The organism is Klebsiella sp. R445 (genome assembly GCF_051131755.1).
Taxonomy (GTDB): Bacteria; Pseudomonadota; Gammaproteobacteria; order Enterobacterales; family Enterobacteriaceae; genus Klebsiella; species Klebsiella lignicola.
Map to the genome: position 1 here is coordinate 5,100,823 of NZ_CP180446.1, position 56,483 is coordinate 5,157,305.

The 56,483-nt window shown below is 54.5% G+C and carries 57 protein-coding genes, 3 tRNA genes and 1 pseudogene (2 of these 61 only partly in view); 41 read left to right on the top strand and 20 right to left on the bottom strand.

Annotation, left to right across the window (positions count from 1 at the left end; all coding sequences use genetic code 11):
- The 6 genes from tcyJ to sdiA all read left to right on the top strand — a co-directional run.
- Positions 1-142: the 3' portion of a cystine ABC transporter substrate-binding protein gene (gene tcyJ, locus ACMYSN_RS23975; RefSeq protein ID WP_462496415.1), read on the top strand. The gene continues 659 nt to the left of window position 1, outside the view; 142 of the gene's 801 nt are visible here — the last part of the coding sequence; its start codon lies off the left edge, out of view; its stop codon occupies positions 140-142.
- 94 nt (positions 143-236) lie between these two features.
- Positions 237-1,223, top strand: coding sequence for a D-cysteine desulfhydrase family protein (gene dcyD, locus ACMYSN_RS23980; RefSeq protein ID WP_462496416.1), 987 nt, complete (start codon positions 237-239; stop codon positions 1,221-1,223).
- A gap of 15 nt (positions 1,224-1,238) precedes the next feature.
- A complete protein-coding gene (gene tcyL / locus ACMYSN_RS23985) occupies positions 1,239-1,907 on the top strand; it encodes a cystine ABC transporter permease (protein WP_123754945.1) in 669 nt (222 codons plus the stop codon).
- A complete protein-coding gene (gene tcyN / locus ACMYSN_RS23990; protein ID WP_462496417.1) occupies positions 1,904-2,656 on the top strand; it encodes an L-cystine ABC transporter ATP-binding protein YecC in 753 nt (250 codons plus the stop codon). The genes tcyL and tcyN overlap by 4 nt, the downstream gene beginning before the upstream one ends.
- A 39-nt stretch (positions 2,657-2,695) precedes the next feature.
- Positions 2,696-2,980 carry a hypothetical protein gene (locus ACMYSN_RS23995; RefSeq protein WP_462496418.1) on the top strand — a complete coding sequence of 95 codons (285 nt, stop codon included), beginning with the start codon at positions 2,696-2,698 and terminating at the stop codon, positions 2,978-2,980.
- Between the two features lie 110 nt (positions 2,981-3,090).
- Positions 3,091-3,813 carry a transcriptional regulator SdiA gene (gene sdiA, locus ACMYSN_RS24000; RefSeq protein ID WP_462498333.1) on the top strand — a complete coding sequence of 241 codons (723 nt, stop codon included), beginning with the start codon at positions 3,091-3,093 and terminating at the stop codon, positions 3,811-3,813.
- A gap of 69 nt (positions 3,814-3,882) precedes the next feature.
- Here sdiA and ACMYSN_RS24005 read toward each other — a convergent pair whose 3' ends face one another.
- Entirely contained in the window at positions 3,883-4,107 is a 225-nt protein-coding gene (locus ACMYSN_RS24005; RefSeq protein WP_004864152.1) for a DUF2594 family protein, read from the bottom strand.
- Positions 4,108-4,571: 464 nt separating this feature from the next.
- On the opposite strand from ACMYSN_RS24005, the gene uvrY reads away from it, so the two are divergent.
- The 8 genes from uvrY (at position 4,572) to ACMYSN_RS24045 (ending at position 9,748) form a co-directional block, all read left to right on the top strand.
- Positions 4,572-5,228, top strand: a complete 657-nt coding sequence (gene uvrY, locus ACMYSN_RS24010; RefSeq protein ID WP_123754942.1) for a UvrY/SirA/GacA family response regulator transcription factor — start codon at positions 4,572-4,574, stop codon at positions 5,226-5,228.
- Positions 5,225-7,057: an excinuclease ABC subunit UvrC gene (gene uvrC, locus ACMYSN_RS24015; protein ID WP_462496419.1), complete on the top strand. Its 1,833-nt coding sequence runs from the start codon at positions 5,225-5,227 to the stop codon at positions 7,055-7,057. The genes uvrY and uvrC overlap by 4 nt, the downstream gene beginning before the upstream one ends.
- A 57-nt stretch (positions 7,058-7,114) precedes the next feature.
- Positions 7,115-7,663, top strand: a complete 549-nt coding sequence (gene pgsA, locus ACMYSN_RS24020) for a CDP-diacylglycerol--glycerol-3-phosphate 3-phosphatidyltransferase (protein ID WP_462496420.1) — start codon at positions 7,115-7,117, stop codon at positions 7,661-7,663.
- Positions 7,664-7,814: 151 nt separating this feature from the next.
- Positions 7,815-7,890 (top strand) — tRNA-Gly (locus ACMYSN_RS24025).
- 39 nt (positions 7,891-7,929) lie between these two features.
- Positions 7,930-8,003: transfer RNA gene (locus ACMYSN_RS24030), tRNA-Cys, on the top strand.
- A 13-nt stretch (positions 8,004-8,016) separates the two neighbouring features.
- Positions 8,017-8,102: transfer RNA gene (locus ACMYSN_RS24035), tRNA-Leu, on the top strand.
- A gap of 311 nt (positions 8,103-8,413) precedes the next feature.
- Positions 8,414-8,992, top strand: coding sequence for a DUF805 domain-containing protein (locus tag ACMYSN_RS24040; protein WP_462496421.1), 579 nt, complete (start codon positions 8,414-8,416; stop codon positions 8,990-8,992).
- Positions 8,993-9,079: 87 nt separating this feature from the next.
- Positions 9,080-9,748, top strand: a complete 669-nt coding sequence (locus tag ACMYSN_RS24045) for a YecA/YgfB family protein (RefSeq protein WP_462496422.1) — start codon at positions 9,080-9,082, stop codon at positions 9,746-9,748.
- Between the two features lie 26 nt (positions 9,749-9,774).
- Here the strand turns inward: ACMYSN_RS24045 and tyrP are convergent, their stop codons facing one another.
- On the bottom strand, positions 9,775-10,986 hold the full coding sequence (gene tyrP, locus ACMYSN_RS24050) for a tyrosine transporter TyrP (RefSeq protein ID WP_462496423.1): 1,212 nt from the start codon (positions 10,984-10,986) through the stop codon (positions 9,775-9,777).
- Positions 10,987-11,179: 193 nt separating this feature from the next.
- Here tyrP and ACMYSN_RS24055 point away from each other — a divergent pair, with 193 nt between their 5' ends.
- Positions 11,180-11,419 carry a YecH family metal-binding protein gene (locus ACMYSN_RS24055; RefSeq protein WP_462496424.1) on the top strand — a complete coding sequence of 80 codons (240 nt, stop codon included), beginning with the start codon at positions 11,180-11,182 and terminating at the stop codon, positions 11,417-11,419.
- A 35-nt stretch (positions 11,420-11,454) separates the two neighbouring features.
- Here the strand turns inward: ACMYSN_RS24055 and ftnA are convergent, their stop codons facing one another.
- Together ftnA and ACMYSN_RS24065 are read right to left on the bottom strand one after the other, a co-directional pair.
- The gene (gene ftnA / locus ACMYSN_RS24060) at positions 11,455-11,952 is read right to left on the bottom strand and encodes a non-heme ferritin (RefSeq protein WP_462496425.1); all 498 of its coding nucleotides are present in this window, start codon (positions 11,950-11,952) and stop codon (positions 11,455-11,457) included.
- Positions 11,953-12,016: 64 nt separating this feature from the next.
- Positions 12,017-12,119, bottom strand: a pseudogene (locus tag ACMYSN_RS24065) (hypothetical protein); the annotation flags it as partial.
- Positions 12,120-12,387: 268 nt separating this feature from the next.
- On the opposite strand from ACMYSN_RS24065, the gene ACMYSN_RS24070 reads away from it, so the two are divergent.
- Entirely contained in the window at positions 12,388-13,026 is a 639-nt protein-coding gene (locus tag ACMYSN_RS24070; RefSeq protein ID WP_462496426.1) for an RpiB/LacA/LacB family sugar-phosphate isomerase, read from the top strand.
- Positions 13,027-13,077: 51 nt separating this feature from the next.
- Here ACMYSN_RS24070 and ACMYSN_RS24075 read toward each other — a convergent pair whose 3' ends face one another.
- Entirely contained in the window at positions 13,078-14,502 is a 1,425-nt protein-coding gene (locus ACMYSN_RS24075; protein WP_462496427.1) for an MFS transporter, read from the bottom strand.
- A gap of 203 nt (positions 14,503-14,705) precedes the next feature.
- On the opposite strand from ACMYSN_RS24075, the gene azuC reads away from it, so the two are divergent.
- Both azuC and ACMYSN_RS24085 read left to right on the top strand, forming a co-directional pair.
- Positions 14,706-14,789 carry a stress response protein AzuC gene (gene azuC, locus ACMYSN_RS24080; RefSeq protein ID WP_015583995.1) on the top strand — a complete coding sequence of 28 codons (84 nt, stop codon included), beginning with the start codon at positions 14,706-14,708 and terminating at the stop codon, positions 14,787-14,789.
- A 79-nt stretch (positions 14,790-14,868) separates the two neighbouring features.
- Complete coding sequence (locus ACMYSN_RS24085; protein WP_004864113.1) at positions 14,869-15,120, top strand: DUF2766 family protein; 252 nt, start codon at positions 14,869-14,871, stop codon at positions 15,118-15,120.
- Positions 15,121-15,163: 43 nt separating this feature from the next.
- Here ACMYSN_RS24085 and ACMYSN_RS24090 read toward each other — a convergent pair whose 3' ends face one another.
- From ACMYSN_RS24090 to ACMYSN_RS24100, 3 genes are all read right to left on the bottom strand, one after another.
- On the bottom strand, positions 15,164-16,675 hold the full coding sequence (locus ACMYSN_RS24090) for an MFS transporter (protein WP_462498334.1): 1,512 nt from the start codon (positions 16,673-16,675) through the stop codon (positions 15,164-15,166).
- Between the two features lie 236 nt (positions 16,676-16,911).
- Positions 16,912-18,939: a heparinase II/III domain-containing protein gene (locus tag ACMYSN_RS24095; RefSeq protein ID WP_462496428.1), complete on the bottom strand. Its 2,028-nt coding sequence runs from the start codon at positions 18,937-18,939 to the stop codon at positions 16,912-16,914.
- Entirely contained in the window at positions 18,939-20,183 is a 1,245-nt protein-coding gene (locus tag ACMYSN_RS24100) for an alginate lyase family protein (RefSeq protein ID WP_462496429.1), read from the bottom strand. The genes ACMYSN_RS24095 and ACMYSN_RS24100 overlap by 1 nt, the downstream gene beginning before the upstream one ends.
- A gap of 551 nt (positions 20,184-20,734) precedes the next feature.
- Between ACMYSN_RS24100 and ACMYSN_RS24105 the strand changes: the two genes are divergently transcribed.
- The 5 genes from ACMYSN_RS24105 to ACMYSN_RS24125 are packed head-to-tail and all read left to right on the top strand — an operon-like array spanning position 20,735 to position 26,088.
- A complete protein-coding gene (locus tag ACMYSN_RS24105) occupies positions 20,735-22,024 on the top strand; it encodes an ABC transporter substrate-binding protein (RefSeq protein ID WP_462496430.1) in 1,290 nt (429 codons plus the stop codon).
- An 11-nt stretch (positions 22,025-22,035) separates the two neighbouring features.
- On the top strand, positions 22,036-22,977 hold the full coding sequence (locus ACMYSN_RS24110; RefSeq protein ID WP_462496431.1) for a carbohydrate ABC transporter permease: 942 nt from the start codon (positions 22,036-22,038) through the stop codon (positions 22,975-22,977).
- A gap of 9 nt (positions 22,978-22,986) precedes the next feature.
- Entirely contained in the window at positions 22,987-23,826 is an 840-nt protein-coding gene (locus ACMYSN_RS24115) for a carbohydrate ABC transporter permease (protein WP_174508013.1), read from the top strand.
- A 10-nt stretch (positions 23,827-23,836) separates the two neighbouring features.
- On the top strand, positions 23,837-24,928 hold the full coding sequence (locus ACMYSN_RS24120) for an ABC transporter ATP-binding protein (protein WP_462496432.1): 1,092 nt from the start codon (positions 23,837-23,839) through the stop codon (positions 24,926-24,928).
- Between the two features lie 11 nt (positions 24,929-24,939).
- Positions 24,940-26,088 carry an alginate lyase family protein gene (locus ACMYSN_RS24125; protein ID WP_462498335.1) on the top strand — a complete coding sequence of 383 codons (1,149 nt, stop codon included), beginning with the start codon at positions 24,940-24,942 and terminating at the stop codon, positions 26,086-26,088.
- Here ACMYSN_RS24125 and ACMYSN_RS24130 read toward each other — a convergent pair.
- Positions 26,085-26,588, bottom strand: coding sequence for a ferritin family protein (locus ACMYSN_RS24130; RefSeq protein WP_462496433.1), 504 nt, complete (start codon positions 26,586-26,588; stop codon positions 26,085-26,087). The two genes, ACMYSN_RS24125 and ACMYSN_RS24130, sit on opposite strands and share 4 nt — an antisense overlap.
- A gap of 780 nt (positions 26,589-27,368) precedes the next feature.
- On the opposite strand from ACMYSN_RS24130, the gene ACMYSN_RS24135 reads away from it, so the two are divergent.
- The 5 genes from ACMYSN_RS24135 (at position 27,369) to otsA (ending at position 33,283) form a co-directional block, all read left to right on the top strand.
- Positions 27,369-28,349 (top strand): arabinose ABC transporter substrate-binding protein, encoded by a 981-nt coding sequence (locus ACMYSN_RS24135; protein ID WP_462496434.1) that lies wholly within the window; start codon positions 27,369-27,371, stop codon positions 28,347-28,349.
- A gap of 61 nt (positions 28,350-28,410) precedes the next feature.
- Positions 28,411-29,925, top strand: coding sequence for an L-arabinose ABC transporter ATP-binding protein AraG (araG, locus tag ACMYSN_RS24140; RefSeq protein ID WP_123754932.1), 1,515 nt, complete (start codon positions 28,411-28,413; stop codon positions 29,923-29,925).
- A 14-nt stretch (positions 29,926-29,939) separates the two neighbouring features.
- On the top strand, positions 29,940-30,920 hold the full coding sequence (araH, locus tag ACMYSN_RS24145) for an L-arabinose ABC transporter permease AraH (RefSeq protein WP_462496435.1): 981 nt from the start codon (positions 29,940-29,942) through the stop codon (positions 30,918-30,920).
- Between the two features lie 160 nt (positions 30,921-31,080).
- Complete coding sequence (otsB, locus tag ACMYSN_RS24150) at positions 31,081-31,884, top strand: trehalose-phosphatase (RefSeq protein ID WP_462496436.1); 804 nt, start codon at positions 31,081-31,083, stop codon at positions 31,882-31,884.
- Positions 31,859-33,283: a trehalose-6-phosphate synthase gene (gene otsA, locus ACMYSN_RS24155; RefSeq protein WP_462496437.1), complete on the top strand. Its 1,425-nt coding sequence runs from the start codon at positions 31,859-31,861 to the stop codon at positions 33,281-33,283. Before otsB ends, otsA begins: the two co-directional genes overlap by 26 nt.
- 27 nt (positions 33,284-33,310) lie before the next feature.
- Here otsA and uspC read toward each other — a convergent pair whose 3' ends face one another.
- The gene (gene uspC, locus ACMYSN_RS24160) at positions 33,311-33,739 is read right to left on the bottom strand and encodes a universal stress protein UspC (RefSeq protein ID WP_462496438.1); all 429 of its coding nucleotides are present in this window, start codon (positions 33,737-33,739) and stop codon (positions 33,311-33,313) included.
- A gap of 360 nt (positions 33,740-34,099) precedes the next feature.
- Here uspC and ACMYSN_RS24165 point away from each other — a divergent pair, with 360 nt between their 5' ends.
- A complete protein-coding gene (locus ACMYSN_RS24165; RefSeq protein ID WP_462496439.1) occupies positions 34,100-35,683 on the top strand; it encodes an MFS transporter in 1,584 nt (527 codons plus the stop codon).
- A 4-nt stretch (positions 35,684-35,687) separates the two neighbouring features.
- Positions 35,688-36,827, top strand: coding sequence for a glycoside hydrolase family 88/105 protein (gene bglB, locus ACMYSN_RS24170; RefSeq protein WP_462496440.1), 1,140 nt, complete (start codon positions 35,688-35,690; stop codon positions 36,825-36,827).
- A gap of 93 nt (positions 36,828-36,920) precedes the next feature.
- On the opposite strand, the gene argS is transcribed toward bglB, so the two are convergent.
- A complete protein-coding gene (argS, locus tag ACMYSN_RS24175) occupies positions 36,921-38,654 on the bottom strand; it encodes an arginine--tRNA ligase (protein WP_462496441.1) in 1,734 nt (577 codons plus the stop codon).
- 231 nt (positions 38,655-38,885) lie between these two features.
- Between argS and ACMYSN_RS24180 the strand changes: the two genes are divergently transcribed.
- Together ACMYSN_RS24180 and cutC are read left to right on the top strand one after the other, a co-directional pair.
- Positions 38,886-39,455 carry a VOC family protein gene (locus ACMYSN_RS24180; RefSeq protein WP_462496442.1) on the top strand — a complete coding sequence of 190 codons (570 nt, stop codon included), beginning with the start codon at positions 38,886-38,888 and terminating at the stop codon, positions 39,453-39,455.
- Positions 39,456-39,531: 76 nt separating this feature from the next.
- Positions 39,532-40,275: a copper homeostasis protein CutC gene (gene cutC / locus ACMYSN_RS24185; protein WP_462496443.1), complete on the top strand. Its 744-nt coding sequence runs from the start codon at positions 39,532-39,534 to the stop codon at positions 40,273-40,275.
- A gap of 88 nt (positions 40,276-40,363) precedes the next feature.
- Here cutC and cmoB read toward each other — a convergent pair whose 3' ends face one another.
- From cmoB to ACMYSN_RS24210, 5 genes are all read right to left on the bottom strand, one after another.
- Positions 40,364-41,377, bottom strand: coding sequence for a tRNA 5-methoxyuridine(34)/uridine 5-oxyacetic acid(34) synthase CmoB (cmoB, locus tag ACMYSN_RS24190; protein WP_462496444.1), 1,014 nt, complete (start codon positions 41,375-41,377; stop codon positions 40,364-40,366).
- A complete protein-coding gene (gene cmoA / locus ACMYSN_RS24195; protein WP_434584104.1) occupies positions 41,374-42,117 on the bottom strand; it encodes a carboxy-S-adenosyl-L-methionine synthase CmoA in 744 nt (247 codons plus the stop codon). The genes cmoB and cmoA overlap by 4 nt, the downstream gene beginning before the upstream one ends.
- 39 nt (positions 42,118-42,156) lie before the next feature.
- Entirely contained in the window at positions 42,157-42,552 is a 396-nt protein-coding gene (locus ACMYSN_RS24200) for an MAPEG family protein (protein ID WP_123754920.1), read from the bottom strand.
- A gap of 117 nt (positions 42,553-42,669) precedes the next feature.
- Positions 42,670-43,488: a DUF72 domain-containing protein gene (locus ACMYSN_RS24205; protein ID WP_462496445.1), complete on the bottom strand. Its 819-nt coding sequence runs from the start codon at positions 43,486-43,488 to the stop codon at positions 42,670-42,672.
- The gene (locus ACMYSN_RS24210; RefSeq protein ID WP_462496446.1) at positions 43,485-44,051 is read right to left on the bottom strand and encodes a YecD family hydrolase; all 567 of its coding nucleotides are present in this window, start codon (positions 44,049-44,051) and stop codon (positions 43,485-43,487) included. The genes ACMYSN_RS24205 and ACMYSN_RS24210 overlap by 4 nt, the downstream gene beginning before the upstream one ends.
- Before the next feature lie 283 nt (positions 44,052-44,334).
- On the opposite strand from ACMYSN_RS24210, the gene aspS reads away from it, so the two are divergent.
- The 6 genes from aspS (at position 44,335) to ruvB (ending at position 49,746) form a co-directional block, all read left to right on the top strand.
- Complete coding sequence (gene aspS / locus ACMYSN_RS24215; RefSeq protein ID WP_462496447.1) at positions 44,335-46,122, top strand: aspartate--tRNA ligase family protein; 1,788 nt, start codon at positions 44,335-44,337, stop codon at positions 46,120-46,122.
- Position 46,123: 1 nt separating this feature from the next.
- Positions 46,124-46,567, top strand: coding sequence for a dihydroneopterin triphosphate diphosphatase (nudB, locus tag ACMYSN_RS24220; RefSeq protein ID WP_462496448.1), 444 nt, complete (start codon positions 46,124-46,126; stop codon positions 46,565-46,567).
- 52 nt (positions 46,568-46,619) lie between these two features.
- Positions 46,620-47,360, top strand: a complete 741-nt coding sequence (locus tag ACMYSN_RS24225; RefSeq protein WP_462496449.1) for a YebC/PmpR family DNA-binding transcriptional regulator — start codon at positions 46,620-46,622, stop codon at positions 47,358-47,360.
- A 154-nt stretch (positions 47,361-47,514) separates the two neighbouring features.
- Positions 47,515-48,036, top strand: a complete 522-nt coding sequence (ruvC, locus tag ACMYSN_RS24230; RefSeq protein WP_004864044.1) for a crossover junction endodeoxyribonuclease RuvC — start codon at positions 47,515-47,517, stop codon at positions 48,034-48,036.
- Between the two features lie 79 nt (positions 48,037-48,115).
- A complete protein-coding gene (gene ruvA / locus ACMYSN_RS24235) occupies positions 48,116-48,727 on the top strand; it encodes a Holliday junction ATP-dependent DNA helicase RuvA (RefSeq protein ID WP_462496450.1) in 612 nt (203 codons plus the stop codon).
- A gap of 8 nt (positions 48,728-48,735) precedes the next feature.
- Entirely contained in the window at positions 48,736-49,746 is a 1,011-nt protein-coding gene (ruvB, locus tag ACMYSN_RS24240) for a Holliday junction branch migration DNA helicase RuvB (protein ID WP_462496451.1), read from the top strand.
- Between the two features lie 62 nt (positions 49,747-49,808).
- On the opposite strand, the gene znuB is transcribed toward ruvB, so the two are convergent.
- The gene (gene znuB, locus ACMYSN_RS24245; RefSeq protein ID WP_462496452.1) at positions 49,809-50,594 is read right to left on the bottom strand and encodes a zinc ABC transporter permease subunit ZnuB; all 786 of its coding nucleotides are present in this window, start codon (positions 50,592-50,594) and stop codon (positions 49,809-49,811) included.
- A complete protein-coding gene (gene znuC, locus ACMYSN_RS24250) occupies positions 50,594-51,346 on the bottom strand; it encodes a zinc ABC transporter ATP-binding protein ZnuC (protein WP_462496453.1) in 753 nt (250 codons plus the stop codon). The genes znuB and znuC overlap by 1 nt, the downstream gene beginning before the upstream one ends.
- Before the next feature lie 78 nt (positions 51,347-51,424).
- Here znuC and znuA point away from each other — a divergent pair, with 78 nt between their 5' ends.
- The 3 genes from znuA (at position 51,425) to lpxM (ending at position 54,844) form a co-directional block, all read left to right on the top strand.
- On the top strand, positions 51,425-52,369 hold the full coding sequence (znuA, locus tag ACMYSN_RS24255) for a zinc ABC transporter substrate-binding protein (protein WP_462496454.1): 945 nt from the start codon (positions 51,425-51,427) through the stop codon (positions 52,367-52,369).
- A gap of 15 nt (positions 52,370-52,384) precedes the next feature.
- A complete protein-coding gene (mepM, locus tag ACMYSN_RS24260; protein WP_462496455.1) occupies positions 52,385-53,704 on the top strand; it encodes a murein DD-endopeptidase MepM in 1,320 nt (439 codons plus the stop codon).
- A gap of 165 nt (positions 53,705-53,869) precedes the next feature.
- Entirely contained in the window at positions 53,870-54,844 is a 975-nt protein-coding gene (lpxM, locus tag ACMYSN_RS24265) for a lauroyl-Kdo(2)-lipid IV(A) myristoyltransferase (protein ID WP_462496456.1), read from the top strand.
- Between the two features lie 55 nt (positions 54,845-54,899).
- Here lpxM and dcuR read toward each other — a convergent pair whose 3' ends face one another.
- A complete protein-coding gene (gene dcuR / locus ACMYSN_RS24270; protein ID WP_462496457.1) occupies positions 54,900-55,616 on the bottom strand; it encodes a response regulator in 717 nt (238 codons plus the stop codon).
- Between the two features lie 59 nt (positions 55,617-55,675).
- Positions 55,676-56,483 carry the 3' end of an NAD-dependent malic enzyme gene (locus ACMYSN_RS24275; RefSeq protein ID WP_462496458.1) on the bottom strand. Its footprint extends 878 nt past the window's final position, so the window shows 808 of its 1,686 coding nt (coding positions 879-1,686); the start codon falls outside the window, past its right edge — the gene reads right to left on this strand; it ends in the stop codon at positions 55,676-55,678.

Sequence of the window (56,483 nt, forward strand, 5' to 3'; positions counted from 1 at the left end):
CCGTCAGGAATCTGGCGTGGCGCTGCGTAAAGGCAATGAAGACCTGCTGAAAGCGGTTGATGGCGCAATTGCAGAGATGCAGAAAGATGGCAGCCTGAAAGCGCTGTCGGAAAAATGGTTTGGCGCTGACGTGACACAATAACGGTTGGCGGTGAAAAAAGGCGCTTCTGATAGCGCCTTTTTTTATTTCGTCCGCCAGTACGTGCATAATAAAGATATCTGAGTCTGGAGGTACCATGTCACTGCAAAATTTAACGCGCTTCCCGCGCCTGGAACTGATCGGCGCACCGACGCCACTGGAATATCTGCCGCGCTTATCAGACCATCTGGGGCGCGAAATTTTTATCAAACGTGACGACGTAACCCCGCTCGCCATGGGGGGTAATAAACTGCGTAAGCTGGAGTTTCTGGCGGCAGATGCGCTGCGTGAAGGCGCCGATACGCTAATCACCGCCGGTGCGATTCAGTCGAATCACGTTCGTCAAACCGCCGCGGTGGCAGCAAAACTGGGTCTGCACTGTGTGGCGTTGCTGGAAAACCCAATTGGCACCCGTGCGGAGAACTATCTGACCAACGGCAACCGTCTGCTGCTGGATCTGTTTAACACCCAGGTCGAGATGTGCGATGCGCTAACCGATCCGAATGCGCAACTGGAAGAGTTAGCGACCCGCATCGAAGCACAGGGCTATCGCCCGTATGTGATCCCGGTGGGGGGCTCTAATGCGCTTGGGGCGTTGGGGTATGTGGAAAGCGCGCTGGAAATTGCTCAGCAGTGCGAAGGGGCCGTCGAGATCTCATCCGTGGTCGTTGCCTCCGGCAGTGCGGGGACTCATGCTGGTCTTGCGGTAGGCCTCGAACAACTGATGCCCGACGCCGAGCTGATTGGGGTGACGGTGTCCCGCAAGGTCGCGGACCAGTTGCCGAAAGTGGTCGCGCTGCAGCAGGCGGTGGCTAACAGCCTTGAGCTGCAGGCCAAAGCGAACATTCAGCTGTGGGACGACTATTTCGCCCCCGGTTACGGCACGCCGAATGACGAAGGTATGGAAGCCGTGCGGCTGCTGGCGCAGCTGGAAGGTATTCTGTTGGATCCTGTTTATACCGGTAAAGCGATGGCAGGCCTGATTGATGGGGTTAATCAGAAACGCTTTAAGGATGAAGGACCTATCTTATTTATTCACACTGGCGGAGCGCCGGCGTTGTTCGCCTATCATCCCCATATCTAAAGCAGAACATACAGAATGCAAGAGAGTATCCAACTGGTTATCGATTCCGCGCCGTTTCTGTTAAAGGGCGCGGTATTTACTTTACAGCTCAGTATCGGCGGTATGATTTTTGGCCTGATACTCGGCTTTATCCTCGCGTTAATGCGCATGTCGACGCTGTGGCCGGTGAAATGGCTGGCGAGGATGTATATCTCTATTTTTCGCGGCACCCCGCTGATCGCGCAGCTGTTTATGATCTACTACGGTCTGCCGCAGTTTGGTATTGAGCTGGATCCGATCCCGGCCGCGATGATTGGCCTGTCGTTGAATACTGCGGCCTACGCGGCAGAAACGCTGCGTGCGGCGATCGCCTCTATTGACAAAGGGCAGTGGGAAGCCGCGGCCAGTATCGGTATGACCCCGTGGCAAACGCTGCGTCGGGCCATTTTGCCGCAGGCCGCGCGGGTGGCGCTGCCGCCGCTCTCCAACAGTTTTATCAGCCTGGTGAAGGATACTTCGCTGGCGGCGACAATTCAGGTACCTGAGCTGTTCCGTCAGGCGCAGCTGATTACCTCGCGTACGCTGGAAGTGTTCACCATGTATCTTGCCGCATCGCTGATTTACTGGGTGATGGCAACGGTATTGTCTTCGCTGCAAAACTACTTTGAAAACCAGCTCAACCGCCAGGAGCGTGATCCAAAATGAGTGCCATTGACGTCAAAAACCTGGTGAAAAAATTCCATGGCCAGACGGTGCTGCACGGTATTGACCTCAATGTGCAGGAAGGGGAAGTGGTGGCCATTATTGGCCCCAGCGGTTCCGGTAAAACGACGCTGCTGCGCAGTATTAACCTGCTGGAGCAGCCGGAAAGTGGAACCATTCGCGTGGGGGATGTCACCATTGATACCGCGCGCAGCCTCAACCAGCAGAAAGGGCTGATTCGCAGCTTACGTCAGCATGTCGGTTTTGTGTTCCAGAACTTCAATCTGTTTCCACACCGCACGGTGCTGGAAAACATCATCGAAGGGCCGGTTATCGTCAAAGGTGAGGATAAAAACGAATCAATTGAACGTGCACGGGACCTGCTGGCCAAAGTCGGGCTGACGGGGAAAGAAAACAGCTACCCGCGTCGTCTCTCCGGCGGACAGCAGCAGCGCGTAGCGATTGCCCGTGCGCTGGCGATGCGCCCGGACGTGATCCTCTTCGATGAACCGACCTCCGCGCTGGATCCGGAGCTGGTGGGCGAGGTGTTGAACACTATCCGCCAGCTGGCACAGGAGAAGCGCACGATGGTCATCGTGACCCATGAAATGAGCTTCGCCCGTGACGTGGCCGACCGCGCCATCTTTATGGACCAGGGGCGTATCATTGAGCAGGGCCCGGCAAAAGCGCTGTTTGCCAATCCTCAGCAGCCGCGTACCCGTCAGTTCCTTGAAAAATTCCTGATGCAGTAATCATCACCAGCCTGGAATCAGTCCTGACCGGCGGCGGCAATGCCGCTGGCCATCTCTGTATCCGACTATCTTTTGCCCGCACCTGCCTGGCTAACCCCAGGGCATCCAGCAAATCAATTAAGCACCGCTTACCAATTGGCGATTTTACCTCCGCACTGGCGAACCGATCCGCAAGACGTCCGCACCGAATTCGGCCAGCGAGGCTGCGGCAACATCGGTGACGGCGAGGCAGGAGGGCTGCGTGCAGGCGTCGGGAATATATCGTCGATTGTGAAGGTGGAGGCGACATACTCTTCTCCTGTAACTGCTGGATTATCTCGCTAACGATCTAATAAGTGCGATGTATACGATATTTTATACATAGAAATAAGATTTATGTGTTAGTTTTCTGTATTTCTAATAATGATTATTACTTAGGGGTTATTTGCTCGGTTATGAGGGACAATGATTTTTTCAGCTGGCGGCGGGAAATGCTGCAACAATTCCAGTCATTCTCGTGTGGAGAAGAGGTTTATAATCTCCTGCAGCAACAAACTGAAGGCCTGGAATATGACTATTTTGCGCTATGCGTACGTCATCCCGTGCCTTTTACACGGCCGAGAATTACGCTGCAATCAACTTACCCGCAGGCGTGGATGTCGTACTACCAGGCTGAGAATTTCTTCGCGATTGACCCGGTTCTGCGCGCTGAGAATTTCCTGCGCGGTCACCTGCCGTGGAATGACAGCCTCTTTCGGGATACACCGGAGTTGTGGAATGGCGCGCGCGATCACGGTTTGTTGAAAGGGGTCACGCAGTGTCTGACCTTGCCGAATCACGCCCAGGGATTCCTGTCTGTTTCAGGCCAGCAGCGCGGTGCAGGACCGTATCATGACGATGAACAAGAGATGCGCCTGAGGATGCTGATTGAACTCAGTCTGCTGACGCTATTACGTCTGGAAGATGCGATGGTGATGCCGCCGGAAATGAAGTTTAGTCGGCGTGAACTGGAAATATTGAAATGGACCGCGGAAGGGAAAACATCCGCAGAAGTGGCGATTATTCTCTCGATTTCGGAAAACACCGTTAATTTTCATCAAAAGAATATGCAGCGCAAATTCAACGCACCAAATAAAACACAAATCGCCTGCTATGCGGTGGCGACAGGTTTAATTTGAGCCCGTAGGATGTTCTGCGTGTCAGACGTAGGGGACCGGCTGTCAGTGAGACTCACAGCCGGTTTATTTTTACTGGCGGTAAGCTTGTTTAATTTGCTTAACGGTGCTGGAGAATACGGCAGCCTGAGCCTCGTCTTCCATCTGCGTGATCTGTTTTTCCATTTTAATAATCACACGACCAGCATCGGCCTGGCCCATTGCCTGGAGCATCAGCGTCAGCAGCGTTTTCAGGCAGGTCACTTCCTGTGCCAGTTCTTGATTATTTTCTGCAGTGGAAAAATCTGGAGTGCTCATCGATATCCTCGTTTGCTATCGGCGCTTTTGCGCAATACTAACTGTTAAGGCGGCGCAGTATACCACAAGCGGCGGAAAAAAAAGGAGTGAGTAATATCTGTTCTCTCATCAGAGCTGTTAGCTCATTTAATTGACTGAATAATACGTGTTCTTTCGCAAAAAAAGCCTTAATTACTACGTAAGGCATTTTCACCGTTAATTATTGTTACATATTTTACATCCTATTTTTCGGATGCCTCAGGCGTGAGCTGGTCGCCGTTTTTGTAGGGCAAATGTTAAAAATGAAGCGTAATGCAACTTACTGTTATGTATAAGTTTCCAGTCGCTGTGCAAACAAATTGACAGACCGGGTTAAGAAACTTTCTGTCGGGCATTCTTTTGGCTTTTAAAGTGACGATAAAACCCGGTAATATGTACGCGATAAGTTTTCTGTCGCGTTGTCCCTAATTCTGGAGATTATTCCTTTGATCAACGTCCTTCTTGTTGATGACCACGAGCTAGTGCGCGCAGGGATACGACGCATTCTGGAAGATATAAAAGGGATTAAGGTTGTCGGTGAAGCGAGTTGCGGCGAGGATGCCGTAAAATGGTGCCGCGCCAACTCCGTTGATGTTGTCCTGATGGACATGAACATGCCGGGGATCGGTGGTCTCGAAGCCACGCGTAAAATTGCGCGCTCCATCGTGGATACCAAAGTCATTATGCTCACCGTGCATACTGAAAATCCGCTGCCAGCGAAAGTGATGCAAGCTGGTGCTGCAGGCTATCTCAGCAAAGGTGCTGCGCCACAGGAAGTGGTGAATGCCATTCGTTGTGTCGCCTCCGGTCAGCGCTATATCGCTTCTGATATTGCACAGCAAATGGCACTTAGTCAGATTGAGCCGGAAAAAACGGAATCACCGTTTGCCAGTTTGTCTGAACGTGAATTGCAGATTATGCTGATGATCACTAAAGGTCAGAAGGTGAATGAGATTTCAGAGCAGTTAAATCTGAGTCCTAAAACCGTCAACAGCTACCGCTATCGGATGTTCAGTAAATTAAACATCCATGGCGACGTCGAGCTGACCCACCTGGCAATTCGCCATGGCCTGTGCAATGCGGAGTCGTTAGCAAGTCAGTGAATGATGTTTTTGACGCAAAAGCTTTCCTGAAGACGGTCACCAGCCAGCCGGGTGTCTACCGCATGTATGATGCTGGCGGCACCGTCATTTATGTTGGCAAAGCAAAAGATCTGAAAAAACGGCTGAGCAGCTATTTTCGGAGCAACCTGGCTTCGCGTAAAACCGAGGCATTGGTCGCGCTGATCGCGCAAATCGACGTCACCGTCACCCATACGGAAACGGAAGCCCTGCTGCTAGAGCACAACTACATCAAGCTCTATCAGCCGCGCTATAACGTGCTGCTGCGTGATGATAAATCCTATCCTTTTATATTCCTCAGTGGCGATACCCATCCCCGTCTGGCGATGCACCGTGGCGCGAAACATGCCCGGGGTGAATATTTTGGTCCTTTCCCAAATGGCTATGCGGTGCGTGAAACCCTTGCACTGCTGCAAAAAATATTCCCTGTCCGCCAGTGTGAGAACAGCGTGTACCGCAACCGGTCGCGTCCCTGTCTGCAGTATCAGATTGGCCGCTGCCTCGGTCCCTGTGTCTCAGGGCTGGTCAGTGAAGAGGAGTACGCCCAGCAGGTTGACTATGTGCGGCTGTTCCTCGCGGGTAAAGACGATCAGGTGCTGACGCAACTGATTGCCCGGATGGAAAAAGCCAGCCAGTCGCTGGCCTTTGAAGAAGCCGCGCGCATTCGCGATCAGATTCAGGCCGTGCGACGGGTCACCGAGAAACAGTTTGTCTCTAACACCGGTGACGACCTCGACGTTATCGGCGTCGCCTTTGAAGCCGGCATGGCCTGTGTTCACGTGCTGTTTATTCGCCAGGGTAAAGTGCTGGGCAGCCGGAGCTATTTTCCTAAGGTGCCCGGCGGGACCGAGCTTGGTGAAGTCGTGGAAACGTTTGTCGGGCAGTTCTATCTGCAAGGCAGCCAGATGCGGACCTTGCCAGGGGAGATTCTGCTCGACTTTGCGCTGGGTGATAAAACGCTGCTGGCAGATTCTCTCTCCGAGCTGGCAGGGCGTCGGGTCAACGTTCAGACCAAACCGCGCGGCGATCGTGCCCGCTATCTGAAGCTGGCACGCACTAACGCCGCCACGGCGCTGACCACCAAACTGTCACAACAGTCGACGATTCATCAACGCCTGCAGGCGCTAGCCAGCGTGCTCAAGCTTCCGGCGGTGAAGCGCATGGAATGTTTTGATATCAGCCATACCATGGGAGAGCAGACGGTGGCCTCTTGCGTGGTGTTCGATAGCAACGGGCCGCTGCGTGCGGAGTATCGACGCTATAATATCACCGGGATCACCCCGGGCGATGATTATGCGGCGATGAACCAGGTACTCCGCCGGCGCTATGGCAAAGCGATAGAAGAGGGCAAGATTCCGGATGTTATCCTGATCGATGGCGGTAAAGGTCAGCTTGGACAGGCGAAGAGCGTGTTTGCTGAACTGGAGGTACCGTGGGACAAGCATCATCCTCTATTATTAGGTGTGGCAAAAGGTAGCGATCGTAAAGCCGGGCTGGAAACGCTATTCTTCGAACCTGAGGGAGAGGGCTTTAACCTGCCGCCTGATTCACCGGCGTTGCACGTCATTCAACATATTCGCGATGAATCGCACGACCACGCCATTGCCGGACACCGTAAAAAACGGGCAAAAGTGAAAAGCACCAGTTCGCTGGAGACGATCGAAGGCGTGGGGCCAAAACGCCGCCAGATGCTCCTGAAGTACATGGGGGGTCTGCAGGGGTTGCAGCAAGCAAGCGTTGAGGAAATTGCTAAAGTACCGGGTATATCTCACGGTCTGGCAGAAAAGATCTTCTACTCGTTGAAACATTAGGGGCTCTGTAGCAACATAGGGCTAATTTTTACTTCTAACAAATAGTTACCCGTTACTATGCAATTTAATATCCCTACATTGCTGACTCTGTTTCGCGTCGTCCTGATTCCGTTCTTCGTGCTGGCGTTTTATCTCCCCTTTGCCTGGGCGCCGTTTGCCTGCGCACTGATCTTTTTCGTGGCGGCGGTGACCGACTGGTTTGACGGTTACCTGGCGCGTCGTTGGAATCAGAGTACGCGTTTCGGCGCTTTCCTCGATCCGGTTGCCGACAAAGTGATGGTGGCGATTGCGATGGTGCTGGTGGTTGAGCATTACCACACCTGGTGGGTGACCTTGCCGGCGGCCACGATGATCGCGCGGGAAATTATTATTTCTGCACTGCGTGAGTGGATGGCGGAACTGGGCAAACGCAGCAGCGTGGCCGTTTCCTGGATCGGCAAAGTGAAAACCACCGCGCAGATGACGGCATTGGTGTGGATGCTGTGGCGGCCAAATATGTGGGTAGAGTGGGCCGGTATTGGGCTGTTTCTGGTGGCGGCGGTGCTGACGCTGTGGTCTATGCTGCAGTATTTAAACGCTGCGCGCGGAGATTTGCTTGATCAGTGATCGTTTCGGCGTAATTTTCAGCAAACGACACAATGATTTAAAAAATATCGTTGACTCATTTCGCCAGGTAAGTAGAATGCATCGCATCGAACGGCAGCACAGCTTGCCAGACGATAACAAAATCAAGTGATTAGCAAATTAGCTTGATATTGCGGGAATAGCTCAGTTGGTAGAGCACGACCTTGCCAAGGTCGGGGTCGCGAGTTCGAGTCTCGTTTCCCGCTCCAGGTTTAAAACATCGGCAATTGCGGGTGTTCAGATTTAAAGGCGCGTTAGCAAAGCGGTTATGTAGCGGATTGCAAATCCGTCTAGTCCGGTTCGACTCCGGAACGCGCCTCCAATTTACATCCCGAGCCCGGATGGTGGAATCGGTAGACACAAGGGATTTAAAATCCCTCGGCCATAGGCTGTACGAGTTCAAGTCTCGTTCCGGGTACCATTGGGATTATAGAATAAAATCAATGATAAGCAGTGTCGTGAAACCACCTACGGGTGGTTTTTTTGTTTTTGTCCCTGCCTCACGACGCTTAGCCACTCTGTTTGAGCTTACCGCTGAATACTGCCAGGCGCCGCTTGCCGGCTCGACATTCCTGGCATGGCGTGTTCATAAATACGTGCGATTGTTGTTCCATTTTCTGCAGCTAACATCGTTAGTAAACTGCGCTAAAATAACGCGCCGGCATGTCTGAAATTTTCCTTTGGGGACAGAATAGCAGTACGGCGATAAAAACAATTTAAATGAGGGATTTTATGGCTACTTTGTTCGAAAGCTACGGTAATTGTTTCCGTAAATATGCCACTTTTCGCGGCCGGTCAGCGCGCCAGGAGTATGTAGTTTTTACCGTTGCCAACTTTGTGCTGTCTATTGTACTGGGGCTGATCCCAATCATTGGTGGGTTATTTGGTCTGCTAATTATTATCCCGGGTATCGCGGTGGCGGTCCGTCGCCTGCATGATCTGAACAAATCCGGATGGTGGCTGCTTTCACCCTATCTCATCCTGCTGATTGGTTTTATCGGTATCGTCGCTACTGTTGACGATGGCGAAACGGCTGGTTGGCTGTGGTTCACCGGGCTGGGTGGTATTGCGGTGCTGGTGATGTCCATCTGGCTGCTGTTTGCCCGTGGCACCGTCGGTGCCAACCGCTTTGGCGATGAACAGCTGAACGATGACAGCAGCCCGCTTGTGGCTCCGCCAGGTGCTGCAGCACACTCTTCTGCTGAAGGGGTCAGAGAGCGTCTCGCGCAGGCGAAAAAAATGTTTGAAGACGGCACGATTAATGAGAGCGAATACGAAACAATGCGTGCCAGCATTATTAAAGACATCTAATCACCCTGACTGAACCCGCTGCCGGGTAGTTTTCTCCCGGCATTTCCGCTACTGTATGCGCCATTTTCTACCATGACGAGCCTGTTGATGAAAACCGGACCCCTGAACGAAAGCGAACTTGAATGGCTGGACGATATCCTGTCGAAATACGCCACCGATGGCGCCATCCTTGATGTCTCAGAGCTTGACGGCCTGCTGACGGCCATTCTATCCGGCCCGAAAGAGATTGAACCGGCGCAGTGGCTGCTGGCTATCTGGGGCGGCGCAGACAACGTGCCGCGCTGGGCAAACGACCGCGAACGTGACCACTTTGTAAACCTCACTCTGCAGCATATGAGCGATATTGCCGAGCGCCTTGAAGAGTATCCTGACCAGTTCGAACCGCTGTTCGGTACTCGTGAAGAGGAAGGGCAGGAGCTGACTATCATTGAGGAGTGGTGCTTCGGTTATATGCGCGGCGTGGGGCTTGGTGACTGGTCTGTATTGCCGGAAGAGCAGCAGGCGGCGCTGGACAGCATTGCCCTGCACGGCACGGAAGCGCAGTTTACGGCGGTTGAAGGGCTCTCTGTCGATGAGTTTATTGCCAGCGTGGACAACATTACCCCGGCAGCGCTCTCTCTGTATCACTACTGGACAGAACATGCCGAGCCCGAAGTGGTGGCGCAGCCTATCAGAAATGAGGCAAAAATCGGGCGGAATGACCCGTGCCCGTGCGGCAGCGGTAAAAAATATAAGCAGTGTTGCTTAGCCAAATAAAAAAGGGGCCATCTGGCCCCCTTTTTTTATCCCACCGCCGGGAGCAACCCCGCGACAATACTGAACTGTATCGCGATCACCGCGACACCACAAAACAGCACTAGCCATAGCGCCAGTCCGCCTCCGGCGACCCGCCATGCGGCCTGCGGATGCTGCTGACGGCTCTTCATCACCAGCAGCGACGGCAGTATCAGCGCCAGCACCGCCAGCGCGACGCCGGCATAGCCTAACGCCATCACAAACCCACGCGGATAGAACAAGGCAAAGGCCAACGGCGGCAGGAAGGTCAACGCACCGCTTTGCAGACGACCGGCTGGGGTGTTTTTACGCTGGAACAGATCCGCCAGGTAATCAAACAAACCGAGCGCCACGCCGAGGAATGACGTCGCCAGGGCCAGGTCAGCAAACAGATGTACCGCCAGCTCGACGTGCGGCGAAGCGACCACTTCACGCACCGCCTCTAACAGCCCGTTCAGGCCGGCACTCTTCGCCAGAAGCGCCGTAAAGGCAGGGGAGTCAATGCTACCGAGCGTCGCCAACTGCCAGAAAATATAGGCCACCAGCGGGATAAAACTACCGATGATAAAGACCCGGCGCAGCTTACGAATATCGCCGTTGAGATAGCTGACGATGCTCGGCACGCTGCCGTGAAAACCAAAAGAGGTGAAAATCACCGGTATCGCTGACAGCGCAAGGCCTTGCTGGAGCGGTAAGGTCAGCAGATTGATCTGGTGAATATGCGGTAACAGCAGCGCCAGCATAATGGCGAGGAAAATAATCTTGGCGCTGAACAGAAAGCGGTTAAACAGATCGACCAACGAGGTGCCCAGGCAGACAATCGCGCCACCCACGGCGGTAAACAGCAGGACGCCACCCGCCGCAGGAAGCGTCCAGCCCAGCCATTGGTTGAGGCTGGATGCCAGCAGCTCGCCCGCGCCGCTAATATAGGCAGCGGTGAGCGCATACATCAGGAACAACATGCACAGACCGGTCACCCACTGGCCGTAACGACCGAGATAACGCGCGGCCAGCGACCCGAGCCCCATATCTGCCGGTACGTGCTGATAGACTTCCAGCAGCAGCAATGCGGTGTAACACATCAATGCCCACAGCGCGATCAGCAGGCAGAATGTGACCCCAAAACCCACGCCCGCTGAAGCCAGCGGCATCGCCAACATCCCCGCGCCGATGGTGGTTCCGGCGACGATTAAAATACTACCAAGAGTGCGGTTCTTCACGTTTTTCTCTATCCATGAAGGAATAAGCAATAAAATATGTCGCGCAGAGTATGTGAAATCCGTACGCTCGTCAAATGAGGGTTACACTGCCTGTAATCATAGGTTTACATGATCGGCTGATTGCCTGAAGCCTGCGCTGGCGCAACATGTTCACCGGTTGGCCCGGCTATGCTGTGCGTTTTAAGGAGGCGTTATGTCATCGATTCATGGTCATGAAGTGCTGCAGATGATGCTTGCTTCAGGGGAGCATTACACTACCGACAGTCTTGAAGCGGCAATTAGCACGCGTTTTGGCGCCGATGCCCGTTTTCATACCTGTTCGGCACAAAATTTAAGCGCGGCGGAGCTGGTGGCTTTTCTGCAGAAAAAAGGGAAATTTATTGCTGAAGAGTCGGGCTTTAATACCCGGGAAAGTAAAATTTGCCGTCATTAACAGGGCGGCGAAGCGCTGCCTCGCCGCCGTGGTAATTAATTCTGGGTGTCGAGCGTAGCCAGTTCTTTATCAATAAAGTACAGACCTTCGCCGCTTTTACCGGCGAGGGTAAGCTTATCAATAACGGATTTAAATAATTTCTCTTCTTCGTGCTGCTCAGCAACATACCACTGCAGGAAATTAAAGGTTGGATAATCCTGATTGGTCATCGCCGCGTGGGCCAGCTCATTAATTTTCTGCGTAATCAGTTGCTCGTGTTCGTAGGTGACACGGAACAGGTCGTCCAGTGATGCGTACTCGGCAAACGGTGAAGAAATGGTGTTGATGCAAGGCAGGCTGCCGGTGTCGGTCAGGTAATCAAACAGGCGCTGCATGTGGGTCATCTCTTCCTGGGCGTGACGACGCAGGAAGGCGGCCGCACCTTCAAAGCTGTGGTAGCTGCACCATGCGCTCATTTGCTGATACAGCAGAGAAGAATAAAGCTCAAGGTTCATCTGCTCATTCAGTTTATCGATCATTTCTGTTTTCAGCATAGCGTGTGCTCCGAAAATAAAGGCTAAAGATTATTGTGGGGTTACTATAATTTGTTATTAATTTATTTGCAAAAAGTAAATTAAAAAATATATTTATTAAAAATGATAATGGGAATAAAACGCATTGGCAATTTAATAATAAATGAGAATGGTTTTGGTTTAATATTTTAATTACCTGCTAATAGCAGTAATAAAGTGCAAGTGATACGCCATTCACCGTCAGAGTATGTGGGTATTCGCTTCTGTATCCTGCGAGAGCCCTCGGGGAAGAGCGGGGGCGTTAGCGGCAACAGGAAGGCAAAAATGTGAAGCACTACGTAATTTATAAAACAACTTTTCATAAAATTTGAAAGTGTGTTTGTTAAGTAGTAGAGTCTTTCACAACGCTAACGAACTACTGCGGGAGTACCCGCGCAGCATTCAGGAGAGTAAAGCATGAAAATCGCATTGATGATGGAAAACAGCCAGGCCAGCAAAAACGCTACCATCCTCAACGAGTTAAACGCCGTTGCTGATGAAAAAGGTTTCCCGGTATACAACGTCGGGATGAGCGATGAGCAGGACCATCATCTGACCTATATCCACCTGGGCATCATGGCCAGCATTCTGTTGAACTCGAAAGCGGTGGACTTCGTTGTCACCGGTTGTGGTACCGGACAGGGCGCACTGATGTCTCTGAACATCCACCCGGGTGTTGTCTGCGGCTACTGTATTGATCCTGCTGATGCCTTCCTGTTTGCTCAGATCAATAACGGTAACGCGCTGTCTCTGCCTTTCGCCAAAGGTTTTGGCTGGGGCGCGGAGCTGAACGTACGCTTTATCTTTGAAAAAGCCTTCACCGGCCGTAAAGGCGAAGGCTACCCGCCGGAGCGTAAAGAGCCGCAGGTTCGTAACGCCGGCATTCTGAACACCGTTAAAGCTGCCGTGGTTAAAGATAACTATCTGGACACCCTGCGCGCTATCGACCCGGAACTGGTCAAAACGGCGGTTTCCGGCCCACGCTTCCAGCAGTGCTTCTTTGAAAACTGCCAGGACAAAGAGATCGAAGCCTTCGTGCGTCAGATCGTCGGCTAATCGCGTTTACTCGAGTATAAAGAGGGCCAGCAGCTGCTGGCCTTTTCTGTTTTATCTCTTCTGCTTCTTCGACACGCTGCTGCCGGCATCTTTGGTCAGGTGCAGGCTATCCACCATTCCCACCAGACAAATCAGCGCAATAAAGACGAACGAGAGGCGGAAGCTCACTCCCGGCACGCTGGTCAGGTTCAACCACTCGCTGGCTTTTTCCCCTATGCGTATCCCGATGGCACCAAGGGTGATCCCTAGACCGACGGCCAGCTGCGAAGCAGTGCTGAACAGGGTGTTGGCGTAGCTCATCTGTGGCGACGGCACATCGGCGAAAGCCAGCGTACTGACGCCGGTGAACTGGATTGAACGAAATACGCCGCCGAGGTACAGAATCAGGCAAATCAACCATACCGGCGTTTCTGGGGTTAAGAACGCGCAGGCCAGCAACGACAGCACGTTTAACGCGCCGTTGATCAACAGTAAACGACGAAAGCCCAGCCAGCGAATCAGCGGTGTAGTGGCCGGTTTAATCGTGAAGTTGCCGACAAACACCGCCAGCACCAGCAGCCCGGAGTGGAAGGGATCCATGCCAAAACCGACCTGAAACAGCAGCGGCAGCAGGAAGGGGACGGCGCTGATTGAGGCACGGAACAGCGACCCGCCATACATCGTAACCCGGAAGGTAGGGATCTGTAGCGCGTCCAGGCGCACCATCGGCCAGGCCACGCGGCGGAAATGGCGCAGTGAAAACAGCATGCAGGCGACCCCCAATCCCAGCAGGGCGAGGGTGGCCCAGCCCTGAGGCTGAGTATCGCCGAGCAGCTCCATCGCGCTCACCAGGCTGACCATCGCTACCGAGGTCGCCAGGAAGCCGGGAAGGTCGAAGGGACGCCGTTCCTCTTCCCGGATATTTGGGATAATGCGTAGCGACAGCGCGATGGCGATCAATCCGAGGGGGACATTAATAAAGAATATCCAGTGCCAGCTGGCATAGCTGGTGATAAAGCCACCCAGCGGCGGGCCGATGATCGGGGCGACCAGCGCGGGCCAGGTCAGGGTGGCAATCGCTTTGATCAGCTGATCCTTGGGCGTGGTGCGCAGCACTGCCAGTCGGCCAACCGGAACCATCAGCGCGCCGCCCATGCCCTGAAGAACGCGCATGGCAACAAAGCTGTCGACGTTGGTGGAGAAGCCGCAAAAGACCGAGGCCAGCGTAAATATCGCCAGCGCGAGGGTGAAGATTTTTCGGGCGCCAAAGCGATCGGCAATCCAGCCGCTGGCCGGGATCAATACCGCCAGCGTAATCAGGTAGGCGCTGATACCGATATTGAGGTCAACCGCCGCGACGCCAAAATCCTTCGCCATATCCGGTAACGCGGTGGCGATCACCGTACCGTCGAGAAACTCCATGAAAAAGGCCCCGGCGACCAACAGCGCCGGAGCGGAGAAGGCGCGGTCTTCCCGTGAAGAGATATCTGTACTCATTGTGTCTGCCATAGCAAGGTGAGGTTAGCCGCGAAGTACGCCCCAGACGCGTTACGCGTACCTTCCTCATTTTGTTTAATTTTTAAATTATACTTGTAATAAAAATGTGATTTGTAGCAAATTTCTATTGATTTATGTGATGCAAGTCATATTATAGCCCCATCGACAGTAACACCTGCATAACAAAATAACGGAGTCACTCCATGAAGTTGCGCAAAATCCTGAAGAGCATGTTCGAACAATATTGCAAAACCTTCAAAGACGTACCGCCTGCCGGTATGTTCTGATAAAAAAACCTGCTGCGGCAGGTTTTTTTATCTCTCGGAATTTAGGTTACTATTACGCTCCTCGAAATAGGAGTAATAAATGTCTCAACACCTCACTGAACAAGACGAACTGGTCTCTGACGTTGTCGCCTGCCAGTTAGTTATCAAACAGATCCTCGACGTCATTGATGTTATCGCCCCTGTTGAAGTGCGCGAGAAGATGACCACGCAACTGAAAGCCATCGATTTCGCCAGCCATCCAGCCTCCGCCGACCCGGTAACGCTGCGTGCGGTGCAAAAAGCCATTGCCCTGATAGAACTGAAATTTACGCCGCAGGGCGAAGCGCACTAAAAGCAGACGCCCCGCCAGAATCCTGGTGGGGCGTTAACACTGATTAATGAGAAGTAACGGGACTGATCTGGGTCGCTTGGTCATCCCTGAACAGCTTACTGTTACCCCAGCACTCTTCATAACGATGGCCGACTAAGCCTTCCACCACGATGCGCACATCGGACGGGATATCGCTAATCTTGCCGCCAGCCTTAATTCGCGCCACTTCCTGCAGCACTATCAGGTGCGCTTTGCGATCCAGCTTCATCTGCTTACTGAAGACAATCGCCGCCAGTGCCAACAGAATCACGCCGCTACAGAAGACCACAGCAATCGCGGTCACCGCGCTTTCAGGCTGCGTATGCGCTTTTGACTGGAAGCCGTAGTAGCTGAGAATAGCGCCCATGGTGAAGACGATAATCGAACGCAAAATTTTACCGGAGAAGGTCATCGCACCGGCATAAACCCCTTCGCGGCGACGGCCGGTATAGATCTCATCGACATCGGCGAGGAAGGTGTAGACGGTCCACGGAATGTAGTACACGCCGCCGGTACCCAGGCCAAACAGCACGGTGATCCCGAACATCAAAATAGTTGCCAGGTGGGACGGCAGGTGGAAGAACCACAGCGAGGTGTAGAGCAACACGGAGAAAATAACGATGCTCAGCGCCAGGATGTAGGGCTTGCTGAACCCCTTTTTCACGCACAGGCCGATAAACAACGCGGTGGAGATCAGTTGCAGAATGGAGTTCAGGCTGTTCAGCCCGGCAACCATCGCCGGATCGTGCTGCAGCACAAAGATCACGAAGTAGGTAAAGATCGAGGCAAACAGCCATTCTGCGCCGAAACCACAGAGATACATGCCGAGGTGTTTACGGAAAACACGCAGATAAAAGGTGGAAATCATATCTTTCGCCAGCGTCGACAGCGTCGCCAGCAGGCTTTTTTTCTTGTTAACCGCATGGTCTTCTTCACGCGGACGCTCCCAACTGCAGAACCACAGGCAGGAGATGGCGATAATCAGAATCAGGCCATAGGTCACTCCGGTAAGGAAGAATGGAGTGGCTGAATCTTTGCCGTACAGAAGGATAAACTGGCCTGGAATAAAGGCCGCCAGGAAGTTGGCCAGCTTACCGAAAATCGCCTTATAACCGGTAAGTTTTGAGCGCAATGCGAAATCATCAGTCATTTCTGTGGCTAATGTTTCGTAAGGCACCATAACTGATGTATAAATGATTTCGAAGATGACGTAAGTACACAGGTAGTACCAGAAGCTGAGGCCTTCAACCCACAGCAGTGGGTAGAACATCATCAGTGGAATACCAATCAACAAGAAGAAACGCCGCCGTCCGAAGCGTTTGCCAAGCCGTGTTTTACCGAAATTATCGGTAAGATAACCCATCAGCGGGTTACTAATCGCGTCAATAATGCTGGCGACGGAAAAGATAAATGCTGCCTCGATCAGCGTCAGGCCGCAGAACGTCGTATAGAAATACAATAGCCAGGCGCCGCTGATTGCCAGCGCGCCACTCCCCAGTAAGTTACCGCCGCCGTAGGCTAGCTGATGGCGTAACAAAATCGGTCTTCCCTGCAACGCTTGTGAGGTTGAAACCGTATCTTTTGCCATTAATATAAACTCCATGTTTTAAATTTTTGAAACGCTGTTTTTATATTCTTATGGCGAATGTTAAAAAGTGATCTCCGTCACTAATTTCCGCCTGCGATCTTCGGCTGAGTGGTAATGAGATCTACTTAAAAGTTTTTAATGCTTTTCAGGAATAAAAACGGCGCCGAAGCGCCGAAAATGATGTTTCAGAGAAGAGTGACCTGCGGGGATCGTTGGCGGTGGTGCTGCATGTCAGGAAGCCTGCCTTCCTCATTACTGATGGTTACCTGCGTACAGTCGTCCGCTCGCCAAAGCATCAGTTGGGTGCCGTGTTCATGATGTTGAACGTTCACGTCGGTCAACGGCATCTGGCTGGCAAAATCCCATATTCCGAGGAAACGAGCCTGCGCCTGGTGGCTGCGTAAAACCAGATAACTGAGCTCCGCAATTGACGGATTATCAGGTCCGTAGCCTTGCCAGAGTTCAGCCTCACCGCCCAGCCACAGGGCAAATGTGTCATCCTCCGTAGCAAAGTGGCGCGGCTGGCAGTTGTTCAACTGAGTCATTGTGGCATCGCGCATGTGCTGCAGCGGTCCGCTCAGGGCAAATGGCAAAGCTGTGCCACTTTTATCCAGCGCTTGCGCCGCCAGGTGCAGCGTCCAGTCCAGTTGCTGACGATGAGGATTGTCGAGGGTGGAGAGATCGATCAACACATCTCCCAGCCATAAGCACTGCCGACGGAAACGAATATCCCGCCAGGCGTTCAGATCCCATTCGATGCGGGTATGACTCTTCAGCACAGGTGGCTTATCGCGCCAGTCGACCCGGCTATCGAACCACTGAAAGTCGTTCCCCTGGTGCCAGCTCAGTACCGTCGCATTAGCCGGCGGCTGGTTGGTCTGGTTAACGGAAACCGTATTGTGCGTCGCGCTCTGTTTGTAATAGTCATAGTGCATACGGGCGCCATAGCCGGTGGTACCCAAATCGGGGAGCAGGGCGTGGCCATTTTGCCAGATCAGCAAACTCAATCGATCGTAATGATCGTGCTCACCGCCGTAGGGGCTATGTTTTATCATGATCGTCCGCTGGTGCTCTGGCCGACGCCAGAGCGTCAGGCCGGCTCCAGGTGCGTACAGAGAGTGCCCGGTTATCAGCGGCGGTGTTTCAGCAGGCAGTGGCAAATCGCGCCACAGCAGCGAATCGAGGGTGATATCGTCGCCCACCGTCGCGTTGAGCACGGCGGCATAGCGCGCATCTCCCCAAACATGCCACGCAAATTCGTAAATATCGTTATGCCCTAATGCCTCCTGACCGGCCAGGCAATCATTCAGCCTTGGGAAAGTCCCGTCCGGTAGCAGTAGCGAAAGCGGGAAGGAGAGCATTTTGGGGTACCAGGGGCCATCGGTCAGGCTCCAGCGCGTGCCGCGCGCGAGTTTTTCAAAGGCAAAGAACCCTTGTAGTGCGTAGTAGTGATAATGAATTGACCCTTCGAACCACAGCCCCTCCTGTAAAAGCCCCTGTTCCAGTTGCCAGCGCAGGCCGTAGGTTTGGTTGACCGCGAAATCCAACAGTTCGTCATCGGACAGAATAAAGCCCAGTACTGCCAGAGCCGCGTTAATTTTGACTTCGTGATTGTGAATTTGCGGGCTGCGATGCATCCGCAAAAAATCGGCAGCGCAGCGCAACAGGTGCTGGCGGATGTGCTGCTGCTGCTCTGCTGATAGCGTGTCCGCGACAAAGTCATAGCCGAGAGCCATATCGAGTATGCAGTTTGCTTCGCAGAGCGTTTGGGCGTTCATTTTGCCCGGCCCGTTATGAGGGATATTGCCGTGAACCTCATATTCTGGATACACGTCGGCGTAGCCTATCAGCCATTCGGCGACTTTATCGGCGTAGCAACGATCGCCGGTAAGTTGCCACAACAGACCGAGCCGATAACAGGCGCTGGCGTTACGGCCATTCAGTTCTCGCCACCATGCGCCGTCGTAAGGATCGCCACGAAAAATTTCACCGTCTACCGGGCAGCAATGTTCCGTGGGGGAATCACGTCGCCAGAGCAAACGGACGCTGTGCTGAGGGCAAAAATAGTAAAGATTCCAGCTGGCAATTCCCCTTTGCGGGATCAGGACCGGCGTGGTCACATCCGCGGCGTGTTCTGCAATCAATTTTGCGATCAGAGGACTCTCTGTCGCGCGTGCGGCGATGGCTGGCCATCGCCCGGAAAATTGCATCATTATTTTGTTACCCCACCCGTCGCTTGCAGTGGTAAGGGGGCAATCAGGGTCGTGATATCTTGCGGATAGCGGTGACGAAGCCATTGCGCTTTCTGGCTGAATGTCAGATCGTCTGGCCAGGCATGGGCCGCCGTTGCCATATTGAAGAGGGTTTTTTTTGCGTCAGGCTTATCAAGATCCTTCCACGGCCAGGGGGTGTCACTATCGATAAATCCTGCAATATATTGATAGCCCTTGCGCAGGCTATGGTCATCGAGGCTGAAGTTCCAGATATCGACACCGGTTTTCTCGCCCAGTCGGCCAAGCTGGCTGTAGGCGTCGAGATTAAAGTTGCTGTAGTGCCAGGGGCGGGTACGCTCAAGCTCCGCCATCTGGCGACCTTGATTATCGAATTGCCCGACGATCCGCCGTAGCTGGGTTATCTGCAACCGCTGTTTCGCCTCCTCTTGCCTGCCGCTGAACAGGGCAAAAGTGGCCGCCTGCAGATCGAACCAGGTACCGTGATTATTGTGCCAGTTATCTTCCTCAAAACCATTCTTACTGGTGGTCATCCAGTGGTAGAAATCCCCAAACCACTGCTGGAGCTGACGGTAGTCAGCGTCGCTAAGCTTGCCAGACGAGCGCAGCAGTGCGATGGCATCCACCACGTTCACCAGCGCCCGGCTATCAATGATCCCGATGCCGCGTCCGTGGTTGATCCCTGGGATAGCCTGAGCGTATTCGAGGTTGGGGTTCATTCGCGTATTCGCTGATAAGAACCAGCTGTGTAGTTGCGCCACGGCTTTTTCTGCATAGCGAATATCCCCGGAAAAGTACCAGCCGAGTGCCAGGGTGTAGACATCATCGCTCATCCTGACCAGTCGCTTCTTGTCGGTGGCATCGCTATTGGCATCCGGGTTGGTTTGCCCGTCTTTGCGAATGTAAGGCAGACCGTCTTTGGTTTGCGGGTCAGGCCACCAGTAAGGGGGAAAACTGTAGTAGTCATGTTTATCACCGCTGACGGCGACCAGCGTCTTGTCCATGACGGAATACAGCGGATGTTTCAGTGCCGCATCTGCCTGTGCCAGTAGCGCGGCCTGTGCCTGAGTAAATAACGGGTTTCCCTCCTTAATCTGCTGCCGGCTCTGGGCAAGCGCGTGGATATCAAGGATTAGAGGCGCCGGTTCAGCAGCATAAAGTGGCAGACTTATCCCTGAAAATATAAATGAGAGGCACAACACACTGCGGCTCGACAATTTAGCCATGGCAATATCCCTTCGATAGGAAATCAGAAAATACTCTCACCAGCGATGATATTAGCGCGTCGCGAGAGGGAGGTTAAAATAATGCGTAATTAATGTGTGAAATGATGTTTCATTCACATGGTGGTGCAGTGTAAAAGACAAAGTGATTTTTTTTGTGATGCCGATCTTACTTATGCTACAGAATGAAAAATGGACGGATAAACGTGAGTTATCTCACGGTATTAGCCATTTATCAAATGTATTTGAAATAACGAAAGATTTGTTGATTTTTTTATTCAATTGAAATTGTTATGTATTTTTATTTTGTCACTTTGCATGTCACTTTTATATGTGATCTTGTTCAATTTTTTATATTTTGAAATGCGATTTCTTTTTCGTCCGGTTGTAATGATAAATGCCTTTCTATCTAATAATGCCAGGGTGATGAAATACCCAGTTTTAAAACCATTAATAAAATAAGTGCATTCGTCTTCGTAATAAATGTCGCCGGGCAATCATGGCGTGCATTTCTTATTTTTAACTTCTGAACCTGCAATAAAGGATATGGCGCCATGTCTGCAAATAAATTACGTTCATTGTTACTCATTTCTGCGCTCGGATTGGGCGCAGGACAAAGCTACGCTGCCACTACCCTCAATGTCTGGATCCGTGCCAGTAACGATTCAAAAAATATCTACAAGCAGGAGGCGGAGACCTTTGAGCAGAAAACCGGGATCAAAATCGAGTATTTCAATGCGACAACCGATTTTGAACAGCGACTTGCGCGTGCGGCGGCGGGTCAGGCGCTGCCGGACCTGATTTTTAACGATGCGGTGGCGCTCGGGCAATTTATCCAGTTGGGTATCGTTGAGGAGATAGATCCCGGCAGCATTGCCGGTGGCGACCAGCTTTACCCGGTAGCCTGGGAGAGTACCCGCTATGTCGACGGCAAATATTACGGCGTTCCGACTTCTGCGCAAACCTTCGCGCTGTTTGTGCGTAAGGACTGGCGGGAAAAACTGGGGCTGCCGCAACCAAAAAGCTGGGACGATATTATGACGCTGGCGAAAGCGTTTACTACCCAGGATCCTGATGGCAACGGTAAGAAAGATACCTACGGATTTCTGGTCCCGGGTTCCAGCACGCGCGGCTATGCCAGCTGGTTTTTGAGTAGCTTTATCTGGCAAGCCGGGGGGGAGTTTGTTGCCCAACAAGGTGACAAATTCAGCGCCACGCTGAATACCCCGCAGGTTGCCAGTGCACTGACATTTATCCGTACCATGATGTGCGAAAAAGTCACTCAACCGGGGGCGATCAATGCCACGACGGCTGACGTGATCCCTTCATTCCGTTCCGGGCAAACCGGGATGTTTTTTAGTGGGCCTTACCATATTGCACTGTTCGATAAAGATCCCGGCAAAGAGAAGATTGAAGTGATCCCGCTGCAGGGGCCGACTGGCGAGACCACGCTTTCGGAAGGTACAACGGTATTTCTGATGAAGAGCAGTAAGCAGAAAGAGGCGGCGCGGAAATTTATTGAATTCATGATCTCCCAGGAAGGCCAGGAGATTGGGATGGGTAAGGGGAGCCAGCATATCCCGGTGGTGCGTTTGCCGGTTAACAAAAACGTCGATGTACAGGGGGTCTATCAGGATACGCGCTGGGCAACATTCGCCAGCTTGTATAACCAACACGGTCGTTATGTGCCGCAGGTGCCGAACTGGACGCCGATTCGCCAGGTCACGGCAGAGGGCTTCAACCGTATTCTGGCGAGCTGTGACAGCGATATTGCCGCGGAGTTGAATACGCTTAACGGCAAAGTTGCTGCCGAACTGAAAAAACAAAATGTGCTGGCTGAGTGAGGCATTAACGCATGAGTGTGCAAGAAACCAAAAGCTCCCCAGCGGCAGGGAGAGTGTCGTCGGGCGCAATCGGCTGGCTCAACGCCAGGCGCAAACAAAAGCTGATTCCGTGGCTGTTTTTAGCCCCGGCGCTGATTATCTTTACCTGGTTCAAGTTCATCCCGATGGTGCAGGGATTGATCATGAGTTTTTACAAGGTGAATTTCAATCAGCCTGATGAGTGGGTGGGTCTGGATAACTTTACCCGCGCATTTGCCGATATCGAATTACATGCCGCGGTCATCAATACCTTGCTGTACGTGGTGGTGACGATGGTCGCTGCCGCGGTGCTGGCGTTCTTCCTGGCGATGTTGCTGGAGGGACCGGCCCGTCATCTGCGCTTTATCCGTACGGCGATTTTTCTTCCGGCGGTGACCAGTGCGGCAATCGTCGCCGAAATGTGGCGGATATTATTTAACCCGACGCCTAATGGGGTCGTCAACCATCTGCTGAGCTGGTTCGGCATTGATGACCAGGGGTTTCTCGCCAGTTCAGACCAGGCGCTGTGGGTGATCATGCTGCTGCATATCTGGAAGGCGATACCGTACAACATGGTGATCTTTATCGCCGGCCTGGCGGGAATCAGCCGCGATCTGTATGACGCTGCTAATGTCGATGGCGCTAACTGGTGGAACCGTCTGCGTTATGTCACTTTGCCCGGCATGATCCCGGCGCTGTCGGTGGTGCTGATGCTGTCATTTATTCGCGGCTTTCGCGTGTTTGCTGAAGTGTACGCGACGACCGGCGGCGGGCCATCCAACGCGACCGAAATGATCATGACCCACATTTATAAGCTGGGTTTTGAACAGTTCGACTATGGCTATGCCTCCGCAGTGTCGTTCTTACTGTTTGCCTTCACCGTGGTGTTGACCATCGTCCATCTCACTCTCAAAAAACGTATCGCCCGTTATTAAGGAGTTTTTATGCTCAGTAAACGCTGGGAAAGTGCCGGTCGGTGGTGTATTTACCTGCTGTTACTGGTGGTATTTGTCGGGCCATTCTGGGGTATCGTGGCGACGGCATTTAGCGGCGCGCCCGTGAAGCCCGGCGAGCTGCTGGCCTGGCCACACGAGTTTTCACTGGAAAACTTTATCTTTGCCTGGCAGGACATTGGCGTCTGGCAATATCTGCTCAACTCGATGCTGGTGGTGTTCTTTGGCACGATTTTGCAGGTGTCAGTCAGTGCCTTAGCGGCTTATGCCCTGGCACGAAAGAAGTTTCGCGGCGTCGCTTTAGTGAGCCTGGTTATCCTCTCGACGATGATGTTGCCCGAAGAGGTCATCGCCATTCCGCTCTATATGATTATCAACTGGCGGCTGCCGCTGATTGACGCCTCTTTATATAACAGCTATCTCGGCATGATTTTGCCGGTGGTCGGCTGGGCTTTCTCTATCTTCGTACTTACCGAATTTATGTCCGCCATCCCGAAAGAGCTGGAAGAAGCGGCGCGAATTGACGGGGCAAACGAATGGCAGATTTTTTTCCACGTCATTCTGCCGCTGGTGAAGCCGGCGCTCGGAACCGTGGTCACCTTCGGTTTCATTATGATTTGGGATCAATATCTGCTGCCGTTGATCGTTATTAACCAGGATAGCCTGAATACCATTCCGGTGATCCTCGGCACGCTGCGTACCGATGAGAGCATCACGCCGAACATTTTTATCGCGATTACCCTGCTGGCAATGCTGCCAAGCATCATTGTTTATCTCGGTCTACAAAAACATTTCAATCGCGGGATCATGTCCGGCGCGGTCAAAGGATAAGGAGAGTGTGATGGGTGCGGTTGTTCTTAACAATGTCCGTAAATCTTATGGCGAAGTTAACGTCATTAAAGACGTCTCGCTGACCATCCCTGATGGCGAATTCTGCGTTCTTGTCGGCCCCAGCGGCTGCGGCAAATCGACGCTGCTGCGGATGATCGCCGGGCTTGAGGAAATTTCCGCAGGCGAGGTGCATATCAATAATAAAAATGTGACCGATGTTGAACCGAAGCTGCGCGATATTGCCATGGTTTTTCAAAGCTATGCGCTCTACCCGCAGATGACCGTGCGGGAAAATATGGGTTTTGCCCTGAAGATGGCCAGACTGCCGAAAGAAGAGGTGCGAGAGAAAGTGACGGAAGCCGCCGCTTTGCTGGGGCTGGAGCCGCTGCTTGAACGCTTACCAAAGGATCTTTCCGGAGGTCAGCGCCAGCGCGTGGCGATGGGGCGTGCCATTGTGCGCAAGCCTCAGGTCTTTCTGTTTGATGAACCGCTTTCCAACCTGGACGCCAAGCTGCGTACTCAGGTCAGAGGCGAAATTCGCGAGCTGCACCGTCGGTTGAAAACCACCTCGGTCTACGTGACCCACGATCAGATTGAAGCGATGACGATGGGGCAAATGATCGTCGTGCTGCGTGATGGTCGCATCGAGCAGGCGGGAACGCCGCTGGAATTGTACGATCGGCCCGCAAATCTGTTCGTGGCGGGATTTATCGGCTCGCCGGAAATCAACCAGCTGAAAGGTACCGTCCAGTTGGATGGGGATAAAGTGAGTTTATGCCTGAAGGATGGTTCCTTGTTGATGTTGCCCCCTGGGCTACAGGTTCGTCATGGTCAGCAGGTTGTCTACGCCATTCGGCCCGAGCAGGTAAAGGTGGTGAAAACGCCACGGGAAGATGCGATTGCCGCGACGATCACGGCCATTGAAAACACCGGTTCCGATGTACAACTTTTCTGCGACACCGGCGGCGGCGCGTTTACGTCCGTCTTTAAACAGCGACTGGATGTCTGTGAGGGCGAGGCGCTGTGGCTCCAGCCGAAACTCTCCGGCGTGCACTTGTTTGATGCACAGAGCGGTTTACGTATTACCGGCCAGGGGGAGTAATCACGGTGATGATGAAGTTGTACACCCTGGACGAACGGTGCCTGCAGAATGCCCAGAGCAATTTGAAACAGCCGTTTTCACCTCTACAGCCTGCGCTGAGTAGCCTGATTTTGCACGCCGATAAACTGAGCCGCGAGACGCCCGAAAGCGTGGTGCATAAAAAGCTCAGACCCGTCAGCGGCGATCCGCACGACTACTATAGTCTGGGGACTTACTGGTGGCCGAATCCCCGGCGCCCTAACGGGTTGCCCTACATTCGTCGCGACGGTCATACCAATCCGCAATGTGAAAATAACGATACCGATACGGCGCGGATCATTCGTATGTGCGAACGGTGTATGACCTTAGGACTGGCCTGGTATTTCAGTGGTAAGCGCCAGTATGCCCAGGCGGCAGCGCTGCAAATCCGCTGCTGGTTCCTCGATGCGCAGACCCGGATGAATCCGCATCTCAACTATGGTCAGGCGATCCCCGGTATTGTCTCCGGGCGCGGCACCGGTCTTATCGACACCCGCTTGTTGTGGATGGTCATTGATACTATCGGCCTGGTTGCCCCGGCGAATGTCCTTGATACCGATGACATTATTGGCTTGCACCAATGGTTTCGCGATTTTAATCATTGGATGTATTACAGCGAAATCGGCCATTCCGAATATGTCTGGCATAACAATCATGGCACCTGGTATGACGCCCAGCGGGCGGTCAATGCGCTGTTTTATGGCGATAAAGGGCTGGTGGCGCGGATCATTGAACAGGGGGTGACCCAGCGTATGGCGGCGCAGATCGATCAAGATGGTAAGCAGACGATGGAGCTGGAACGTACGATACCATTCCACTATTCGCTGTTTAATCTGGAAGCGCATCTGTTGCTCAACCGCTACGCTGAGCATGTGGATATCGATCGCTGGAATGTGATTCGCGATGGACGCGGCGTGAAGCAGGGGATTGATTACCTGGTGCCGTTTATTCGCGAACCGGACCTGTGGCCCTACAGCGATCTGCAGGGGATCGTCTGGGACAGCGCGTTGCGGGTACTTTTACAATCGGTGCGCGGCTATGCCAGTCAGGCTGAGGACTATAAAGCGGTGCTGAAACCGTTCCCGCAGGAATCCCTTTCGCTGAGGGAACGGTTAATGTGGTGCCCGCCGCTACGGCCTTAGTGCGGGCGAGGGGTGACCAGGCTCAGCAGCTGGCGGTCGGTCTGTTGCATACACAGGCCGGCTTTACCGGCGTGACGGACCTTTTCCAGCACGCTTTGCAGCAGGATGCCATCCTGGCGCTGTTCTTTCTCTAATTGAGTCAGGAAACGCCAGGTGGTGTCGTCGCTGTGGGCTTTGGCCTCTTCGGCCAGCCCGGATAGCGTGCTGCTACGCTGTTGGTGATCGGCAAGCGTCGCGGTAAAAAGCTCTTCGAGAGAAGCGCAGTCGTGACGATAGCAATTTTTGCTTTTGACAATCGGCCAGCTGCCGCCGGTTTTCATAAAATCGAATACCCGCATCATCTGCGTCACCCGGGACTGCGCCCGGGAGCGTAAAAAGGTGGCGGTGCCGCTCAGACGCTGCTGTTCACACCATTCGCTGAGATGCAGGTATAGATTTGACGCGTGGAACTCAAGGTTCATCTGATGATTGAGTTTTTGAGCCATTCCAGGAACAACCATAAAAATATCCTTATTTAAGCTGGAGGTATCATTCGCACGTCGAGAGCCCTCATCCGTAAGCATCCGCATGCAAGACTCATTGCGTGCCACATTATTAGCAAAATAATTAATGTGTATTTCCCTGTGTCATCGATAATTTATTTCCGACTATCGACAAATATAGAATACGCGCAAGAATGCGTTAAGAAAACTCTCAAGTATCGGTATTTACGTTTCGTTACAACATCCCTGCTAAGTGTATTGTTATATGATTTAATCTCGTTTTTTATGTTTTTATTTTATTGATTTTATTGTCATTTTAATTTTTTAGGAAAAAGGATGAGTGCTACGATATTTATCTTAAATAAGAGTTTAACCTGACGTTAATAATTCGGTCATAACGAATCAATATTGCGAAAAAAATGTCAAAATAAATAGCGTGAATGAATTTCTGCGGAAGCGGGCGTTTTGGACCCGCGAGGCCTGTCAGCAGTGACCAGACAGTGACATGAGTGTCACAAGGATAACTCTGCTGCTGGCATGGACAAAATTGCTATCCATGACGTCAATTGTCTGACAATTGGCGTTTTTTTTATGTCTTTTTTCGCTGAATCTATGCACGCAATTACTGTAATTCCGCGATGTGATAATGCTCTCGTATGGAGAATTGATTTCCGGTTATTACTTAATGAACAACGGCAGTACGAGTTACTGTTTCATCTAATGCCTTGTTTTACGTCCGATAAAATAATTAAGTCCGATACTTCCCTACAGAAAAACGAAATAAAGCTGGAGTTTACCATGCACAAATTTACTAAAGCGCTGGCGGCGATCGGTCTCGCTGCGGTTATGTCACAATCAGCTATGGCTGAATCCCTTAAGCTCGGTTTTCTGGTTAAACAGCCGGAAGAACCCTGGTTTCAAACAGAATGGAAATTTGCTGATAAGGCCGGCAAAGATTTAGGGTTTGAAGTCATTAAAATCGCGGTACCGGATGGTGAGAAAACCCTTAACGCCATCGATAGCCTGGCGGCCAGCGGTGCCAAAGGCTTTGTTATCTGTACCCCTGACCCGAAACTGGGGGCTGCCATTGTAGCGAAAGCCCGCGGCTACGATATGAAAGTCATCACCGTCGATGACCAGTTCGTCAATGCCAAAGGCAAGCCGATGGACAGCGTACCGCTGGTGATGATGGCCGCCAGTGAAATCGGCGCGCGTCAGGGCCAGGAGCTGTATAAAGAGATGCAAAAACGTGGCTGGGACGTCAAGGATACCGGCGTGATGGCCATTACCGCTGATGAACTCGATACCGCCCGCCGTCGTACAACTGGCTCGATGGATGCGCTGAAAGCGGCCGGCTTCCCGGAGAAACAGATCTACCGCGTGCCGACCAAATCTAACGATATCCCCGGCGCTTTCGATGCTGGTAACTCAATGCTGGTTCAGCATCCGCAGGTGAAACACTGGCTGATCGTGGGCATGAATGACAACACCGTCCTCGGCGGCGTGCGCGCAACCGAAGGGCAGGGCTTTAAAGCCGCAGACGTGATTGGCATCGGGATTAACGGTGTTGATGCGGTGAATGAACTGTCGAAAGCCCAGGCGACCGGCTTCTACGGCTCTCTGCTGCCAAGCCCGGATATCCACGGTTATAAAACCAGTGAAATGCTCTACAACTGGGTGACCAAAGGCGCAGAGCCGCCAAAATTCACCGCAGTTACCGATGTGGTGCTGATCACTCGCGACAATTTCAAAGAAGAGCTGGCGAAGAAAGGGCTGTAAGGCCTGGCTTACCACGCCTCCTGCTCGCGCGGGAGGCTGAGTCCAGAAGAGCGGAGTCGTTATGCAACAGTCTACCCCTTATCTCTCATTTCGCGGTATCACCATGACTTTTCCCGGCGTTAAAGCGCTGTCTGATATTAGCTTTGACTGCTATAGCGGACAGATACACGCATTGATGGGAGAAAACGGCGCCGGGAAATCCACGCTGCTGAAGATCCTTAGCGGCAACTATATTCCGACCTCAGGCGATCTGCAGATTGGCGGGCAGCCGAGGGTCTTTACCAACACCACCGAAGCGCTTAACGCCGGCGTGGCGATCATCTATCAGGAGCTGCACCTGATCCCGGAAATGACCGTCGCGGAGAATATCTACCTCGGCCAGATCCCGCATAAATACGGCCTGGTGAACCGTTCGCTGCTGAACTACGAAGCCCGTCTGCAGCTTGAGCATCTGGGGTTAGATATCGACCCGGAAACGCCGCTGAAATATCTCTCCATCGGCCAGTGGCAGATGGTGGAAATTGCCAAAGCGCTCACCCGCAACGCCAAAGTGATCGCCTTTGATGAACCGACCAGTTCACTTTCGGCCCGTGAGATCGACAATCTGTTCCGCGTCATCCGCGAACTGCGGCAGGAAGGGCGCGTCATTATCTATGTGTCGCACCGCATGGAGGAGATCTTCGCCCTGAGCGATGCGATCACCGTCTTCAAAGATGGCCGCTATGTTTGCACCTTTGATGATATGGCTACCGTCAACCATGATGCGCTGGTCCAGGCGATGGTGGGGCGCGAGTTGGGCGATGTTTACGGCTGGAAGCCACGTGAATATGGTGAGGAGCGGCTGCGTCTTGAGCAGGTGAAAGCCCCTGGCGTGCGTGAGCCGGTGAGTTTGTCGGTGCGCAGCGGGGAGATCGTCGGCCTGTTCGGGCTGGTGGGCGCCGGGCGCAGCGAATTAATGAAAGGGCTGTTTGGCGGCACCCGCATTACCGGCGGCCAGGTCTATATCGACGGGCAGGCGATTGATATTCGTAAACCGGCCCACGCAATTGAGGCCGGGATGATGCTGTGCCCGGAGGATCGTAAAGCCGAAGGCATTATTCCGGTTCACTCGGTGCGCGACAATATCAACATCAGCGCCCGGCGGCGGCATATTCACGCCGGCTGCATTATCAATAACGGCTGGGAAGCGCAAAACGCAGAACACCATATCAACGCGCTCAACATTAAAACCCCCGGCGCCGAACAGCTCATTATGAATCTGTCTGGCGGCAATCAACAGAAGGCGATTCTCGGGCGCTGGCTGTCGGAAGAGATGAAAGTGATCCTGCTGGATGAACCTACCCGTGGGATTGACGTGGGGGCGAAACACGAAATTTATAACGTTATCTACGCCCTGGCGGCCTCTGGTGTGGCGGTGGTGTTCGCGTCCAGCGACTTACCGGAAGTGCTCGGTGTGGCCGATCGCATTGTGGTCATGCGCGAAGGCGAAGTGGCGGGTGAACTGCTGCATGAAGATGCCAATGAACAGCAGGCGTTAAGCCTTGCGATGCCAAAAGTGAGCCAGGCGGTCGCCTGAGTAAGGAGTCAAAGATGTCCTCTGTTACTACCCCAAACGCCAGCCGTTCCGCATTCAGTTTTGCCCGAATCTGGGATCAGTTTGGCATGCTCGTGGTCTTTGCCGTGCTGTTTATCGGCTGCGTGATTTTTGTGCCTAACTTTGCCTCGTTCATCAATATGAAAGGGCTGGGGCTGGCGATTTCTATGTCCGGCATGGTGGCCTGTGGGATGCTGTTTTGCCTGGCGTCCGGCGATTTTGACCTGTCGGTTGCTTCGGTTATCGCCTGCGCGGGGGTGACCACCGCGGTGGTGATCAACCTGACGGAAAGTATGTGGATAGGTATTGCAGCCGGTCTGCTGCTGGGCGCGCTGAGCGGGCTGGTGAACGGCTTCGTGATAGCCCGGTTAAAGATCAACGCCCTGATCACCACCCTGGCAACGATGCAGATTGTTCGTGGCCTCGCCTATATCATCTCCGATGGTAAAGCGGTCGGTATCGAAGACGAGCGCTTCTTTACCTTAGGCTATGCCAACTGGTTTGGCCTGCCGGCACCGATCTGGCTGACCGTCGCCTGCCTGATTGTTTTCGGCCTGCTGCTGAACAAAACCACCTTTGGCCGCAATACCCTGGCGATTGGCGGCAATGAAGAGGCGGCCCGACTGGCTGGTGTTCCGGTGGTTCGCACCAAAATCATCATTTTTGTGATTTCCGGTCTGGTGTCCGCGGCGGCGGGGATCATCCTGGCATCGCGTATGACCAGCGGCCAGCCGATGACCTCTATTGGCTATGAGCTGATTGTGATTTCGGCCTGCGTGTTGGGCGGCGTGTCCTTGAAAGGCGGGATCGGCAAGATCTCCTATGTGGTCGCCGGGATCCTGATCCTCGGTACCGTTGAGAACGCGATGAACCTGCTGAACATTTCGCCGTTCTCCCAGTATGTAGTGCGTGGCGTGATTCTGTTGGCGGCGGTTATCTTCGATCGCTACAAACAAAAAGCGAAACGCGCTGTTTAACGAGCCCCAACCTTCAAGTTTACTTCTCGATCGACGCCAGCGCCCGCTGCGCTGGCGTCAACAATCAAAAATGGCGATCCCGGTCACACTGTCTATACTTACATGGCTAACAATTCGTTAACAACCAGCATTTCGCTGGCCATGAAAGGAGGAAAACAGGGTGGCTGACCAGATATCTGTACCGCCTGTGCCAACCGGAAATTACGCTTTTTTCTTTGACCTCGACGGTACCCTTGCCGATATCAAACCTCATCCCGATCAGGTTGTTATCCCCGCTAACGCGCTGCTGGCGCTGCGGCAACTGGTGTTGCAGCACAATGGTGCCGTGGCATTGATTTCAGGGCGCTCAATGGCTGAGCTTGATGAACTTACCCGTCCGTATCGGCTGCCGTTAGCCGGTGTTCACGGGGCTGAGCGCCGCGATATCAATGGTAAAACCCATATTGTCTCCTTGCCTGATGCGCTGCTGAAAGAGCTGGATGAACAACTGCAAAGCGCACTGGAGAAGATGCCAGGCTGCGAGCTGGAACGTAAAGGGATGGCGTTTGCCCTGCATTATCGCCAGGCGCCGGAGTACCACCACGAAGCGCTGTTGCTGGCGCAGCAGTTAGTGAAGCACTATCCGATCCTGGCGCTACAGCCCGGTAAGTGCGTGGTGGAGATTAAACCGCGCGGCGTGAATAAAGGCGAAGCGATCGCCACTTTTATGCAGGAAGCACCGTTTCAGGGACGTGAGCCGGTGTTTGTGGGGGATGACTTGACGGACGAAGCCGGTTTTAACGTGGTGAACCGGCTGGGCGGCATGTCGGTGAAAGTCGGGAGTGGCGACACTCAGGCGCACTGGCATCTGCCGGATGTGGCTGCCGTTCAGCACTGGTTACTTAGCATCGCCAATAACAGACAACAACCCGATGCGCGAAACGACAGGAGGGATGGCCATGGGACGCTTAATCGTCATATCTAATCGTATTGCGCCGCCGGATGATAAAAAAGCCAGCGCCGGTGGCCTGGCGGTGGGGATCCTCGGGGCGCTGAAGGCCGCGGGAGGATTGTGGTTTGGCTGGAGCGGGGAAATCGGCGACGACCAGAAGCCGCTCACCAGAGTCACGCGCGGTAATATTACCTGGGTGTCGTTTACCCTCAATGAGCAGGACCACGACGAATATTACAACCAGTTTTCCAACGCGGTGCTGTGGCCGGCATTCCACTATCGCCTGGATTTAGTGGATTATCAGCGCGCTTCCTGGGACGGCTATCTGCGGGTTAACGCGAACCTTGCGGAAAAACTCCTGCCGCTGATTGAGCCCGACGATATTGTGTGGATCCACGATTATCATCTGCTGCCACTGGCCAGTGAACTGCGCCGGCGCGGGATGACCAACCGCACGGGCTTCTTCCTGCACATTCCTTTCCCGACGCCGGAAATCTTCAACGCGCTGCCGCCGCACGCCGAACTGCTGGAGCAGCTGTGCGACTACGACCTGCTGGGATTCCAGACCGAAAGCGATCGACAGGCGTTCCTGGATAGCGTCGCGTTGCAGACCCGTCTGGTGACGCGAGGCGGCCGGAACCACGATGCCTGGGGGAAACATTTTCGCACCGAGGTCTACCCGATCGGCATCGACCCTGCCGAGATTGCCCAAAGCGCCAAAGGTCCGCTGCCGCCAAAACTGGCGCAGCTGAAAAGCGAGCTTAAGAGCGTGCAAAATATCTTTTCCGTCGAGCGGCTGGACTACTCCAAAGGGTTGCCGGAGCGCTTTCTTGCCTATGAGTCTCTGCTGGAAAACTATCCTCAGCATCATGGGAAGATTCGTTATACCCAGATTGCGCCGACCTCGCGCGGTGAAGTGCAGGCCTATCAGGATATTCGCCATCAGTTGGAGACGGCGAGCGGCAGAATTAACGGTCAGTATGGTCAACTGGGATGGACGCCGCTGTACTACCTGAATCAGCACTTTGAACGTAAGTTGTTGATGAAGATATACCGCTATTCCGACGTTGGCCTGGTGACGCCGCTGCGTGACGGCATGAACCTCGTCGCGAAGGAGTTTGTTGCCGCCCAGGACCCGCAGAACCCGGGGGTGCTGGTGCTGTCGCAGTTTGCCGGTGCGGCAAATGAGCTGACCAGCGCGTTAATCGTCAATCCTTACGATCGCGATGAAGTGGCGGCGGCGCTGGACCGCGGCCTGACCATGCCGCTGGAGGAGCGCATTGCGCGCCACTCGCAGATGATGGCGGTGATCAAGGATAACGATATCCACCACTGGCAGGCGCGGTTTATCAGCGATCTCCAGCAGATCAAACCGCGGCGCGAGAATACCCCCTTAGCGCAGAACGTCTCCGCGTTACCTAAACCTGCCTAATCACCCTGCAGGCTGACGCCGTCGGCGTTAGCCTTTTTCCAGCGACACTAACAACACGTCAACACCGCTGCTGCCGATGATGCTTTTTGCCGAGCAGGTCGCGCGGGAAAACAGGCTGTGGTTGTGATTGCCGCAAATCACCAGGTCCACCTGATTCTGCTGGCAAAAATCGTTGATGTGATGGCTCAACTCACCGCTGGCGATCGTCATTTTATCGATCGGGTAGTCGGCCTCTTTTGCCAGTTCAGAGAGGAAGTCCCGGGTCTCTTCCTGCATTAAATCCCGCAGATTTTCCAGCATTGGGGCAGCGAACTGATTATAGAGTTCCGGGTCGGTGGCCAGGGTAATCAGACTGACTTTGGCATCAAGCGGGCGCGCAATCGACACTGCTTTGCTGATCAACACGCGGCTTTCCGGCGTGGGGGCGACGGCAACTAACAGGTGTGAGTACGGCATCGGGCCTCCTTGAGATACGCGAAACAACCATCAACACTTTCTTTACTCCCATTATAACCCTCCCGCAAGGGCTATTCGTCACAGTTGGTCACACAATTTCTTGTCGTGGGAAATCACGTTTCTGCGCTTCAACTTTTCTTAATGGTCTTTGATTTTGTTATAAAAGAAATGGTGTTTTATAAATCGGTGATGCGTGTTCGCTGACTCTTTGTATTTTTGCCATGTATGGGGGTGGGCTGGCAATAAGGGAAAGGTAACCCTTGGTCGCTGCTTTTACTGTAGCCATGTATCCACTTCTTTATTGGCTGCGCCAAAAAGAGGAGCGAAGTTCTCTAATAAAAAGACACAGGATTTGCGGCGATGAAAACACGTAAAATCGGTTTGGCTAACTATCTTGCCTATGGCTCCGGCGATTTCCTTGGGGCCGGAACCACCGCCCTGACGGCGGCCTGGCTACTCTATTTTTATACGACTTTCTGTGGTCTCTCCCCCATTGAAGCGACGTTGATCTTCGCGACGGCGAGGGTGCTGGATGCGGTCATCAGCCCGCTGATGGGATTTTTGACCGATAACTTTGGTACCACGTGGCTCGGTAAACGTTTTGGGCGACGCAAGTTCTTTATTTTGCTTGGCATTCCCTGCGTGTTCAGTTATTCCATCATGTGGGTGGGTGACATGGGGTTCTGGTATTACCTGCTCACCTACCTGCTGTTTGATATTGTCTACACCATGATTCTGGTGCCGTACGAAACGCTGGTACCGGAAATGACGGATGATTTTAAACAAAAGACCAAATTCTCCGGCGCGCGTATTTCCATGGCGCAGATGTCCGCCATTCTGGCGTCATTCCTGCCCGGCGTTCTGTTGACCCATTTTGGCAAGGATAATGCGGTCTCCTTTTTCTACGCCAGCCTGGTGTTCTCGGTGCTCTGTGCGCTGATGCTCACCTTCGTCTGGTTCTTTACCTGGGAGCGACCGCGGGAAGAGTGGTCGGAAGCGGCTCTGCGAGCGGAAGACGAGAAACGCAATTTGTCGCTGGCTCAGAGCCTTAACCGCCTGTTTATCGAGCTGAGCTCGACGCTGCGGATCAAGATTTTCCGTCAGCATTTAGGCATGTACCTCGGCGGCTATATCGCCCAGGACGTCTTCAATGCCGTGTTTACCTACTATGTGGTCTTTGTGCTGATGCAGGAAGCTGCAATGGCATCCAATCTGCTGGGCACGATGGCTATCTTCCAGTTTATTGCGGTGATTGCCATGATCCCGCTGTGCATCCGCTTTGGCCCCGCGCCGTCCTATCGCATGGTGGTGGTGCTGTTCGGCCTGAGCTCGCTGTCCTACGCGCTGCTCTACTACGCCGGTCTGAGCGATGTCTACTCTCTGCTGCTGTTAGTGTCCGCCGTCGCTGGCCTGGGTCGTGGCGGGATCAACTACGTGCCGTGGAATACCTATACCTACATCGCGGATGTCGATGAGGTGATCACCGGGCAGCGTCGCGAGGGGATCTTCGCCGGCATTATGACCCTGACCCGCAAAGCCTCTCAGGCTGGAGCGGTGATGCTGGTGGGGATCATCATGCAGCTTTCCGGCTTTGTCTCCGGGCAGAAAGTTCAGCCTGAAGAAGTCAGTCATACCATCTTATTGATTCTGAGCGTGGGGACGTTGCTGGTACTGGCCTGCGGTTTCCTTGTCTCACTGCGCTTTAAGCTCAATCTGGCGACACACAGCGTGCTGCGGGCGGAAACGCTCAAAATGCGCCAGTCAGGACGTGCCCAGCCGGAGCTGGCGACGGCGGAAGACCGTGCGGTGGTAGAGATGCTCGCCGGGATGCCGTACGACTCGCTGTGGGGAAATAACAATATTGGTTATCTGAATCGTAATAATCCTGCCGCGCCATCGCTTAAGCAGGGTACAGAAATGAATTCGACATATAACAGAGGTTAACGATATGAAGGTTTGGCCTGTTAAACATAGCCCATTACTGTGTCAGCCAGAGCATTTTATCGCCCGGAATGAACTGCAGGCGTTGATCCAGAAAGTGACGCACAATCTGGTCAATATTCGCGACGACGCCGGGACCTTTCTGCTGCGCCTGGATGACGGACGGGTGATTGACACCAAAGGGTGGGCCGGTTGGGAATGGACTCACGGGGTCGGGCTGTACGGGATCCATCAGTACTACCAGCAGACCGGGGACAGCGCGATGTGCGAGATCATCGACCGCTGGTTCGCCGAGCGTTTCGCCGAAGGAGCAACCACCAAAAACGTCAACACCATGGCGCCGTTCCTGACGCTGGCCTACCGCTACGAGGAGACCGGTAAGCCGGAGTATCTGCCGTGGCTCGACAGCTGGGCGGAGTGGGCGATGCATGAGATGCCGCGCACCGAACACGGCGGGATGCAGCACATTACCCTGGCGGAGGAGAACCATCAGCAGATGTGGGACGACACGCTGATGATGACCGTCCTGCCGCTGGCAAAAATTGGCAAACTGCTCGATCGTCCGCAGTACGTGGAAGAGGCGGTGTACCAGTTTTTACTGCATGTGCAAAATCTGATGGACCGGGAAACAGGGCTGTGGTTCCACGGCTGGAACTATGACGGCCAGCATAACTTTGCCCGGGCGCGCTGGGCGCGGGGCAACAGCTGGCTGACGATGGTGATCCCGGATTTCCTGGAGCTGGTGGATTTGCCTGAGCACAGCGCCGTCAGACGCTACCTGGTGCAGGTCCTGAACGCGCAAATAGCCGCGCTGGCAACCTGTCAGCACGAGAGCGGCCTGTGGCATACCCTGCTGGACGACCCGGATTCCTATCTGGAGTCTTCAGCCACCGCCGGGTTTGCCTACGGTATCCTCAAAGCGGTGCGTAAACGCTACGTCAGTCAGGAGTACGCCGCCGTGGCGGAGCGGGCGATTCGCGGAGTCGTCAAACACATCTCCCCGGAAGGTGAGCTGCTGCAAACGTCGTTTGGTACCGGAATGGGGTCGAATCTCGATTTTTACCGCGAGATCCCGCTGACCTCAATGCCTTACGGCCAGGCGATGGCGATCCTGTGCCTGACGGAGTATCTGCGCAAATATTTCTGATGGATGGTGGATGGGACGGCCTGGGGCGAAACGCCTGTCGGGCCGACAAAAAGAAAACCCGGCGTTGGCCGGGTTTTTTGCTGTTTACCGCGTTTACATCCGCTCGACGGTTTCGATACCCAGCGTATCCAGACCCTGCTTCAGGGTTCTGGCTGTCAGCTGCGCCAGTTTCAGGCGGCTGTTGCGCGTGGTTTCGTTTTCAGCGGCGAGGATCGGGCAGTGCTCGTAGAAGCCGGAGAACAGACCTGCCAGATCGTAGAGATACGCGCACATCACGTGCGGGGTGCCTTCACGAGCCACCACGGTCAGGGTTTCTTCGAACTGCAGCAGACGAGCGGCCAACTGCGCTTCGCGATCTTCGGTCAGGATCACCGGTGCCGCGGCCAGAGCTTGTTCGTCAATGTCCGCTTTACGGAACACCGAGAGCACGCGGGTGTAGGCATACTGCATATAAGGCGCGGTATTACCTTCAAAGGCCAGCATGTTGTCCCAGTCGAATACGTAGTCGGTGGTCCGGTTTTTTGACAGGTCAGCGTATTTCACTGCACCGATACCCACCGCGTTGGCCAGTTTTTCCAGCTCATCGGCCGGCATATCCGGGTTCTTTTCTGCCACCAGGCGACGGGCGCGTTCCAGCGCTTCGTCCAGCAGGTCGGCAAGTTTGACGGTACCGCCCGCACGGGTTTTGAACGGCTTGCCGTCTTTACCCAGCATCATGCCGAACATGTGGTGTTCAAGCGGGACGGAATCCGGCACGTAACCGGCTTTACGCACGATGGTCCAGGCCTGCATCAGGTGCTGATGCTGACGGGAGTCGATGTAGTAGAGCACGCGGTCGGCATGCAGGGTTTCGTAACGGTATTTCGCACAGGCGATATCGGTGGTGGTGTAGAGGTAGCCGCCATCCTTTTTCTGGATGATGACGCCCATCGGTTCACCTTCCTTGTTTTTGTACTCATCAAGGAACACCACGGTCGCGCCTTCGCTTTCGCAGGCGAGGCCTTTGGCTTTCAGATCGGCAACGATACCCGGCAGCATCGGGTTGTACAGGCTTTCACCCATGACATCATCGCGGGTCAGGGTGACGTTCAGGCGATCGTAGGTAATCTGGTTTTGCGACATGGTGATGTCGACCAGCTGGCGCCACATCTGACGGAAATACTCGTCGCCGCCTTGCAGTTTAACCACGTAGCTACGGGCGCGCTCGGCGAAGACTTCATCTTCGTCATAATGTTTTTTCGCGTCGCGGTAGAAACCTTCGAGGTCGGACAGCGCCATCTCCCCGGCGTTTTCCTGCTGCTGTTTTTCCAGCCAGGCGATCAGCATGCCGAACTGAGTACCCCAGTCGCCAACGTGGTTAGCACGGATCACTTTATGGCCGAGGAATTCGAGGGTCCGGACCGCTGCGTCACCGATGATTGTAGAGCGCAGGTGGCCGACGTGCATTTCTTTGGCAACGTTTGGCGCCGAGTAGTCAACGACGATAGTCTGCGCCTGCGGCTGGGCAACACCCAGGCGATCTGACGCCAGCGCGCTGTTGACGTTGTCCGCTAAAAAGGCCGGATCGAGGAAAATATTGATAAAGCCAGGTCCGGCGATTTCAACCTTGTTCGCAATGCCCTTGAGGTCGAGATGAGTCAGGACCTGCTCAGCGAGTTGTCGCGGCGCCATACCCAGTTTTTTCGCGACTGCCATCACGCCGTTGGCCTGATAGTCACCGAACTGGATTTTTGCTGACTGGCGGACCTGAGGTTCGCAATCGGCAGGGGCACCTGCTGCGACCAGGGCCTGGCTGACTTTTTCTGAGAGAAGAGCCTGAATATTCACCGGAATACCTTACTTTTAAGGCGCGATAACCCTTACGGGGCGGCGCCGGAATGTGGACAAATTAGGGCAGGAGTATACTGCATTTGCGCCCATGCGTCAGCACCGCGCGCGCGTGACCGGGCAGCGTGCTTAATCCATAACCACTCGGCGACGACCCGGCCGTATTCCCGGTTGGTCGCCGCCGGGAAACGCGATAAATTACCCGCTCTATGGCGTGGATTGAGGTTAAAAATGGCGAACTGGCAGCAAATTGATGAACTCGACGATATTTCCGCGGATCTGCCGCGTTTTCGCGATGCGTTAAGTACCCTGGCTGGCCGACTGGGGCTGGATATCACGCCGCTGGATGCCGACCACATTTCGTTGCGCTGTCATCAAAACGCCACCGCAGAACGCTGGCGTCGTGGGTTTGAACAGTGCGGCACGTTGCTGTCGGAAAACATTATCAACGGTCGCCCGATCTGCCTGTTCAAACTTGATGAGCCGGTCAGCGTCGCCCACTGGCGTTTCCACATCGTTGAGCTGCCGTGGCCGGGCGAAAAGCGCTATCCCCATGAAGGTTGGGAGCACATCGAGATCGTGCTGCCAGGGGAGCCGCAAACCCTGAATGCCCGTGCGCTGGCGCTGCTCAGCGATGAAGGGCTGGCGCAGCCGGGAATATTTGTCAAAACCAGCTCACCGAAAGGAGAGCGCGAACGACTGCCGAACCCGACGCTGGCGGTGACCGACGGTACGGTGACCATCAAATTTCACCCGTGGTCGATTGAGCAAATTGTTGCCAGTGAACAATCTGATGCGTGACAGTGTGAAGCGACGCGGTTTTTGAACCGATAAATCATGACATGCTGTGTTGCCTGCAGCGTGCAAGGAGAGGGGAATGACGTTACTGGAAGTCTGCTGCTACAGCATGGAGTGCGCGCAAGAGGCGCAGCGCCAGGGGGCCGATCGCATTGAGTTGTGCGCCGCGCCGCAGGAAGGGGGCTTAACGCCTTCACTGGGCGTGTTGAAAACGGTTCGTCAGACGGTGACGATCCCGGTGCATCCGATTATTCGCCCGCGAGGCGGCGATTTTTGTTACACCGACGGCGAATTTGCGGCGATGCTTGATGACGTCGCCACGGTCAGGGAACTCGGTTTTCCCGGCCTGGTGATCGGCGTGTTAGATCCTGACGGGCGGGTTGATATCCCGCGGATGAAAAAAATAATGGCGGCGGCGGGACCGCTGGCCGTGACCTTTCATCGGGCCTTCGATATGTGCGTGAACCCGCATGAAGCCTGGCGCGCGCTGGCCGATCTCGGTGTCGCTCGCATCCTGACATCGGGACAACAATCCAGCGCTGAAAAAGGTCTTTCATTAATTACGGAACTTATTGCCCAGGGCGATACTCCAACCATTATGGCTGGTGCAGGTGTTCGAGCGGCCAACCTGGAAAAGTTCCTCCAGGCGGGAGTCAAAGAGGTGCACAGTTCGGCCGGGCAGTGGGTGCCTTCGCCAATGCGCTTTCGTAATCCTGGATTGTCGATGTCGACCGATGCCGACGCAGATGAATATTCGCGCTATGCCGTTAATGGCGTAGCGGTAGCAGAAATGAAGCTCATCATTTCCGCACAGAGCAGTTAAACCGTTTTTTGCTGCACATCATGTCGCCCAATATGATGATTGCCCGTACCAGGCCCCTGCAATTTCAACAGGGGTCTTTTTTTGGCCTTTATTTACGCCCGGACGCTTTTTTCGCCAGCGATTGCTGGGTTTCTGGCTTGGTCGCGACGATCACCGCGCGCAGCGGAGCCGGGTAGCCCTCAAGAGTTTTGCTGCTGTCGTTGGGGTCGAGGAAGTCGGCCAGCGATTCGGTGGTCATCCACTCGGTGCGGCGCTGCTCGTCGGTGGTGGTGACGCAGGCATCGACGATGCGTACATCGACAAAACCGCATTTCTCCAGCCACATTTTCAACGCCGCGGCGGACGGGATAAAATAGACGTTACGCATCTGCGCGTAGCGGTCTCCCGGCACCAGAACGGTGTTTTCATCCCCTTCAATCACCAGAGTTTCCAGCACCAGTTCGCCCCCTTCGACCAGCTGATCTTTAAGCTGCCACAGATGGTCAAGCGGTGAACGGCGATGGTACAGCACGCCCATGGAGAAAACGGTATCGAAGGCGTTCAGCGCCGGCAGCTGTTCAATGCCCAGCGGTAGCAGGTGAGCGCGCTGATCGTTGCCCAGCAGCTTACGCACCGCTTCAAACTGACATAAAAACAGCTGCGTCGGATCAATGCCAACCGCCAGATGCGCGCCGGCGCCGATCATCCGCCACATGTGATAGCCGCTGCCGCAGCCGACGTCGAGAATAGTGCGTCCGGTCAGGTCGGAGAGATGCGGTAACACCCGCTCCCATTTCCAGTCGGAGCGCCATTCGGTGTCAATGTTGACGCCGTACAGCGAGTAGGGGCCTTTGCGCCACGGCATCAGGTTTTTAAGCAGATTTTCAATGCGCAGGCGGTGGCCTTCGCTTAACGGCGTTTCGCTGTCGGCGGTAACGCTGTGCAGCAAGTCCAGACGATAGGGGGCAAACTCAGGCAAAAACTCGACGGCCCGCTCCCATTCGCGGAACTTGCCATGCAGCGCCTCACGTTGCCAGGCGGCAACTTGCGCAGGCAAGGTCTCCAGCCAGTGAGATAACGGGCTTTTAGCGATTTGCTGATAAAAATTACTGAAATCGATCATGCTTTTTCCCCGGACTTCACCGCAACCAGTGAACCAAAGTTAAAGCACTGGAACCACAATTCGGCATGTTCAAAACCGGCTTTACGCAGGCGTGCTTTGTGTGTCTCTACGGAGTCGGTCAGCATGACGTTTTCCAGCATGCTGCGCTTCTGGCTGATTTCCAGCTCGCTGTAGCCATTGGCGCGCTTGAAGTCGTGGTGCATGTTGAACAGCAGCTCGCCGACATGGCTATCTTCAAAACTGAATTTTTCTGACAGCACCAGCGCACCGCCGGGGTTCAGCCCGCGGTAGACTTTATCCAGAATTGCCTGGCGTTCATCGGGCGCAAGAAACTGAATGGTGAAATTCAGCACCACCATTGAGGCGTTCTCAATCGTTATATCGCGAATATCGCCTTCCACCACCTCGACGGGCGTTGGCGCTTTATAGGCATCAATATGCCGGCGGCAGCGTTCAACCATAGCCGGGGAGTTATCCACCGCCACAATCTTACAGCCGGCATGGGCGATGTTACGTCGAATAGAGAGCGTCGCCGCGCCGAGCGAACAGCCGAGGTCATAAACCTGAGTATCGGGCTGGACGAAGCGTTCAGCGAGCATGCCGATCATCGAAATAATATTGGAATAGCCGGGGACCGAGCGCTGGATCATATCCGGGAAGACTTCAGCAACCCGTTCATCAAAGGTCCAGTCGCCGAGACTGGCAATCGGCGCGGAAAAAAGCGTATCGCGGTGAGACATAACGTTAAACCCGAAAAAACGAAAACGGCGTATTGTGCGCTAATGTAAGGAGAAAACCAACTCCCAGGGCATATACCACAAATTCGCCAGCACCATCAGCACCAGCGAGCACCAGGTCGCGCTCATTCCCGAACGGCGCCAGCTGTACAAGCGGTGGTGAAAACCATAGGAGTGCATCAGTCGTCCGGCAATCAACAAAATGCCGCACACGTGAACCATCCAGTTCTGCGCCCCGTTCATCTCCATAAACAGCAGCATGATGAGGCCAATGGGAACGTACTCAACGGCATTGCCGTGCACGCGGATAGCTACCTGCAGCTCGCTAAATCCCCCGTCACCATACCCGACGTGATATTGCGTGCGCAGACGAACCACATCAAAAGAAAATTTAATGAGCAATAACGCACCCAAAACCGCGTAAAGCGCGCTGACCATACCAAAAACTCCCTGTTATTCTTTTATACCTTTGATCCTTCAAGATGCTTGCTTGTAGGCGGCAACGCAACTCGAATTATTTAGGGCATCGATGACTCCGATTATCATAGCAGGATATCAGAAAAGAGAGGTTTGCTGCGGAATTGACGGTGCATCGCCTACCTCGGGCAACGTCCGGCGTAAATCCCCCCACAGCGTATTAACCAGCTCCGGCGCCTGGGCGATGTCCGGCGTATGGAGAAACAAGAAGGGCGTTGTCGTCTGGCTCCATTTGGCCAGCGTTGGTAGCCAGGACTCAAACAAGCGCTGACTTTGCGTCATGTCGTCGCTGGCAATAAAGCGCACCAGCGGATTGCCGCCGGTCACCACGGCATGAACCGGCAATTTGGGTTTTTTACGTTGCGCATCGACCATCGCCGGGTTACGCGCGATGGCGCTATGTACCGGGCGACTGTCGAGGATCGCGCGATTGACATTGCGTTGATGCAGCCCGCGATTGAGCATCTGCTCGGCCTCGCCTTTGGCGAAGAATTGCGGATGTCGGACCTCGACGCCGTAGGTGAACTGTGCCGGTAAACTATCGAGGAACTGCCACAGCGCAGGCAGGTCCGTGGGGCCAAAGGTGGCGGGTAGCTGTAACCAGAACTGGCCAATGCGCGACGCCAGCGGCGCCAGGCGTGAAAAAAACTCAAGGGTTAAATCATCACAATGTCGCAGGGCCGCCTGATGTGAAATCGTAGCAGGGAACTTGAAACAGAAGCGAAAATTGTCGCTGGTTTGTTCATACCAGCGGCTGACAATGTCGGCTTTGGGCAGGGCGTACAGCGTGGTATTGCCTTCCACACAATTGAAATGGCGAGCGTAGTCTTCAAGACTGGTGATGCCCAGTCGCACCCATTTCGGGTGCGACCATTGCGGGAGCCCAATATAGATCATAAGGCGGCGAGGACATCCTCAGTGCTGCGCACCCGGGCAATACGCGGGAAGATATTCGTCATGCTGCCCTGATGTTGTTCCGCAGACGGCGCGCTGCAGGCATCTTCAACGATAACCAGGTTGAAGCCCAGTTCCCAGGCGTTACGGGCGGTGGATTCCACCCCGATATTGGTGGCGATGCCGCAGAGGATAATGGTGTCGATGCCGCGACGGCGCAGTTGCAGCTCGAGATCGGTGCCATAGAAGGCGCCCCACTGGCGTTTGGTGACTTCAATATCACTGTCCTGTTTGCCTAATGCAGCTGGCCAGCTCCACCAGTTCTCCGGCAGCGCGTGCGCGCCGGTCTGGGCGTCAACCGGTTGCTTCAGCGCTTCGGCGAAATCATTGGACCAGCCAACGCGCACCAGAATCACCGGCGCTCCCAGCTCACGGCATTTTTGCGCCAGGCGGGCGGAACGTGTAACGACGTCCTCAGCACGGTGTGGCCCACCGGCAAAAGGCAGAATGCCTTCCTGCAGGTCGATGGCAACGAGAGCGGTTTTTTTCGCATTGAGTTCTAACATGGTAACCCCGTATCTTGTTATGTCGTTTGCCCGTTACAATACCGTTGCCGAACGCGCTTTTGGCTAACAATTATTGTTAATTTTTGTGAGCACGGACAATAAGCGTACAGCAAAGCAGCGTACAAACTGCGTCGGGCTTATCGTGCGGCGGAAATTCCATTATAATGACCGCCTTTTTTCATTCAGTTGTGACACATTCAGTTGTGACATTCAGCTAAAGCTGCGACTCCGTCGCCTGCGAGGCAGGCTACAATCCGCCTGCGGCTAAGTTAAGGGATATCTCATGCGTACAGAATATTGCGGGCAGCTGCGTCAGTCCCACGTTGGGCAGCAGGTGACTCTGTGTGGTTGGGTCAACCGCCGCCGTGACCTCGGCAGCCTTATCTTCATCGATATGCGTGACCGCGAAGGCATCGTGCAGGTGTTCTTCGATCCGGACACGGCCGAAGCCTTAAAGCTGGCTTCCGAACTGCGTAATGAGTTTTGCATTAAAGTCACCGGCACCGTGCGTGCGCGTGATGCGAAAAACGTCAACGCTGATATGGCGACCGGCGAAATCGAAGTGCTGGCGTCTGACCTGGTTATCATCAACCGTTCAGAATCACTGCCGCTGGATTCCAACCACGTTAACACCGAAGAAGCGCGTCTGAAGTACCGCTATCTCGACCTGCGTCGTCCGGAAATGGCTAATCGCCTGAAGACGCGCGCCAAAATCACCAGCTTCGTGCGTCGCTTTATGGACGATCACGGCTTCCTCGACATCGAAACGCCGATGCTGACCAAAGCCACGCCGGAAGGCGCGCGCGATTACCTGGTGCCGTCCCGGGTTCATAAAGGCAAATTTTACGCGCTGCCGCAGTCTCCGCAGCTGTTCAAACAGCTGCTGATGATGTCCGGTTTTGACCGCTACTATCAGATCGTAAAATGCTTCCGTGACGAAGACCTGCGTGCTGACCGCCAGCCGGAATTCACCCAGATCGACGTCGAGACTTCCTTTATGACCGCGCCGCAGGTGCGTGAAGTGATGGAAGCGCTGGTGCATCAGCTGTGGCTGGACGTCAAAGGTGTCGATCTGGGCGCGTTCCCGATCATGACCTTTGCCGAAGCCGAGCGCCGTTATGGTTCTGATAAACCGGATTTGCGTAACCCGATGGAACTGGTCGATATTGCCGATCTGGTGAAAGCGGTTGAGTTTGCGGTCTTCTCCGGTCCGGCGAACGACGCCAAAGGCCGCGTTGCCGCGCTGCGCGTTCCGGGTGGGGCTGCACTGACCCGTAAGCAGATTGATGAATACGGCAAGTTCGTGCAGATTTACGGCGCCAAAGGTCTGGCCTACATGAAAGTCAACGAGCGCGCGAAAGGCCTCGAAGGCATCAACAGCCCGGTGGCAAAATTCCTCAACGCTGAGATCGTTGAAGCAATCCTTGAGCGTACCGCTGCTCAGGATGGCGACATGATTTTCTTCGGCGCCGACAACAAGAAAGTGGTTGCCGATGCGCTGGGCGCGCTGCGTCTGAAGCTGGGTAAAGACCTGAGCATCACCGACGAAGCCAAATGGGCACCGCTGTGGGTTATCGACTTCCCGATGTTCGAAGAGGATGGTGAAGGCGGCCTGACCGCGATGCACCACCCGTTCACCTCGCCGAAAGACATGACCGCGGACGAACTGAAAGCGGCACCGGAAACCGCGATTGCGAACGCCTACGATATGGTTATCAACGGCTACGAAGTGGGCGGTGGTTCCGTACGTATTCACAGCGGCGACATGCAGCAGACCGTCTTCGGCATTCTTGGTATCAATGAACAAGAACAGCGTGAGAAGTTTGGCTTCCTGCTCGACGCCCTGAAATACGGCACCCCGCCGCACGCAGGCCTGGCCTTCGGTCTGGACCGTCTGACCATGCTGCTCACCGGTACTGACAACATCCGTGACGTTATCGCCTTCCCGAAAACCACGGCGGCGGCCTGTCTGATGACGGAAGCTCCGAGCTTCGCGAATCCTGCGTCTCTGGGTGAGTTAGGTATCCAGGTTGTGGCGAAAGAGACAAAAGAGTCTCCGGAGAATAAGTAAGATGTCATTCAAGCTTCCCGTTTCTGTTCTGGTGGTCATTTATGCCGAAGATACGAAGCGGGTGCTGATGTTGCAGCGACGCGACGATCCTGCTTTCTGGCAGTCGGTTACCGGCAGTCTGGAAGCGGGGGAGAACGCAGCGCAAGCCGCCGTGCGTGAAGTAAAGGAAGAGGTCGCAATTGACGTTGCTCACGAGCAACTGGCCTTAATTGACTGTCAGCGCACGGTGGATTTCGAAATATTTTCGCATTTACGTCATCGCTACGCGCCGGGCGTTGAGCGCAATACTGAATATTGGTTCAGTCTTGCGCTCCCGCATGAACGCCAGATTGTCTTTACAGAGCACCTGGATTACCGCTGGGTTAATGCGACGGAAGCCGCCGCATTAACCAAGTCGTGGAGCAACCGGCAGGCGATTGAAGAATTTGTAATTAACGCCAACTAATTTTCCCCGGACTTTTAGCGGTCGGGAAAAGGCTTTTTTGGAGATATTATTTATGGCAGGTCACAGTAAATGGGCCAACACCAAGCACCGCAAAGCAGCACAGGATGCGAAGCGCGGTAAGATCTTTACTAAAATCATTCGTGAGCTGGTTACCGCTGCACGTCTGGGCGGCGGCGACATCGCCTCTAACCCACGTCTGCGCGCGGCTGTTGATAAGGCGCTGTCCAACAACATGACGCGTGACACCCTGAACCGTGCGATCGCGCGTGGTGTCGGTGGCGATGACGACGCAAACATGGAAACCATCATCTATGAAGGTTACGGCCCTGGCGGCACAGCGGTCATGGTTGAATGTCTGAGTGATAACCGCAACCGTACCGTTGCCGAAGTGCGTCACGCGTTTACCAAAACCGGCGGCAATCTTGGCACCGATGGTTCCGTGGCCTATCTGTTTAGCAAAAAAGGGGTTATCTCTTTTGAAGCTGGCGATGAAGACGTGATTATGGAAGCGGCGCTGGAAGCCGGTGCTGAAGACGTGGTGACCTATGACGACGGCGCGATCGACGTCTATACCGCATGGGAAGATATGGGTAGCGTACGTGACGCGCTGGAAGCCGCTGGGCTGAAAGCGGACGCCGCGGAAGTCTCCATGATCCCATCGACGAAAGCCGATATGGATGCGGAAACCGCGCCGAAACTGCTGCGTCTGATCGATATGCTGGAAGATTGCGACGACGTGCAGGAAGTTTATCACAACGGCGAGATCTCTGATGAGGTCGCCGCAACGCTGTGATTCCCGTAATCTTTCAGCCCACAGCGGTGTTGGATCTCCTCGCTGTCCCAGGTCACGTAGCTAATTTACGTTGCAGGGGATTCGCTGGGTGGCCGCCTGACTGTGAACTGAAATATTCAGGATCTCAGGGGCTAGTTATTACCGGAGAGGCGTGATGGCTATTATTCTCGGCATTGACCCGGGCTCGCGCATCACCGGCTATGGCGTTATCCGCCAGGTCGGGCGGCAGTTAAGTTACCTTGGCAGCGGCTGTATTCGCACCAAAGTTGACGACCTGCCGTCGCGACTTAAGCTGATTTATGCTGGTGTGACGGAAATCATCACCCAGTTCCAGCCGGATTATTTCGCCATTGAACAGGTGTTTATGGCGAAAAACGCCGACTCAGCCTTGAAGCTGGGGCAGGCACGCGGTGTGGCGATTGTTGCGGCGACAAATCAGGACCTGCCGGTCTTTGAGTATGCCGCGCGACAGGTGAAGCAAACCGTGGTCGGTATCGGTAGCGCGGAAAAGAGTCAGGTGCAGCACATGGTGCGCACGCTGCTTAAGCTTCCCGCCAATCCCCAGGCGGATGCGGCGGATGCCCTGGCGATTGCCATTACCCACTGCCACGTCAGTCAGAATGCGGCTCAAATCAGCGAGACGCGGCTCAATCTGGCGCGTGGACGCCTACGATAACCTCAAATCAGGCTGGATATTTATCCAGCCTTTTTTTATGATACCGCAGATACTTTAGCCCTTAACGCAGGAGCACCATGTGATAGGCAGACTCAGAGGCATCGTTCTCGAAAAACAACCCCCGCTGGTCTTACTGGAAACGGGAGGCGTGGGCTATGAAGTTCACATGCCGATGACCTGTTTTTATGAACTGCCGGAAGTGGGCAACGAGGCTATCGTCTTTACCCACTTTGTCGTCCGCGAAGATGCGCAGCTTCTGTATGGCTTTAATAACAAACAGGAGCGCACCCTGTTTAAAGAGCTGATTAAAACCAATGGCGTCGGGCCAAAACTGGCGCTGGCGATCCTCTCCGGCATGTCAGCGCAGCAGTTTGTCAACGCCGTCGAACGCGAAGAGCTGGCGGCGCTGGTGAAACTACCGGGCATCGGTAAGAAAACCGCAGAGCGCCTGATCGTCGAAATGAAAGATCGCTTTAAAGGCCTGCATGGCGACCTGTTTACGCCAGCCGCCGATCTGGTGCTGACTTCGCCGGCCGGTCCGTCTGATAATGACGCCGAGCAGGAAGCGGTTGCTGCGCTGGTGGCGCTGGGCTATAAACCTCAAGAGGCCAGCCGGATGGTGAGCAAAATCGCCCGTCCGGATGCCAACAGTGAAACGCTAATTCGCGAAGCGCTCCGCGCCGCGTTGTGAGGTAAGGGATGATTGAAGCAGACAGGCTGGTATCGGCAGACAGCACCGGGTTTGAAGAGTCGGCCGATCGCGCAATCCGCCCTAAATTGCTGGCAGAGTATGTCGGGCAACCGCAGGTGCGTTCGCAAATGGAGATCTTTATCCAGGCGGCAAAACTGCGCGGCGATGCCCTCGATCACCTGCTGATCTTTGGTCCACCGGGGCTGGGGAAAACCACGCTGGCCAACATCGTTGCCAACGAGATGGGCGTTAATCTGCGCACCACCTCTGGCCCGGTGCTGGAGAAAGCGGGCGACCTGGCCGCCATGCTGACCAATCTCGAACCCCATGACGTACTGTTTATTGATGAAATACACCGTCTTTCCCCGGTGGTGGAAGAGGTGTTGTATCCGGCGATGGAAGACTACCAGCTGGATATTATGATCGGTGAAGGGCCGGCGGCGCGTTCTATCAAAATCGATCTGCCACCGTTTACCTTGATTGGCGCCACCACGCGCGCGGGGTCATTGACGTCGCCGCTGCGTGACCGCTTCGGGATCGTACAGCGCCTCGAGTTCTATCAGGTGGCTGACCTGCAGCATATCGTGAGCCGCAGCGCCCGGCATATGGGACTGGAAATGAGCGATGAAGGGGCACTGGAAGTAGCACGTCGCGCGCGTGGTACTCCGCGTATTGCCAACCGTCTGCTGCGCCGGGTTCGTGACTTTTCCGAAGTGCGCCACGATGGCAGCATCTCAATGGACATTGCCGCTCAGGCGCTGGATATGCTGAATGTCGATGCCGAAGGGTTCGATTACATGGACCGTAAGCTGCTGCTGGCGGTGATCGACAAGTTCTTTGGCGGTCCCGTCGGCCTGGATAACCTGGCGGCGGCGATTGGTGAAGAGCGGGAAACTATCGAGGATGTTCTTGAGCCGTATCTGATTCAGCAAGGCTTTTTACAGCGTACACCGCGCGGTCGAATGGCGACGGTACGCGCCTGGAACCACTTCGGCATTACGCCACCCGCGATGCCATAACGCCGGGAAACTCAGCGTTTATTCCCCGGTAAGCACCAGTGCTACCGGGGAAAGCTGCGGGTTCAGGCGCTGTGTTTCTTCATCATGCTGAAGACAAACAGCAGCGCAGCGCACAGTACCACCGACGGGCCGGCAGGGGTGTCATAAAAGGCCGAGAAGGTCAGCCCTCCGGTAACCGCCACCATCCCAACGCCAACAGCGACACCGGCCATCTGTTCCGGCGTACGGGCAAAGCGACGTGCCGTTGCTGCCGGAATAATCAGCAGCGAGGTAATAATCAATGCGCCGACGAATTTCATCGCCACACCAATGGTCAACGCGGTAACCAGCATCAACAGCAATTTCACCCGCTGCAGCTTCACGCCATCGACAAACGCCAGGTCAGGACTGATGGTCATTGACAGCAGATTGCGCCATTGCCAAAGCAGAATCGCCAGCACGATGACCACGCCGATAGCGATAGCGATCAAATCTTCCGGCGTCACCGCCAGCAAATCACCAAACAGGTAGGCCATCAGGTCGACGCGGATATTCGACATCAGGCTGACCACCACCAGGCCCAGCGACAGCGCGCTGTGCGCCATAATCCCCAGCAACGTATCGAGCGCCAGATGCGGGCGCTTCTCGAGCCACACCAGGCCCGCGGCCAGCATCAGGGTGACAGCGATCACCGCATAAAACGGGTTAACGTTCAGCAGCAAGCCGAAAGCCACACCCAGCAAAGAAGCATGGGCCAGGGTATCGCCGAAATAAGACATGCGGCGCCAGACCACAAACGATCCCAGCGGGCCAGCCGCACAGGCGAGCATCATCCCGGCAAGCCAGCCGGGTAACAGTAATTCAATCATCAGCGCTCATTTCCCCGACGCAGTACAATCCGCCCCTGCAGGTCATGGCGGTGATTATGGTGATGGCGGTAAATACCCAACTGTTCCGCGCCGCGCTGACCAAACATCGAGATAAACTGCGGATGCATGGAGACCACTTCCGGCGTACCGGAGCAGCAAATGTGCTGATTCAGGCACAGCACCTCATCGGTTTTCGCCATCACCAGATGCAGGTCGTGAGAGACCATCAGCACCGAGCAATCAAGCTCCTGGCGCAGCTGGTTAATCAGATCGTACAGGGCGACCTGACCGTTCACATCAACCCCCTGGGTTGGCTCATCGAGCACCAGCAGCTGCGGCTGATTCAGCAGCGCACGGGCTAGCAGCACGCGTTGGGTTTCGCCACCGGAGAGTTTTTGCATCGGGGCTTCAATCAGATGCCCGGCCTGGACTCGTTTCAGCGCCGGCAGGATATCCTGCTTATGCGTACCAGGGCGCAAACGCAAAAACCGGCTGACGGTCAGCGGCATCGTGGCATCAAGATGTAATTTTTGCGGGACGTAACCAATGCGCAGATGACTCTCGCGCTTGATAACACCGCCGGTCGGTGCTACCAGTCCAAGAACCACCCGCACAAGGGTCGATTTTCCGGCACCATTGGGGCCGAGCAAGGTCAAAATTTTGCCGGGTTTTAGGGTCAGCGAAATGTCAGACAGTACGCGCCGTTGGCCGAAGGCGACCGAGACGTTTTCCAGCGTTACAAGATTAGTCATGTCAAATTAGGAGTTGCACAAGTCAGTGAATGTTATAATATCACATCTTTCTTGTTCATTACGATGATTAGACGCATTATGTTACATAAAAATACGCTTCTTTGCGCTGGACTTAGCGCCGTTTTTTTGTTCACCCACGCCTCCGTCGCTAACGCGGCTGTGGTTACCTCGATGAAACCTTTGGGCTTTATCGCTTCCGCTATCGCTGAGGGGGTCACGGAGACCCAGGTACTGCTGCCGGACGGCGCATCAGAGCATGATTATTCCCTACGACCTTCCGATGCAAAACGCTTACAGAACGCAGACTTAGTGGTCTGGATTGGTCCAGAAATGGAAGCGTTTATGGATAAGTCGACGCAAAGCATTGCGCCGAATAAAAAGGTGACGATTGCGCAACTGGATGGGGTGAAACCGCTGCTCATGAAAGGGGCAGATGATGATGATGACGATCACGGCCACGACCATGGCGCAGGGGAAAAAAGTGACGGCGATCACCATCACGGTATTTACAATATGCATTTGTGGTTATCCCCAGAGATAGCGCGGCTTTCGGCGGTTGCAATCCACGATAAATTATTGGAACTTATGCCCCAGAGTCGAGCCAGGCTTGACGCAAACCTGAGCGCGTTTGAGGCACAATTAGCCGCGACCGATAAACAGGTAAGTAACGAGCTCGCACCGCTGAAAGGGAAAGGGTATTTCGTTTTTCATGATGCCTATGGCTACTTTGAAAAACACTACGGTCTGACTTCGCTTGGTCATTTCACCGTTAACCCTGAAATACAGCCTGGTGCGCAGCGTTTACACGAAATCAGAACACAGTTGGTTGAGCAAAAAGCGACTTGCGTTTTTGCTGAGCCACAGTTCAGGCCAGCCGTTATAGAAGCTGTTGCCAGGGGCACCTCCGTGCGTATGGGGACTCTGGATCCGTTAGGGACAGGAATTAAGCTGGGTAAAGATAGTTACCCGCAGTTCCTGGAACAACTGGCGAAACAGTATTCGAGCTGCCTGAAAGGAGATTAACGAGGAAGTGAATACGTGCAACAGATAGCCCGTGCTGTCACTCAGGCATTCAACAATTTGCCACGACCTCACCGCGTCATGCTGGGGTCGTTGAGCGTACTGACATTAGCGGTCGCCGTCTGGCGACCCTACATCTACCATCCGGAATCAGCTCCTATTGTCAGGACAATTGAGCTGGAAAAGAGCGAAATACGTTCGCTGCTGCCGGAAGCTTCTGAACCTATCGATCAGGCGCCGCAGGAAGAAGAGGCGATTCCTCAGGATGAGCTGGATGACAAAGCCGATAGCGACGCCAATGGCCATGAATACGTGGTTTCCACCGGCGATACCCTGAGCAACATCCTCAACCAGTACGGCATTGATATGGGCGATATTGCCCAGCTATCTTCTGCTGACAAAGCGTTGCGTAACCTGAAAATCGGTCAACAACTGTCGTGGACACTCACCGCCGACGGCGATCTGCAGAGCCTGACCTGGGAGATGTCGCGCCGCGAAACGCGCACCTATAACCGGGTAGCAAACGGCTTCAAAATGAGCAGTGAGCTGCAAAACGGCGATTGGGTCAACAGCGTGCTGAAAGGCACCGTCGGTGGCAGCTTTGTCGCCAGTGCCCGTTCTGCGGGGCTGACCAGCACCGAAGTCAGTGCGGTGATTAAAGCAATGCAGTGGCAGATGGACTTCCGCAAGCTGAAAAAAGGCGATGAGTTCTCGGTTCTGATGTCGCGCGAAATGCTTGACGGCAAGCGTGAGCAGAGCCAGCTGCTGGGCGTGCGTCTGCGCTCGGATGGCAAGGATTACTTCGCGATCCGCGCCGAAGACGGTAAGTTCTACGACCGTAACGGTACCGGCCTGGCGAAGGGCTTTATGCGCTTCCCGACGGCCCGCCAGTTCCGCGTTTCTTCGAACTTTAACCCGCGTCGTCTGAACCCGGTGACCGGGCGTGTCGCACCGCACCGTGGCGTTGATTTTGCGATGCCGCAGGGTACGCCGGTTCTCGCGGTGGGTGATGGTGAAGTCGTGGTCGCTAAGCGCAGCGGCGCGGCGGGGTACTATGTCGCTTTGCGTCATGGTCGCACCTACACCACCCGCTATATGCACCTGCGTAAGCTGCTGGTGAAACCGGGACAGAAAGTTAAACGTGGCGACCGTATTGCGCTGTCCGGCAACACCGGGCGCTCTACCGGCCCGCATCTGCACTATGAAGTATGGATTAACCAGCAGGCGGTTAACCCGCTGACGGCGAAACTGCCGCGTACAGAAGGTCTGAGCGGTTCCGATCGTACAGATTACCTGGCGCAGGTGAAACAGGTCATCCCGCAGCTGCGATTTGACTAAGCCATCATCACTCGAAGCCGGTGCCCGTTACGCACCGGCTTTTTCTTTTGTAGGTTCCCCATCGTATCGCTAAACTATATCCAGAATACGTCGGGTTACGGCCTGGTGGCTGCGATATGCCGTTTTACGGGATTCCCCCCTTATTAGTACTGCTGTGGACTGGGCATGGAAACGAAAAAAAATAACAGTGAATTTATTCCAACATTTGAGAAATCCTTTTTACTTCCGCGCTACTGGGGTGCCTGGTTAGGGGTCTTTGCGTTTGCCGGTATTGCCCTGACGCCGCCCGCGTTTCGCGATCCGATCCTCGGTAAACTCGGGCGTGTGGTGGGTCGACTGGCGAAGAGCTCGCGCCGTCGGGCGCAGATCAACCTGCTGTACTGCTTCCCGGAAAAAAGCGAAGAAGAACGCGAAGCCATCATTGATGACATGTACATGGCTGCACCGCAGGCAATGGTGATGATGGCCGAGCTGGGCCTGCGCGATCCGGAACGAGTTCTCTCCCGCGTCGACTGGCAGGGCAAAGAGATCATCGACGAGCTGCAGCGCAATAACGAGAAAGTGATCTTCCTGGTGCCGCACGCCTGGGGCGTGGATATTCCGGCAATGTTAATGGCATCAGGCGGCCAGAAAATGGCGGCGATGTTCCATAACCAGGGAAACCCGGTGTTCGACTATGTCTGGAATACCGTTCGCCGCCGCTTCGGTGGGCGCATGCATGCCCGTAACGACGGCATCAAACCCTTTATTCAGTCGGTGCGCCAGGGCTACTGGGGCTACTATCTGCCCGATCAGGATCACGGCGCAGAACACAGCGAGTTCGTCGACTTCTTCGCAACCTATAAAGCGACCCTGCCAGCGATTGGCCGGCTGATGAAAGTCTGCCGCGCCCGTGTGGTGCCGCTGTTCCCGGTCTATGATGGTAAAACCCACCGCCTGACGGTGCTGGTACGCCCGCCGATGGACGATCTGCTGGAGGCTGACGATCGGACGATTGCGCGGCGGATGAACGAAGAGGTGGAGATTTTCGTCAAACCGAACACCGAGCAATATACCTGGATCCTCAAACTGCTGAAGACCCGTAAGCCGGGTGAAACCGAGCCGTATAAGCGCAAAGAGCTGTATCCGAAAAACAAATAGCACCTGTTTGCCACTCCGTTGGCATCATCGACAACAGCCAATGGGCCTGCGCGGTTCATTGGCTGTATTGTCTGAGCAGGGCAACATGCTCGCCGAGCAGCTGGTAACGATACTCCGGGCGACCGGTCATGCCATAGTGGTTGGTGGTATAGAGGATGCCCGTCTGTTCAAGCCAGATCAGATATTTGCGGCACGATACCCGCGAGATATGCAGTGCCGCAGCCAGTTCATTGGTTGAAAAGTCGCGTGCCTGATGCGCATCAATCCAGCGGCACACCAGACGCAGCGTTTGCGGCGTTAATCCCTTTGGCAGCCGGCGGTTGCCTTCCTGGCGCGGCAGGCTGCTGCGCAGTAAATCATCAACCTCCGATTGTACATAGCAGCTTTTGGCGTGCCGAAGTATATGGCGTTTGCGCCATGTCAGCAGCGCCTCCTCAAAGCGCGGAAACTGAAACGGTTTAATCAAATAATCGACCACGCCGTAGCGCATCGCCGTCTGGACAGTCGAGGCATCGGCGGCGGACGTTATCATGATCGTATCGATATGACGGCCGCTGGCGCGCAGGACTGGCAGCAGGCTGAGCCCATTTTCATGCTGCATATAGACATCCAGCAGCACCAGGTCGATCTGCGGTAACTGGCTCAGCATCTGCTCTGCTTCGCCAATCGTCGAGGCGATGCCACAGCAGTGAAAGTCGGCGACCCGACTGATAAACAGCTGGTTTAGCCCGGCAACCATGGCATCATCATCAACAACAAGCACATTGAACATGCGCGGTTCCTTGAACTCGCGGGAAGCAAGGGCGCTTCCCGCAGGGTTAACCCAGGGCGTTACAGCGCCGAGCGTTTATACGAGATATAGTGCGCTCGCCAGAAGGTTTTATCGATACTGACGGCCAGCTGCTCCTGGCTGATGTCGGGGGCGACGCCTTCTTGTTGGGCTACCCGAGCCACGTCCATGGCAATGGCTCTGGAAATCATCTCGATCTGCTCCACCGGCGGAAGCAATCCGCCTTTCCCTGTGATGACTAACGGGGAATGGGCGGCAAGGGTCTTACTGCAGGTGATGAGCATGGCTTCCGTGACGCGCTGTGCCTTCGCCGCCAGGATGCCTAACCCCAGCCCCGGGAAAATGTAGGCGTTGTTACACTGGGCAATCTCGTGGGTTTCCCCTCGATACACCACCGCGTCAAATGGGCTGCCGGTGGCGATTAAGGCATTTCCCTCGGTCCATTCGAGAAGGTCGCGCGGCTGCGCTTCCGCGCGCGAGGTGGGGTTGGAGAGCGGCATCACGATCGGGCGAGGGCAGTGGCGGTACATCTCTTTGATGATCGCTTCACTAAATAGACCCGGCTGCCCGGAGACGCCAATGAGCACGGTTGGCTGGACGTTGCGCACGACATCCATCAACGACAGAGAGGTGCCGTCGGTATCCCAGTGGGTGAGGTTTTCCCGCGGCGTGATGAGGGCTTGCTGGAAATCGAGCAGGTCGGGCGTCTCTTCCGTCAGCAGGCCTGCACGGTCGACCATGAAGATATTATTGCGTGCTTCACGTTCCGTCAGGCCATCGTCCACCATCAGGGCAATGATTTTCTCAGCAATCCCGCACCCGGCGGAACCGCCCCCGAGGAACACTACC

Bases quoted from the DNA above. Each gene is read 5' to 3' on its own strand.
- ACMYSN_RS24205 (WP_462496445.1), bottom strand. From the start codon at position 43,488: ATGATCTATATTGGGCTCCCGCAATGGTCGCACCCGAAATGGGTGCGA.
- pgsA (WP_462496420.1), top strand. From the start codon at position 7,115: ATGCAATTTAATATCCCTACATTGCTGACTCTGTTTCGCGTCGTCCTG.
- ACMYSN_RS24045 (WP_462496422.1), top strand. From the start codon at position 9,080: ATGAAAACCGGACCCCTGAACGAAAGCGAACTTGAATGGCTGGACGAT.
- ACMYSN_RS24075 (WP_462496427.1), bottom strand. From the start codon at position 14,502: ATGAGTACAGATATCTCTTCACGGGAAGACCGCGCCTTCTCCGCTCCG.
- ACMYSN_RS24165 (WP_462496439.1), top strand. From the start codon at position 34,100: ATGAAAACACGTAAAATCGGTTTGGCTAACTATCTTGCCTATGGCTCC.
- ACMYSN_RS24120 (WP_462496432.1), top strand. From the start codon at position 23,837: ATGGGTGCGGTTGTTCTTAACAATGTCCGTAAATCTTATGGCGAAGTT.
- ruvB (WP_462496451.1), top strand. From the start codon at position 48,736: ATGATTGAAGCAGACAGGCTGGTATCGGCAGACAGCACCGGGTTTGAA.
- cmoA (WP_434584104.1), bottom strand. From the start codon at position 42,117: ATGTCTCACCGCGATACGCTTTTTTCCGCGCCGATTGCCAGTCTCGGC.
- aspS (WP_462496447.1), top strand. From the start codon at position 44,335: ATGCGTACAGAATATTGCGGGCAGCTGCGTCAGTCCCACGTTGGGCAG.
- araG (WP_123754932.1), top strand. From the start codon at position 28,411: ATGCAACAGTCTACCCCTTATCTCTCATTTCGCGGTATCACCATGACT.
- znuC (WP_462496453.1), bottom strand. From the start codon at position 51,346: ATGACTAATCTTGTAACGCTGGAAAACGTCTCGGTCGCCTTCGGCCAA.
- znuB (WP_462496452.1), bottom strand. From the start codon at position 50,594: ATGATTGAATTACTGTTACCCGGCTGGCTTGCCGGGATGATGCTCGCC.
- ACMYSN_RS24055 (WP_462496424.1), top strand. From the start codon at position 11,180: ATGTCATCGATTCATGGTCATGAAGTGCTGCAGATGATGCTTGCTTCA.
- ACMYSN_RS24130 (WP_462496433.1), bottom strand. From the start codon at position 26,588: ATGGTTGTTCCTGGAATGGCTCAAAAACTCAATCATCAGATGAACCTT.
- ACMYSN_RS24115 (WP_174508013.1), top strand. From the start codon at position 22,987: ATGCTCAGTAAACGCTGGGAAAGTGCCGGTCGGTGGTGTATTTACCTG.
- uspC (WP_462496438.1), bottom strand. From the start codon at position 33,739: ATGCCGTACTCACACCTGTTAGTTGCCGTCGCCCCCACGCCGGAAAGC.
- ACMYSN_RS24125 (WP_462498335.1), top strand. From the start codon at position 24,940: ATGAAGTTGTACACCCTGGACGAACGGTGCCTGCAGAATGCCCAGAGC.
- lpxM (WP_462496456.1), top strand. From the start codon at position 53,870: ATGGAAACGAAAAAAAATAACAGTGAATTTATTCCAACATTTGAGAAA.
- ACMYSN_RS24110 (WP_462496431.1), top strand. From the start codon at position 22,036: ATGAGTGTGCAAGAAACCAAAAGCTCCCCAGCGGCAGGGAGAGTGTCG.
- ACMYSN_RS24040 (WP_462496421.1), top strand. From the start codon at position 8,414: ATGGCTACTTTGTTCGAAAGCTACGGTAATTGTTTCCGTAAATATGCC.
- tcyN (WP_462496417.1), top strand. From the start codon at position 1,904: ATGAGTGCCATTGACGTCAAAAACCTGGTGAAAAAATTCCATGGCCAG.
- ACMYSN_RS24085 (WP_004864113.1), top strand. From the start codon at position 14,869: ATGTCTCAACACCTCACTGAACAAGACGAACTGGTCTCTGACGTTGTC.
- ruvC (WP_004864044.1), top strand. From the start codon at position 47,515: ATGGCTATTATTCTCGGCATTGACCCGGGCTCGCGCATCACCGGCTAT.
- ACMYSN_RS23995 (WP_462496418.1), top strand. From the start codon at position 2,696: ATGCCGCTGGCCATCTCTGTATCCGACTATCTTTTGCCCGCACCTGCC.
- ACMYSN_RS24225 (WP_462496449.1), top strand. From the start codon at position 46,620: ATGGCAGGTCACAGTAAATGGGCCAACACCAAGCACCGCAAAGCAGCA.
- ACMYSN_RS24135 (WP_462496434.1), top strand. From the start codon at position 27,369: ATGCACAAATTTACTAAAGCGCTGGCGGCGATCGGTCTCGCTGCGGTT.
- ACMYSN_RS24105 (WP_462496430.1), top strand. From the start codon at position 20,735: ATGTCTGCAAATAAATTACGTTCATTGTTACTCATTTCTGCGCTCGGA.
- dcuR (WP_462496457.1), bottom strand. From the start codon at position 55,616: ATGTTCAATGTGCTTGTTGTTGATGATGATGCCATGGTTGCCGGGCTA.
- bglB (WP_462496440.1), top strand. From the start codon at position 35,688: ATGAAGGTTTGGCCTGTTAAACATAGCCCATTACTGTGTCAGCCAGAG.
- araH (WP_462496435.1), top strand. From the start codon at position 29,940: ATGTCCTCTGTTACTACCCCAAACGCCAGCCGTTCCGCATTCAGTTTT.
- otsA (WP_462496437.1), top strand. From the start codon at position 31,859: ATGGGACGCTTAATCGTCATATCTAATCGTATTGCGCCGCCGGATGAT.
- dcyD (WP_462496416.1), top strand. From the start codon at position 237: ATGTCACTGCAAAATTTAACGCGCTTCCCGCGCCTGGAACTGATCGGC.
- azuC (WP_015583995.1), top strand. From the start codon at position 14,706: ATGAAGTTGCGCAAAATCCTGAAGAGCATGTTCGAACAATATTGCAAA.
- sdiA (WP_462498333.1), top strand. From the start codon at position 3,091: ATGAGGGACAATGATTTTTTCAGCTGGCGGCGGGAAATGCTGCAACAA.
- ACMYSN_RS24210 (WP_462496446.1), bottom strand. From the start codon at position 44,051: ATGTTAGAACTCAATGCGAAAAAAACCGCTCTCGTTGCCATCGACCTG.
- ftnA (WP_462496425.1), bottom strand. From the start codon at position 11,952: ATGCTGAAAACAGAAATGATCGATAAACTGAATGAGCAGATGAACCTT.
- ACMYSN_RS24100 (WP_462496429.1), bottom strand. From the start codon at position 20,183: ATGGCTAAATTGTCGAGCCGCAGTGTGTTGTGCCTCTCATTTATATTT.
- cmoB (WP_462496444.1), bottom strand. From the start codon at position 41,377: ATGATCGATTTCAGTAATTTTTATCAGCAAATCGCTAAAAGCCCGTTA.
- znuA (WP_462496454.1), top strand. From the start codon at position 51,425: ATGTTACATAAAAATACGCTTCTTTGCGCTGGACTTAGCGCCGTTTTT.
- ACMYSN_RS24070 (WP_462496426.1), top strand. From the start codon at position 12,388: ATGAAAATCGCATTGATGATGGAAAACAGCCAGGCCAGCAAAAACGCT.
- ACMYSN_RS24005 (WP_004864152.1), bottom strand. From the start codon at position 4,107: ATGAGCACTCCAGATTTTTCCACTGCAGAAAATAATCAAGAACTGGCA.
- ACMYSN_RS24095 (WP_462496428.1), bottom strand. From the start codon at position 18,939: ATGATGCAATTTTCCGGGCGATGGCCAGCCATCGCCGCACGCGCGACA.
- nudB (WP_462496448.1), top strand. From the start codon at position 46,124: ATGTCATTCAAGCTTCCCGTTTCTGTTCTGGTGGTCATTTATGCCGAA.
- ACMYSN_RS24180 (WP_462496442.1), top strand. From the start codon at position 38,886: ATGGCGAACTGGCAGCAAATTGATGAACTCGACGATATTTCCGCGGAT.
- cutC (WP_462496443.1), top strand. From the start codon at position 39,532: ATGACGTTACTGGAAGTCTGCTGCTACAGCATGGAGTGCGCGCAAGAG.
- ACMYSN_RS24200 (WP_123754920.1), bottom strand. From the start codon at position 42,552: ATGGTCAGCGCGCTTTACGCGGTTTTGGGTGCGTTATTGCTCATTAAA.
- tcyL (WP_123754945.1), top strand. From the start codon at position 1,239: ATGCAAGAGAGTATCCAACTGGTTATCGATTCCGCGCCGTTTCTGTTA.